Raw genomic sequence first — 57671 nt, 5'->3', positions numbered from 1 at the left:
AACGCTGGAGACAGGGGCCTTGCTTTTGGACGCGGTGATCCCGATCGCCAAAGGCCAGAGGCAGCTTTTGATCGGCGACCGCCTTACCGGAAAGACCACCGTGGCCATCGACGCTATCATCAACCAGCAGGGCCGGGATGTGGTATGTATTTATTGTTGTATCGGCAAAACCAATTCCAGCCTGATAAAACTCCTGAACCTGTTCAATGAAAAAGGGGTAATGCCTTATACCATTGTGGTCAGCGCCGTGGCCTCCGTCCCTATGGGGGAACAATACCTCGCGCCTTATACCGCCTGTATGCTGGGCGAGTATTTTATGAAAAAAGGCAAGGATGTCCTGCTGATCCATGACGATCTGACTAAGCACGCCTGGGTATACCGCCAGATATCCCTTTTGCTGGAACGCGCCCCTGGCCGGGAGGCTTATCCGGGAGATATATTTTATATCCATTCGCAATTAATGGAGCGCGCGGGGTACCTTAAACCGGAATTGGGCGGCGGGTCGATGACCTTTCTGCCTATCGTCGAGATACTTCAGGGCGATGTCACCGGTTATGTATCGTCGAATCTTATCTCTATGACCGACGGGCAGATCTATTTTTCGACCACGCTCTTCAATAAAGGCGTAAGGCCGGCGATCGATTTCGGGCTTTCTGTCTCGCGTATCGGGAATAAGGCGCAGTGGCCGGCGATGAAGGCGTTGAGCGGCCAGCTCAGGCTGGAATACCTGCAGTATCAGGAGCTCCTGCAGATGACCCAGCTGCGCACTACCGGCCTTTCCAAAGACGCGGAGGACCGGATGAAGCGCGGCCAGGCGATAACCCAGCTTTTGATCCAGGATAAGAACAATCCTATATCCATGGAGGCGGAGGTTATGTATCTGTTTGCCCTGAGCATGGGCGTCTTAGACAGTCTTTCCCCGCAGGACTTCAAGCGTTTCAAGAATGAGTTCGTCAAACTGGTGCAGAAGGAGTTCCCTGATCTTTTCGGCGAGATACGCAAAACGCTGGTGCTTAATGATACTTCTATAGAAATGCTCTATGAAGCCCTGAACCATTATTTCGCGCAGACATAGATGAAACTTCTCTCGGCGATAAAAAAAGACATGGAATTCAACGCCAACCTCTATAATCTGCTGGAGGTGCTTAAAGAGATCGCCATAGCGCAGTACCGCATCCTGGAAAAGAAGGTCAAGAAATTCGACGATATATACGCAGCCCTGGATTCGATCCAGGCGATGTTCAAAATAAGCGAATCCAAACATCCGATATTGAACACGGCGGATAAACAGCCGGGGATCATCGCCTTGACCTCCGACGCCGGACTGTTGGGCGGGCTGAATATGAGCGTGATGTCCCAGGCGATAAAAGAGGGCGAGCGGGTCAAAGGCAAGCTCTATATAATCGGGGAAAAAGGCGAGATGTACGCCAAAGAAAGCGGGTTGCCGTATGTTACATTCAAGGGCGTCTCTGATGAGACCAAGGTAGCCCAGGCGCAGGAGTTAAGGGATTATATTTTTAAGGAGGCGCTCAACGGCAGGATCGGGGAACTTAAGATAGTTTATCCGCAGGCCCTTTCGATAGTCTCGCAGCAGGTCAAGATCCAGCAACTCATCCCTTTTGCCTCTTTATCCGCTACGGCAATAAGGAAGAAAGAGACTGTTGTTCCTGCGTCCGTGATCCTGGAATCGCCGGTTGATGATATAGTGGAATATTGCACCTATTTGCTGCTGGGATATAATTTTCTCCAGGTTTTCAATATGGCCCGTCTTGCGGAATTATCCGCGAGGTTCATTCACCTGGAGAGCAGTAAGACCAAGATCGAACAGTTGAACAAGGATCTCCGGCTGCAGTATTTCCGGCAGCGGCATGAATTAGTCGATAAGAATATGAGGGAGTTGTTCGCGGCCAGGTTGGCTTTTAAATAGCATCAAGACCCGGTCTTGCAACCTTATGATAGGCAACGTGTTGCAAGACCGGGTCTTGAAAGCAAAATAAAATATGGAAAAAACGCAAATAAAGCAGGGAAAGATCATCGCGGTCCAGGGGCCGGTAGTGGATGTCTGGTTTGAGAATGAGGTGGATATCCCGGCGATATACGATAACGTGAATACCAAGACCGTGGACGGCAAACGAGTGGTCCTGGAGGTCGCAGAACATCTCTGCGGTAATATCGCCAGGTGCATCGCTATTAATTCCACTTATAACCTTCAGCGTAACGCCGAGGCCTATCCCACCGGCGAGACTATCCAGATCCCCGCCGGAGATTCCATATACGGCCGGATCATTAATGTCTGGGGCGACGCCATCGACCAGAAAGGGGAGATCCCTGCGGGTGAAAGGATGCCTATACGCCCCCAGAGGGGCGGGCAGCATTTATCGAGTAAAGAAAAGGTCGAGAAGTTCGAGGTTCTGGAGACCGGGATAAAGATCATCGACCTGTTGTTTCCCCTGGTCAAAGGGTCCAAGAACGGGATCCTCGGAGGCGCGGCCCTGGGCAAGAGTATCCTTACCCTTGAGGTTATCCATAATATCGTCCAGAAGCACAGCGGAGCCTGCGTTTTCGTCGGAGCCGGGGAGCGTATGCGCGAAGGCAACGAGCTTTATTATGAGCTGGAACGCCGGAATATCCTCTCGAAGACGGTTATGATCTTCGGCCAGATGAACGAGCCTCCGGGAGCGCGTTTTGAAGTGGCCTTCAGCGGGGTGACCCTGGCTGAATCCATACAGCGCAAGAAACAGGATGTGCTTTTGTTCGTGGATAATATCTTCCGTTTTCTGCAGGCCGGCTCGGAGATTTCCAGCCTCTTAGGCAGACTTCCTTCGGAGACCGGTTATCAGCCGACATTGATCTCCGAGGCCAGCGCGTTCCACGAGCGGATATGCTCTTCCAAAGAAACAGGGAGCTCCATTACCTCGGTGGAAGCGGTTTATATCCCGGCCGACGACCTTACCGACCCGGCCGTAGTCACTATATTCAGCTTTTTGGATTCTTTGATGGTCCTTTCCCGGCAGAGGATACAGCTCGGGCTTTATCCGGCGATCGACCCGTTATTGTCCTCCAGCGCAAACCTTGACCCGGATATCGTCGGGGCGCATCATTACCAGGTTTCCCAGGATGTTATCCGCACGCTGCAGCGCTATGAAGAACTGCGGCGCATTGTTATGGTCATCGGTATCGACGAATTGTCCGCGGGGGACAGGATAATTTATGAGCGCGCGCGCAAGCTGCAGAATTTCCTTACGCAGCCGTTCTTTGTGGCCGAGGCTTATACAGGTAAACACGGCGAATACGTCACTATACAGCAGACCGTTGACGGCTGTGAAAAGATCATCGCCGGCCATTTTGACAGGAAGCCGGAAGGCGAATTTTACATGATCGGGGTGGCATAAAGGGGGGACAAACTATGGAAAAAAGTCCAAAGCGCATAGGCGAGATATTGATCTCCAAGGGCTATATTACCGAGGCACAGCTGCATGATTCGCTGATGGAGCAGAAGATAAACGCGGACTTCCTGGGCAAGATACTTATCGGCAAGGGGGTGATCAACGACCGCCAGCTGATCGAGGCGCTTTCCGAGCAATTCAATATGCCGATCGTGGACCTGAAGACCGAATATATCGATATGGACCTGGCCCGCAAGTTCTCATCGTCTTTGATCGTGGACCATAAATGTTTTCCTTTGCGCCAGGATGATTACACGGTGACAGTGGCTATCCTAAATCCTTTGAACGTGGTGCCGATCAGCAAGATGGAAGAAGAGGCAAGCCCCAGAAAGCTCGAGCTTGTCCTGGCCAGCGAAGCTGACCTGAATGGCGCGATAAAACAATTACGCGAGCATATCAGCCAGAGCATCCGGGGTTTATTGAAAAAGAACCATTTGGAAGGGAATAAATAGTGACTAAGATCGACCTGGTCTTCTACGACATTTTTCATAACACCGGCAGGTTGAATAAAGATGCCCTCAGCCGGTTCGTAAAAGAGGCGGAGGATACCCGTCAGCCTTTGTTCTATGTCCTGCTTAAGAATAATCTTATTTCCGAGCAGGAGGCGATGAACATCATCTCCGAAAGGCTGAAGACCCCGCAACTTGACCTTAAGGCGATAACCGTGGATAAGGCGGTGATCGAGCGCGTGCCTTTCAAGATCGCCTATTATTACAAATTCTTCCCGGTGAAGATCGTTGACCGGTTGATCTCTATCGCCGTAGCCTATCCCCCGGATATAAAGATCCAGGATGAGATCCGGACCCAGTTGGGCATGGATATTGAAATGGTGATCTCCAGCGCTGATGATATCCTGGACAGCCTGAACAAGTATTACGGCCTGGCTTCGGAGACCGTGGGAAAGATGTCCAAGGGGCAGATCCAGGAAGCGTCAGCCGCGGATCAGGGCCAGCCGGAGGAAAGATTGGAGGATATCGAGAAGCTGGCGGAGGATGCCTCGGTAATAAAACTGGTGAACCAGCTGATCCTGGAGGCGTTCAAGAAACGCGCCACAGATATCCATATCGAGCCGTACCGCGACAGCGTGAGCGTGCGTTACCGCATAGACGGCATACTTTACGACACCAATGTCCCCGCCGGTATCCACGGTTTTATCTCCGCCATAATCTCGCGTATCAAGATTATGTCCAATCTGAATATCGTCGAGCGCCGGCTTCCGCAGGACGGAAGGGCGGTAGTCAAGGTAGCTGACCAGATATTGGACCTGAGGATCTCGACCATACCTACGCCTTTCGGCGAAAGCGTGGTGCTCCGTATCCTGCCGGTGAAGATGCTTTTTAACCTGGAAAAACTGGGTCTGGCCAAGCGGGACCTTAAGATCTTCGAAGAGACTATTTTAAAACCGCACGGGATAATTATGGTAACCGGGCCAACGGGAAGCGGAAAAACCACTACGTTGTACGCCTGTTTGACCAGGATCAATACCAACGACCGCAAGATCATCACCATCGAGGACCCGATCGAATACGAGATGTCCGGGATAACCCAGATACAGGTGCAGCCGGGGATCGGGCTGGATTTCTCAAGGGGGCTGCGCAGCATACTGCGGCATGACCCGGATGTGATCATGGTCGGCGAGGTGCGCGACCTGGAGACCGCGGAGATCGCTATCCGTGTAGCTTTGACCGGCCACCTTGTTTTTTCCACTTTGCATACCAATGACGCAGCCAGCGGGATCACCCGTCTTATAGATATAGGCCTTGAGCCTTATCTGGTGGCGTCCAGCGTCGAGGCGTTTATCGCTCAGCGACTGATCAGGCTTATATGCCCGGCTTGTAAATATGAGGATACCGCTGCGCCGAAGGAATTAAAAGAGATAATCGCTTTTGAAACCGGCAAGAAAGTTTCCGATATCAAGATCTTTCGCGGTAAAGGCTGCGCTAACTGCAATTTTACCGGTTTTCTGGGCAGGACCGCTATATATGAAATGCTGCTGATAGATAATATGATGAAAGAGCTGATCCTTAAAAAAAGCTCGGCCAGCCAGATCAAGAAAGCGGCTATAGCCAGAGGCATGCGGACCCTGCGACAGGATGGCTGGCAGAAGATCCTTGCCGGACTGACCACACCGGAAGAGGTGATGAAAGCCACTGCCGCCGAGGAGCGCGAAGATGAGGGCATAAATACAGGAGGGATCGCTGTGGGACTGGATGAGGAAAAACCCCTGGAAGAGGTGGTGATCAACAAGAGGATTTACCACCGGTTAAAGAGCAAGGTCGATATACATTACAAGGTCTTTAATACTAAGGATGAACACGGAAAACGAGTGCCGGTCCCGGAGGTGAATTCGGTCACCCGGGATATTTCGGCCGGCGGCCTGGTCTTTTTCGCCGAACAGTCGTTTCCCGCGGGGGTGGTCCTGGAGTTAAAGATCGACCTGCCTGAAACGGACGAACCGATAAATTGCTTAGCCCGCGTGATCCGGGTGGATGAGCTGGAAGAGAACAGGAAATATGATGTTGCGGTATGCTTCCTGGACCTGACCGGAGCCCAGCGCCGCAGCCTGGATAAATACGTGGGTAATTCAATTGCCAACGAATAGGGGTCTTGCATATGCCAACTTACCGATATAAAGCGAAGAACGGTCCGGTCGAAGAAGTGGAGTCCAGTATAGAAGCCCAGTCCGAGAAAGAGGCGATAGAAAAGATCAGCCGGATGGGTTATGTTCCTATTTATATCGCGCAGAACGCTGATCCGGTCCAGGCACAGGCCGGTTTTAACCGGGGAAAGGGGCAGGGCGTCAGGTCCCGGGATATCACTATATTTACCCGCCAGATGGCCAGTCTTTTGAAGGCCGGTGTGCCTATACTCAGGGCTTTGAGCATTATCGCCGAACAATTGGATAAATCACAGTTTAAGACGATAATATATAATATCTACAGGTCGGTGAAAGAAGGGACTTGTTTTTCGGCGATTTTGGCGGGATATCCGGCTGTTTTTTCTTCGTTCTACGTGGCGATGATAAATACCGGGGAGAACAGCGGCGCGCTTCCGGAGATACTTTTGCGCATAGCCGATTACCGGGAAAAACAGGAGGAGATGGTCTCGCGGCTGCGCATGGCCCTGGCTTATCCGGTACTTATGTTCTTTGTGGGGATGGGAACGGTGGTCTTTATGCTGGTCTTTGTCTTTCCCCGGCTTATGGGCGTATACGCGAATATGGGCCAAAGCCTGCCTCTGCCTACCCGGATATTGATATCCATAAGCGATTTTTCCCGCCATTGGGGAGGATGGCTGATATTGCTGGCGATAATTCTGTTCTTCATAGTCAAACAAAGGTTGCGTTCCTCTGCCGGGAAAATGGCTTTCAGCGGCCTGGTCCTGCGGCTTCCGGTAATAGGCCCGTTGATATTAAAAGCAGAACTGGCGCGTTTTGCCCGGACGCTGGAATTGCTGCTGCGCAGCGGCTTGCCGATATTAAAGGCGATCAACATAACCGTTCCTACCTTGGAGAATGAGGTGGTCAAGGGCCAGTTATCCCAAAGCCATAAGAGCCTGGAACAGGGAGGCTCGTTTTGCGCCAGCCTTAAGCATTCCCGGATAATTCCCCCGTTTATGATTAATCTTATCAGCGTGGGCGAGGAATCGGGGAGGATCGACGACTCCCTCAGGGAGATAGCCGGGGCTTACGAGAAGGATACCGAAGAGGCGTTGAGGGTGATGAACAATCTCCTTGAGCCGGTGATGATCCTGGGGATGGGGCTGGTCGTGGGTTTTATCGTTATGGCCATGCTTCTGCCCATATTTGAAATGAATACTATGTTGCAATAAATTCGTGAAAATGCCTTTTACCGATATCCCCGTCCGTAAGATGCTCAAGAACAGTATCCTTTTTTTAGCCGCATTGTTCATTTTATCTGAGCCGCAACCGGCGGCCTGCCAGCAATGGCAGGAGATAAAAGGGGACCATTTCATTGTTTATCATTCTTATCCGCAGGATGCACGTTCATCCAATAAGTCCCGTATAGAGGATTTCGGCAAAGAAGTAGCGCGCCGGGCTGAGATCTATTATGGCAGGATCGCCATTGACTTGGGCTATCCGCGTTATTCGGAATTCTGGACCTGGGACAAGCGGGTAAAGATCTATCTTTATCCCGACAAGGATTCTTTCATAAAGGCCAGCAGCCAGCCTTACTGGTCCGAAGGCATGGCCGATTACACAAATAAAAAGATCCTGGGTTTTTACGGCAGCAGGGGTTTTCTGTATTCGGTATTGCCGCATGAGATCGCGCATCTTATCTTCCGCGATTTTGTCGGGTTCAAAAGCGATATCCCTCTCTGGCTGGATGAGGGGGTGGCCCAATGGGAAGAAGAGAAGAAGAGGGGGGAATTAAGCGCTTACGCCAGGGACTTGCTGAACAAGAATTCTTTTCTCTCTCTGGAAGATATGATGGGGCTGGATGTCCGGCATATAGTGACCAAGGATAATGTGTATATGCGCCAATCGCGCTCTTTAAAAGGCGAACCGGTGGTAATGTTCCTTACCGGGGAAATACTGGTGAACACTTATTATATCCAGGCTGCTTCTCTGGCCGGGTTTATGATCAATAAATACGGCTCGGAATCTTTTGCCGAATTCTGCCGCCAGCTGCGCGACGGCAAGGAGGTTAAGGATGCGATACTCTCGGTCTATTATACGCATATCCGCAGCCTTGAGGAGTTCGAGGACGAGTGGGTGAAGTATGTCGCTGAAAGCGGGTGATCTTTAAAATGGAGGCGAAGATGTCATATTCTAAAAAAGGGTTTACTTTGATCGAGCTTATGCTGGTGGTTATGATTATCGGCGCGCTGGCGGCAATGGTTATGCCCAGGTTTACCGGCAGGGGCGAACAGGCCCGGACGACAGCTGCCAAGGTGGATATTCAATCCAACATTGCCACAGCCCTGAAGCTTTATGAACTGGATAACGGGGAATTCCCCACTAACGAAGAAGGCTTGGGCGCCTTGTTGAACAAGCCCGCCAGCTCCAATACCTGGCATGGGCCGTATCTGGAGAAGAAGCCCGTCGACCCCTGGGGCAGGGAATATAAATACAGATATCCCGGAGAGCACCGGACCAACGATTACGACCTTTATTCATTAGGCAGGGACGGGATTGAGAGCAGCGATGACGTCAATAACTGGGAATAAAAGATCGCGGGGTTTCACCCTGGTGGAGATAATGGTCACAGCCGCGGTCCTGTCTTTCGGACTGGTCTGCGTGTACCAGGCTTTGTTCATTTGCCTGGATACGTTTAAATACTGCGATAATTATTTGAACGCCCTGCCGCAGGCGAACGAAAAAATGTGGCTTGCCCGGGACGCGTTGGAGTCATCGGGTCCGGATGCCATATTGGAGACTGAAGGTAATTTTACCGTCGGCAAGAAGGATTTTGAATTGGATTTAAGTTATTTTCTGGCAGATGAAAGCGAATATCTGTATCAGGTAACCCAGGATGTCAAATGGAAAGCCGGTATAAGGGGCGTCGGGTTTTCCCGGACCGCCTATGCGAGATATGACCAGAACAAGACAAAATAATAAGAGGGGTTTCACCCTTATCGAATTGCTGGTCGTCTGCGGGATGATGGCGGTGATCTCCCTGGTGATCCATTCGACACTTTTCAGCGGAATAAGGCTGTGGCAGCGGATGGATACGCTTAAGGTCAACGAAGACCTGAATATATTCCTGGAGAGATTTGCCGCGGATATAGCCAACAGCTTTGAATTCACCGGCATCGGTTTTACCGGGCAACAGGACAGCCTGACTATTCCGGCATTGGTCAAAAGTCCTATCGCGCGGATAAATATCCCCGGCAAAGTCGTTTACGCGTATGATCGGCAGAACAAGGTGTTGACCAGGAGCCAGATGGATTATTCCCAGAGCTACCTGGATGTCCGTGTAACTCCGGATCATGCGTTAACCGGGATAAATTCCTGTAAATTCAGTTACCGCGTTTTCGATAAGCAGAAAAAAGAATATTCCTGGAGCGAGGAGAACACGGCGGACAGGCTTCCTGACGCGGTCCGGATGGAGTTGGGGCTGGGTTCGGGGTCCGGGGGATATGCGTTCAATAAAACAGTGAGTATTCCGGTCAGCGGGGAGTTGAAAGAATGAGCAGGGGCATATTGGGCCCGGGGCGCAGGCCCCGGCAGGGAAATAAAGGCTTGATATTGATCGTCGCGCTCTGGTCATTGTGCATTCTTTCCGCCTTTGCCGTGATCATCGGTTATCAGGTCAGGCAGAAGCTGGTCCTGATAAAAAGGCTTGAGGAGCGCGGTAAATTGCATCTTATAGCCCAGGCGGGCATGATCAAGGCCGCCGTGGAATTGAGGAAGGAAGACGAAAAAGATTATGACGCCCTGAACGACCCTTGGTGCGATAATCCCGGCGCCTTTCGCAACGTCGCGATGTCCGACGGGGTATTCGATATCTATTATGACTATACGGACTCCGGTTCAGGCGAGGTGCGCAGGCGCTACGGAATGGTCGATGAAGAAAGCAGGGTGAACATAAACGCCGTTGATTTTAAGGTCTTGAAACGGCTTTTTTATTTAGCCCTGAACGCGGATGAATCCGACGCCGAAGGCCTGGCTGCCTCGGTTATGGATTGGCGCGACGCAGACAGCAGCCTGATCCTTTCCGACAGGAGCGCGGAAGACAGCTTTTACCGTTCCGGGATATATCCTTATGAATCCAAAGACGCCGGATTACAGGTCCTGGAGGAATTGCTTCTTGTGCGGGGATTCAATGAAAATATCTTTGAGAAAATAAAAGCTTATATTACAATTTATAGCAGCGGCAAGGTCAACATCAATACCGCGCCTAAGACGGTATTAATGGCTCTGGGCATAGATGCGAATGTGGCGGAGAATATAATGTTTTTTCGCGCGGGGAAGGACGGAATAAACCTGACCGCGGATGATAACTATTTCGAGAGTATCGGCAATATCGTCCCTGAATTGAGCCGGAATTACAGTATGACGGTAAATCAAATAGCCGCGCTTAGTTCCGTGGTAACGCAGTCGATAACTGTCCGCTCGAGTGTCTTCAGGGGCAAAAGCCGGGCCAGGCTTAACAGCCGCAGGGATACGAATGAGATCGATTTCGTGATCGACCGGTCGGGCCGGGTTTTATACTGCAGGGAAGGATAAAAGATGTCCAATGGTCCAATGAGGAATATAAAGAGCCCTTTCGGGGCGAAGATCCGCGAGGTGGTCGGCATAGATTTCAGCGTCAATACCCTGAGACTATGTTTTATGCGGATGAGCCGGCAGAAGAAAGAGCTGGTCAGCGTCAAGATCGTGCCGACGACCGGTCTGGCTGACGCCGATATCGTCAAGGCTATACTTGATTTTTACTCCGGAACTAAAGCCAGGGCCCCTGAGATCATCACTGTGATCTCATCCCAGGTGGTGATCACCAAGAATATTGAAGTCCCGTCGGTCAATCCCCAGGAAATAAAGGAGATCATCAGCCTGCAGGCGGGACGGCATACCCCTTATTCGCGCGAAGAGGTCATCGTCGATCATATCGATATCGGCGTTTATAAGAAAAATTACACCAAGATACTTATGGTCATCATTAATTCCAAGATAGTCCGGAAACAGCTGGAGATGCTGGAAAAGGCCGGGTTAAGGATAAAAAAAGTGCTCTTTGCCCCGGAGGGGCTGGCCTGGGCGTCAAACAGGATATTGAGGCTGGAATCGCACAGCGCTCCTGTGGGGCTCATCCATATCGATTCGGATTTTACCGATTTCAATGTTATTCTTAAAGGCAGGGTAATATTCGTCAGGTCTATACCTATCGGCAGGCAGCATCTGGTCAGCGATAACGAGAAAAGCCTGGTCAAGTTCAGCGAAGAGGTGCGTAAATCCCTGGAGGCATATCAGAACGAGGATATAGAGCGCAATGTAGAAAGGCTCTTTATCTCGGGCGCGGTAGAAGGGGTCGCGGACTTTGAGAATATCCTGGGGGAGGCGTTCGGCCTGCCGGTAAAGGTCGTCTCTTACGCGAAAGGCATAGTGTCTTCACCGGCTGTCCAGGATTTCATCGCGAAAGAAAAGGATTATTCTTTATTCAGCCTGATCTGCGGGCTCTTGGCCTGCGATGAAGTAAAAGTCAACCTTATTCCGGAGGAATTGAAATTAAAGCAGGTCTTGGAACAGCGGGGAAGGGATCTTGCTCTGGTGGGGATGCTTTTCCTGGCAGCGTTCACGCTGGTTTTCTTTATTATGTTGACCAGGATATATTTTAAAGGCGCTTACCTGAACGTGTTGAACGATAAATACCTATCGTTGAACAAGGATACGCTTAAGCTGGAAAAGGAACTGGTCGGCATAAATACCATGCGCAAGTATTTTTCCGGTCAGGGAAGCCTGCTGGAAGTGATCCGGGAATTATCCCAGATCATGCCGGAAGACCTGGAATTCAGCGATATCCGGGCTGACGAGCAGGGCAGGCTGACCACAAAAGGTACGGCATTATCGATGTCTACGGTATTTTCCTTTGTCGACAGCATGGCCAAATCGAAATATTTTAAAGAAGTCAAGACCAAATATACCACCAAAAGGAAAGAGGCGGGCAAGGATATCGTCGATTTTGAGATCAATTGCCTGTTGAAGAAAGTGGCGGGGCATTGATGATGAAAAAGATACAGGATATATACGCGTTCCTGGCGCATCTGCCTAAGCGCGATAAAATGAAGTTTTACGCCGCGGGGATATTTGTCCTGATGGCTTTGTTCGACCGGCTGATAATCGCCCCTATTTCCTCAAAGTTGCAGTCTTTGGATAAGCAGATAACGGAGAAAGAGGCGGCAATAAAGGTGGATCTGCGCATATTGGGAGAGAAAGAGCGCATTGAGCTGGAAAGCGCCCAATATAGGTCTTTCTTTACCAAGGAGGGCTCGGCCGAGGAGGAGATGTCTTCCTTAATGAAGGAGGTGGAGACCCTGGCTAATAAATCCACGGTTTATCTTTTGGATATGAAGCCCGGTACGGTCAAGCAGAGCGCTACCTCCAAGGAATACACGGTTACCCTGAATTGCGAGGGCGAGCTTAGGCGCCTTATCGAATTCATTTACGCGATTGAAACATCCAAGAAGCTCCTGAAGACCGAAAAAATGCAGATCTCGGTTAAATCCAAAGAAAGCGATACCTTGAAATGCAGCCTTTTGATATCAAAAATAATTCTGTTAAAGTCCGAATAATATGCTATAATCAGTAATCGGCCTGAGGAAGCTATTGACTTGAGCCGGGAAATAACATATAATGGATCCAAAAGAAGTTAATTAAGGAGGTGACAAGATTGGTTTTAGTCGTTGAGAAGAAGAAAAAAATAATCGATAGTTTTAAAGGACATAATCAGGATACCGGATCAGCGCAGGTGCAGATAGCGCTTTTGACTGAGAGGATCAATCTTTTAACTGATCATTTCAAGCTTCATAAGAAAGATTTCCATTCCCGCCGCGGGCTCTTGGTCCTGGTCGGGAAACGCCGCCGGCTTCTTAATTATTTTAAGAAGAAAGACAGCACTAAATACCAGGAACTCCTGGACAAACTTAATCTGAGGAAATAGCTGCCATACCTTTATATCCTCGCCAACAGAGCACATCAAGAAGCCTTAGAAAGAATAGGATGATTATGAAAGAAAACGCGAAGAGCATTAAATTCGGGGACCAGGATTTCAATCTTAAAACAGGTAAGGTGGCTAAACAGGCCAATGGTTCGGTCGTGGTGGAATACGGCGGTACCGTTGTGTTGGTCACTGCCTGCGTGTCCGCTAAGATCAGGGAAGGCCAGGATTTCTTTCCTTTGACCGTGGAATACCAGGAAAAGACATATGCCGCGGGAAGGATCCCCGGCGGTTTCTTTAAGCGTGAAGGCAAGCCGTCGGAGAATGAGATATTGACATCCCGGCTTATCGACAGGCCTATCCGTCCGCTTTTTCCTAAAGGTTTTTTGAACGAGGTTCAGATAGTGGCCCTGGTTTTGTCCAGCGACGCGGAAAATGACCCGGATATAATGGCCGTTAACGGCGCGTCAGCCGCCCTTTGCATTTCCGATATACCGTTCGCCGGGCCGATAGGCTGCTGCCGGGTAGCCAGGAATGAATCGGGATTTATCCTGAATCCCACCTATGCCCAGACCAGCGTTTCCGACCTTGATTTGATCGTGGTAGCCAATAAAAAAGGCGTGGTCATGCTGGAATCAAAGTGTAAAGAGGTCTCGGAAGAGGTCTACTTTGACGCGGTTAAATTCGCGTATGAACATATACAGGATATTATCCGTTTTCAGGAAGAATTCGCCAAGGAATTCGGCAAAGCCAAGATCGAACCGGCGTATAAAAAGATCGACCCGGCATTGATGGAAAAGGTCCAGGGCCTGGCAATGGAGCGTTTACGCCAGGTTTATAAGTTAACCAAGAAAGAGGACCGGGAAGACGGTATAGAGCTTTTATCGAAAGAGCTGCAGGCTTCTCTGACCGCCGAGGGCTTTTCGGACCTGGATATAAAAACGGCTTTGGTTGAAGTTGAAGAAGCGGAAGTGCGCAAAATGATCGTGGACGATAAGGTGCGCGTCGACGGGCGCGGTTTCGAAGAGATCCGGCCGATAAGCTGTGAGGCGTCGTTCCTGCCGCGCACCCATGGCTCCGCGCTTTTTACCCGCGGACAGACCCAGAGCCTGGCAGTGATCACGCTGGGTACCGGAGATGACGAGCAGATGATCGAATCCCTGGAAGGGGAGAAATACAAGAATTTTATGCTGCATTACTGTTTTCCGCCTTTCAGCGTTGGCGAGACCAAGCCTATGCGCGGTCCCGGACGCCGGGAGATCGGGCACGGCGCTCTGGCTGAACGGGCCTTGTTGGCTGTAATGCCCACTAAAGAGCAATTCCCTTATACTGTAAGGGTTGTTTCCGAGATACTGGAATCAAACGGGTCTTCGAGCATGGCCACGGTATGCGCGGCCAGTCTTTCCTTGATGGACGCGGGCGTACCGATCAAAGAACCGGTAAGCGGCATAGCTATGGGCCTGGTCAAGGAGGGGAATAAAGCGGTCATCCTGACCGATATCGCCGGAGTGGAAGATCATTTCGGGGATATGGACTTTAAGGTCGCCGGGACCAAGACCGGCATGACCGCGGTGCAGCTGGACCTTAAGATCGACGGCATAGACCTGGAGCTGCTCAAGAACGCTTTGTCCCAGGCCAAAAAAGCCAGGTTTTTCATCCTGGATAAGATTACCGCGTGCCTTGAAAAGCCGCGCAGCGCCTTATCGGTGTACGCGCCCAGGATCGATAAGATAAAGATCAATACCGAGAAGATCGGCGCGGTCATCGGTCCGGGCGGAAAGACCATTAAGCAGATCATCGCGGCCACCGGCGCCAGCATCGATATAGATGATGACGGAACTGTTTTGGTCGCTTCCAACGACGTGAATAAATCCCAGGCCGCTATTTCGATGATCAAGGCGATCACCGACGATGTGGAAGTGGGCAGGATATATCCGGCGAAAGTCAAGAGGGTCACTACCTTCGGGGCTTTTTGCGAGATAGCGCCGGGTAAAGAGGGACTGGTCCACGTTTCGGAATTGGCGGAGAAATTCGTCAAGGATGTGAACAGCGTGGTAAAGGTCGGAGATGAATTCAAAGTGAAGGTGGTTGAGATAGATGAATTAGGCAGGATCAACCTCAGCAAGAAAAAAGCAGAAGAAACCGACAAAAAGTGAAAGAGAAGAGGATCAATGAGTTTAAAGGCATTCTTCTTGTTGCCGCAGGGCTTATTGTTCTAGCCAGCCTTTTATCTTTTGACCCTAATGATCTCGGTTTCCATTCTTCGCACCCCAATGTCCCCCCGCATAATTTGATCAGGACTTTCGGCGCCTATCTGGGTTGGATAATAATCTTTTTTTTCGGCAGATGGGCCTGTTTTATCATGCAGTTGTTTCTGCTCTGGGCAGGGATAAAGCTCTTCAGGAATGACCCCCCCTATTTAAGTATCCCCCGGATGATCGGACTGGGACTTTTGGCTGTTTCCTGCGGTTCGCTTATTGGTTTGATCATCATAAAAGACGCCTCGGTAAGCTTCTACCACGCCGGTTTTTTGGGTTTCATTATCTCGCGGTTCATTAATAACTATTTCGGGCAGCTCGGCGGGTATATCCTTTTTATCACACTTATACTTTTGTCGTTGGCGCTGGTGACCGAGATAATGATCTCCACGTTTCTGGTGAATTCGGTGGATAAGGCTAAACTCGTGTTTGTTCCTTTCTGGAAGAAAAGATCCGAAAGCCAGGGGTTGATCAAAAAGATCATCTCAGGGAAAAAAGCGCTTCGGGATAAGATCATAAAGCCCCGGATCGCCGAGGTTAAGCCCGTTGACCTCGCTGAAGAGGCGATAGAAAAGCCGGGTATCATAAAACCGAAAGTGAAGATCAAGGCCGAAACGGATAAGCCCGCTTCTGAAAACCCTAAGCCTAGACCCAAAGAGGTGTTGATCGGGGATTATCGTTTGCCCGGATTGGACCTTTTGGATTCGCCGCCGCCTTTAGAGGCCAGGCAGATAAAAGAGGACTTGACCAATAATGCCCGTGTCCTGCAGGATACGCTGGAGGATTTTGGGATCGCGGTCAAGGTCACGGATATCGAGCGCGGGCCGATAATAACCCGGTATGAACTCGAGCCTGCTCCCGGGGTCAAGCTTAACCGCATAGTCGCTTTAGGCGATGATATCGCTTTGGCGATGAAGGCGCAGTCGGTCAGGATCGTGGCTCCTATTCCGGGCAAGGCTAGGGTCGGGGTGGAGGTTCCCAATATGCAAAGCACCCTGGTCTACCTAAAAGAGTTGCTTGCCGCGAAGGAGTTCCAGGACGCGAAGTCAAAATTGACTATTTCACTGGGTAAGGATATTGCCGGCGCTCCGGTGGTCGGCTATCTGGACCAGATGCCGCATCTTTTAATAGCCGGGACTACCGGAGCGGGTAAGACCGTATGCGTCAATTCAGTGATCCTATCCTTGCTTTGGAAGTGTTCCCCCAATGAACTCAAGATGGTGATGATCGACCCGAAAATGGTGGAGCTGGCGCCTTTTAACGGACTGCCGCATTTACTTTGCCCTGTGGTTACCGAATCCAAAAAAGCCGCCGGGGTATTGAATTGGGTGGTCAATGAAATGGAGCATAGATATCGCCTTCTGGCTGAAGCCGGGGCGCGCAATATTATCGCCTACAATGAAAAACAGCCTAAGGAGTGGATGCCTTATATAGTCGTTTTGATCGATGAATTCGCCGATCTGATGATGGTCGCCCGCGACCAGGTTGAAAGCGCGGTTACCCGTCTGGCCCAGCTTTCCCGGGCAGTGGGGATCCACCTGGTTTTAGCTACCCAGAGGCCGTCTGTCGACGTAATAACCGGCGTTATCAAGGCAAATCTTCCGGCGCGCATCTCTTTTAAAGTCGCTTCCAAGGTTGATTCCAGGACAGTCTTGGATATGAACGGAGCGGATAAACTGCTGGGCAGAGGGGATATGCTTTTTCTCAAGCCTCAGGACGCGAAGATTGTCCGCGCGCAGGGCGCTTTGGTCACGGATAAGGAGATTGAAAGAGTAGTCGATTTTATAAAGGCGCAGGCTGAACCGGTATATAATGAAGAGGTATTAAAAGATCCGTCCAGATCAGGCAGCGTGAGCACCGAGAAAGACGATCTCTATGACGAGGCGGTCCGGGTGGTCATCGAGAGCAATCAGGCGTCTGTTTCGATATTGCAGAGAAGGATGCGCCTTGGTTATACCCGCGCCGCCCGGATGATCGATATGATGGAAGAGGACGGTATTGTAGGCCCTTACGAGGGAAGCAAGCCCAGGAGGCTGCTGGTGGATCGGGATGAGTGGCTGAAGAATCAGGTTATGCCGGGCAAACAAGCAGGTTAATTATGGAATCGGTTGGCGCGAAGCTCAAGAAAAAAAGGCTGGAACAGGGTATATCCATTGAAGACGTCCATAATAAGACCAAGATCCACCTGGATATACTTAAATCCATAGAAGACGATGATTTTGTCAATCTCAATCCGATATATATAAAAGGCTTCCTTAAACTGTATTGCCAATGCCTCGGCGTAAGCCCTGAAGATTATATCCCTTGTTATAAAGAAGCAAGGGTGACGATCAAGCCGTCTGATCCGGAAGGTAAAAAAGACCGCGGTTATCTTAAACAATCATCCGGGGCGGAAAAAGCGTTCAATCTTAGGTTGATCGTATCGATCGTATCTTTTATAATCCTTATATTCCTGGTTATAGGCCTGTTTAATCTTGTAAGATCTACGGCTGCCCGGATTTCCGGATGGTCGAAGAAAAATAAAGCGACCGTGCATGCCAGGGTGAAACCAGCAAGGAAACCGGCGCAAGCGGCCAAGTCTAAGCCCGCAGCTGTGAGCCCGGCGGCCAAAGCTAAATTCCAGGGAAGCATCGCTTTTAATAACAGCGCGGATTCGGAATTAAGGGCCGGTTTGCACGCGCTTGAAGATTGCTGGGTGCAGGCAAAGATCGACGGCAAAACCGTTTTCCAGAGCATCCTGAAAAAAGGCAGGGATGAAAATTGGAAAGCGAAAGATAAGATCGAACTGCTCTTGGGTTCTGCCGGAGGGGTGCGCCTGGAAGTAAACGGCAAGGTCATCCCCACTTTGGGCAGGAGGGACCAGGTCCTAAAAGATATCGTTATTACCAAGAACGGCCTTAAGATCGGACGTTGATGGCAAAGGCCCGGATCGGGATATTAAGCTTGGGCTGTACGCGCAACCTGGTTGATTCAGAAGGGATGCTTGGCAGGCTGAATTTGTCCGGATATCCCATCGTGGATATAGATAAAGCGGATATAGCCATAGTTAATACCTGTGCTTTCATTCAGGACGCTAAATCCGAATCCATCGACGCGATCCTGGACCTGATCGAATTAAAAAGATCCGGCCGTTTAAGAAAGATCATTGTTTGCGGCTGCCTCAGCCAGCGCTACGCGGATAAATTACGCTCTGAATTGCCGGAAGTGGACGCTTTTGTCGGCAGGGTGCGCCTTAGCCCGGATAAATCCAGGTTCAGCCTTACTCCCGGGCATTACGCGTATCTTAAGATATGCGAAGGCTGCATAAATAACTGCAGTTATTGTATAATCCCTAAGATCAAACCGGATTTTGAGAGCCTTTCTCCTGCGGATATACTGAAAAAAGTCCGGGAGTGGAATTCCCAAAAGCTATCGGAGATCAATATAATCGGCCAGGATATCACCGGTTACGGGTTAGGGCCGAAAAATAAATCAGGATTGACCGCTCTTTTAAAGAAGATCGTCCGGGATGCCGGTTCGATCGGCTGGATACGGCTGCTGTATTTATATCCCAGCAGGATAGACGACGACCTCTTAGAGTTTATCAGGGACAATCCCCGGGTCTGCAAATACATCGATATGCCGTTGCAGCATATCAATGACCGGGTATTGAAACTGATGAATCGGGGCACAGCCAGAAAAGATATGGAACGGCTGGTCGCCCGGATCCGCAAGACTATTCCGGATGTCGCCTTGAGGACTTGTTTTATTGTGGGTTTTCCCTCGGAAACAGATAAGGAGTTCGAGGAACTCCTGGAATTCTGCCGCGAGATGAAATTTGAAAGATTAGGGGCTTTTGCATTTTCCCGGGAAGAAGGCACGCCTGCTTATAAACTGCCGGGACAGGTCCCGGCCAGGGTCAAGGAAGAGCGCTTTAACAGGATAATGACGGCCCAGCAGGAAATATCCTGTCAGGTAAACCGGAAGTTCCTGGGCAGGGCCATTGATGTGCTGGTAGAAGAGAAAAAAGACGATTGCTATCTCGGGCGCAGCCAATATGACGCGCCGGAAGTGGACGGCCTTGTGTACATAAGGTCAAAAGAAAAATTAAGGCCGGGAGAGTTTGTAAGGGTAAAAATAACAGATACGCTGGAATATGATCTAACGGGAGAGGTAATTAATGAACATCGCCAATAAAATAACTATGTTCAGGATAGCGCTTACATTTGTGTTTATGATATTTCTATCTTTTCAGGGCCTTTGGCCAAAGATAATAAGCCTTTTGGTTTTTATCTGCGCGGCAGTATCCGATTACCTGGACGGCAGGATCGCCCGTAAGCGGAATATGTCCACGGATTTCGGCAAGCTGATGGATCCTATCGCCGATAAGATACTGGTCCTGGCGGCGTTCGCGGCTTTTGTGCAGATGCAGCTGATCAAGGATTGGATGTTTATGATTATCGTGTCCCGCGAGATACTGATAACTTCTTTCCGGCTGTTCGCATTGAACAAAAGCAAGGTTCTGTCCGCCGGTAAGATGGGCAAGCACAAGACATTCTCCCAGATGGTTATTATATTCCTGATCCTGGGTTTTATAGTTTTTAAGGAAGTAATGCTTAATGTCTCTACCTGGAATCCGGCCTGGGAAAAATTCTTCCGCCAGGGGATCGATGTCTTTATGTGGTTTATCGTCGGCCTGACCATATATTCCGGATTTTCCTACCTCTGGGATAACCGCAAGGTCATTGCCAATATCTAAAGATGCGTAATTTCCTGATCAAGACAGTTGCTACTTTTTTCGGGGCGGGATATCTGCCTTTGGTCCCCGGGACATTCGGCAGCATCGCCGGGGTCGCGGTGTATTTCCTGGTAAAGGATAACCCGGCGTTGTTTATCGGCGCCATATCTTTGTTTTTATTCCTGGGATTCTGGCTCAGCGGTTATACTGAAAAGATATATGGACGGAAGGACCCGCAGGTCGTGGTCATTGATGAAGTGGCGGGAATGCTTTTAAGCTTATTATTCGTTCCTTTCAGCCCCTGGGCGGTTATCATCGGATTTGTCCTTTTCCGCATATTGGATACCCTTAAGCCTTATCCCGCCGGAAAGCTGCAGCAGCTGCATGGCAGCGTAGGCATAATGACCGATGATATTGTCGCCGGAATTTATGCCAATTTTATCCTTCAAATCGTATTCCGCCTCTTGAAATAGGGGACGGTTCCTCGTTCTCTAATCTATTATCCCCCTTGAACTTACAAACACGTCATTGCCAAAATGAATTCAGTTTCTTGTAAATAGGCTGTTTCTATCATAATATACCAAAAGAGTTACCTGATTAGTGAGCATTAACAACTGTTCCCTAAGGGTAATGTTTGCAGGGCTTCATAGATCGGGCCAAGCGGGGTTAGTGTGCTTCTGAAAAGCGTGAGTTTATTCGCGGTAAATTCATGTTTTTCGTTCTTTAGTTTGTTATTCAAACCGGCTATTCCGCCAACCAGGGCTTGTTGATTAAAGCAGGAGCGGTTCCTGGCCAGGGTTATATGCGCGGAAAAAGGCTGTGTTTTCGCAGGGATGCCTATCTTTGTCAATCCGTCTTCCAGATCCGCGGCGATTTTTTTTAGCGGGAGTTCTCCCTGATCAATCCCTAACCAGATTATGCGCGGGGCATTTATTCCCGGGAATGCGTCAAGCAAGGCCAGGCTTATTATAAAAGAACAATTATTATCAGCGGTTTCTTTTAGTAGGGAAGCGGTTTGATCTGATTGCTCCGCGTTGATCTCTCCGAGGAATTTCAGGGTAAGGTGGATATTCTGTGGTTTAACCCATTTCATATCAGCCTGGCAGGTTTTTAACTTATTCTGTATGCGGCTTAAATATTCCTTGATCTCCGCAGGCAGCTCTATCGCTATAAATGCTCTCATATCCTTGTAGACGTTGTACGCAACCCGTTGTGAGTAAAGTAATTACAAATAAATGTTTTCATTAGTTTCGAGCTTGCGATTTACCTCATAAAACATTTATTTGTAAACCTAATATTATCAGGAAGTTAGCTACAACGTCTACGTAGTAAATGAAGGGCGGCCAGGGCTGATTGACGCTGGATCAGGCTGCGGTTTCCTTTAAAGCAATATTGATTGCAGATATATCCGTTCTTGAAAGTTACCGCGATAAAGACAGTGCCTATTGGTTTGATTTTGGTTCCGCCGGAAGGCCCGGCAATGCCGGTGATCCCGATACCATAATCGGTTTTAGCGATACGGCGCACAGCGTGTGCCATTGCCTCGGCAACTTCCTGGGAAACCGCGCCGTGTTTTTTGATCAAAGCCAGGGGAATGCCCAGGATATCGTGTTTTGCCTGGTTGCTGTAAACTACTGCCCCGAGCTTAAAATACTTCGAGCTGCCTGGTAAAGAGGTGAGCAGGAAGGAGAAAAGCCCTCCGGTGCAGGATTCGGCTACAGATAAGGTCTTGCGGTTTTTGATCAGGTATTTATTTGTTTGCCGGATAATAGTTTCCATGGGATTATTATAGGTATTTTTAAAGCCCTTGACAAGAAAAGAGTTTTAGTTTATACTTAAGCACATTAAATCTTCAGGGCCAGGTGTGATTCCTGACCGGCGGTCGCGCAAAGGCGCACACCAATCCATCAATTATAGGTCTTGGTGTTATAGCCCGCGAGCAGGCGCTTAAATTTCAGCGCTCGCAGATCCGGTGTGATTCCGGGGCCGATGGTGCAGCAGAAGCAGCATACCGTCCGGTGCCGGTTCGGACGGGTATAACGCTGAATGTCGACACCCAATCTAAGATGTCAGATTGGTGTCTTGCTTCTGCGCGATAGTCCAGATGGAAGAAGATGGATAAAATAAACTATGCCCGAAGATTGCCTTCGGGCTTATTATTTTATGGAGGGATATGTTCAATTCGACCGCGGAAATAATAGAGGATCTTAAAAAAGGGCTGATGGTCATTATCGTCGATGACGAGGACCGCGAAAATGAAGGCGACCTGATCATGTCCGCTTCTTTCGCCAAGCCTGAGTACATAAATTTCATGGCCAAATACGGCCGCGGTCTGATCTGTGTGCCGATGGAAGAAGAACGGCTTAATCAGCTTAAGCTGGATCCGATGCAGGCTAACAAGAAAGACCCGTTTTCGACTGCCTGGATGATCTCTGTGGATGCCGCCTCAGGGGTTACCACCGGGATATCCGCTTTTGACCGGGCGCATACCATTGAAACCCTGATCAATCCGTCCGCAAAGCCGGAAGAACTTTCCAAACCCGGGCATATTTTCCCGTTAAAGGCCCGCAAGGGTGGGGTCTTGGTCCGGGCAGGCCATACCGAGGCTTCCGTGGATATGATGCGGATAGCCGGATTATACCCGGCGGCGGTGATCTGCGAGATAATGAACGATGACGGGTCTATGGCCAGGCTTCCTCAGTTGCGGGAGTTTGCCCAGAAGCATAAATTGAAGATCGGCTCTATCGCCAATCTTATAGAATACCGCAGGCGCTCGGAAAAATTGATCGAGCGTGTTTCCGAAGTGAACCTGCCCACGGAATGCGGAAACTATAAATTGATCCTTTACCGCGACCTGACCAACGGCCAGACCCATGTAGCTTTGATTATGGGAGAGTGGTCTCAGGAATCGCTTCTGGTCAGGGTGCATTCGGAATGCCTTACCGGAGATGTTTTTAGTTCTTTGCGCTGTGATTGCGGCCGGCAGCTGAAAAAGGCTATGCAGATGATCGACAAAGAGAAAAAAGGCATTGTCCTGTATATGAAACAGGAAGGCCGGGGCATAGGCCTGGAGGCTAAGATCAGGGCCTACGGGTTGCAGGAGCAGGGCCTGGATACTGTAGAGGCTAATCAGGCCTTGGGTTACGAGCCCGATCTGCGGGATTACGGGATAGGCGCGCAGATACTGGCTGAACTGGGGGTAAAGAATATACGGTTGATGACCAATAATCCCCGCAAGATCGTAGGGTTGGAAGGATACGGGCTCAAAGTGGTGGAGCGTGTTCCGCTGGAGATCGAGCCTAACCAGAATAATTACATATATCTGAAGACCAAAAAAGAGAAAATGGGGCATAAGTTGGATATTTAATGGGTGTTGTGTTTCTATGATTTACACCCGGCGCAATAGCACCCGGCGTTATTTGAATACGCCGGTATCCGCCTTGTGGCGGAGAATATGTGCCGGTGTGGTATTTGACGAGTGGCACCCGGTGCAATCGGAATATGCACCGGTGTGGTATACGTATACCAGGAGGAGTGAAAAATGGCAAAGGAAATAACAGGAAGTCTGGTTTCAAAAGGGAAGAAATTCGCAGTTGTCGCTTCCAGGTTCAATGATTTTATGACCAAGGAGCTTGTTGCCGGTTGCCTGGATACCCTGGTCAGGCACGGAGTGGAAGACAATGATATCACTGTTGCCTGGGTCCCCGGGGCTTTTGAGATACCTACCGCGGCACAGAAAATGGCGGAGGCCAAGTCTTATGACGCAGTGATCTGTTTGGGGACGGTGATCCGCGGATCGACCCCGCATTTTGATTTTATCGCTTCAGAAGCGGCGAAAGGGATAGCCAAGGTCTCTATGGATAATTCCCTGCCGGTTATCTTCGGTTTGATCACCGCTGACACTATTGAGCAAGCGGTCGAGCGTTCAGGTTCCAAGGACGGCAATAAGGGGCGGGATGCCGCGCTATCCGCCATCGAGATGGTCAATCTTTTAAGCCAGATAAAATAAAATGAGAAAACGCAGCCTTTCAAGAGAACTAGCCCTGCAGGTCCTTTACCAGATCGATATCACCAAGGAGCGTTATGACGCGACCCTTGAGAATTTCTGGAAGATGGACCATGAAAAGGATATCAGCGACGAAATAAAAGCCTTCACCGAGGGTCTGGTCAAGGGGGTGTCGGAGCATATCAAGGTGATTGACGATAAGATCGCCGGGTACGCGACTAACTGGGAACTTACCCGTATGGCGGTGGTGGACAGGAATATATTGCGCATGGCGGGTTTTGAATTGATCTTCCGCAAAGACATCCCTCCCAAGGTGTCCATAAATGAAGCGGTGGATCTGGCCAAGAAATATTCCGGGGACGCTTCAGGCAAATTCGTTAACGGTATACTGGATAAGATAAAATCCGAAAGACCTGAATGAGATCCGCCGACCTGCACACCCATACCAATTACTCCGACGGCACTGCCACTCCGGAAGAATTGATCGCTGAAGCTGTCAAGGCCGGGTTGTCCGCTGTAGCCATTACCGACCATGATACGGTCGAGGGGGTGGAAAGGGCTATCGCGGCAAGCGCCGGCGGACAGGTAGAGGTCTTGCCGGGGATCGAGTTGACCTCTGAGCATGAGGGGCTGGAGATACATCTCCTGGGATATCTGTTGGATCATAGGGATAAAAGCCTGCTGGAGAGACTTCAGCTCTTGAAAAAAAACCGGGTCGACCGGATATACCGGATCTGCGATAAATTAAAGGCGCTGGGATTGAGCCTTGCCCCGGAAAAGGTCTTCGATCTTTCGGCAATAGGCACGGTCGGCAGGTTGCACGTCGCCCAGGCGATGGTCAAAGAGGGGTTGGTTAATTCCACCTATGAGGCCTTCAATAAATACATAGGCGATAAATGCCCCGCTTATGTGGCTAATTTTAAATTATCCCCGCAGGAGGCTATAGGTTTGATCCTTAAGTTCTCCGGCATCCCCGTGCTGGCGCATCCGTATTCCATGGGAAGGGACGACCTGATTCCCAGGTTCGCCGAATACGGGCTTATGGGGCTGGAGGTCTATTACCTGGAACATACCAGATCAATGGTCGATTCTTACCTGCATACAGCAAAGAAATTGAACCTTTTGGTCACCGGCGGCTCGGATTATCACGGCAAGTCGAAACCCAATGTTTATATGGGCGCGATGAAGATACCTTATGAGCTGGTCGAAAAATTAAAAGAGGCGAAAGCCAGAGCGGATTGAAATGTTAAAAGACCATTCTTACTATATGAAAATGGCGCTGGGATTGGCGCTGAAGGCCAAAGGCAGGACTTCGCCTAATCCCCTTGTAGGCGCATTGGTGGTGAAGAACAATAAGGTGGTCGGCGGAGGGTATCACGAGAAGGCCGGGCTTTCCCACGCCGAGTTGGTCGCTTTGAATGAAGCGGGTCCGGCGGCCAGGGGGGCCACTTTATACGTTACCCTGGAACCCTGCGCGCATTACGGCAGGACCCCGCCTTGCGGGGATGAGATAATAAGAAGCGGGATAAAGCATGCGGTCGTTGCCATGGTCGATCCCAATCCCCTGGTCAACGGCAAAGGCATAGCCATACTAAAACAGAATAATATAAAGGTCGAGCTGGGGATCCTGGGAGAGGAAGCTGAACGGATAAATGAGGTTTATATAAAGAGCATCACCAAAAAGCTGCCGTTCGTTACGGTAAAGGTCGCCGAATCGTTGGACGGAAAGATCGCTACCAGGAACGGGGATTCCAAATGGATAACCTGCGATAAATCCAGGTCCTACGCGCATAAAATACGCCAGGATTACGACGCCATAATGGTCGGAGTGAATACCGTATTGCGGGATGATCCCAAGCTGGATACGTGGTTCTCAAAACGCCGGCCGGTAAAGGTGGTAGTGGACAGCCAGTTAAGCACCCCGCCGGACGCCAATATTTTTTCAGCCCAGGGCAAGGTTTTGATCATTACCCTGCCGGCAAAACCCGGGCAAGAGACCGAGAACCGCAAGAGCCTGGCGGAAAAGGCAAAGATACTGGAGGTGAAGGAAAGATCCGGGCAGATCAATCTTAAGGATATGATGAAAAAATTGGCCCTGCTTAATATCACCAATATACTGGTGGAGGGCGGGGGGACATTGATCGGCTCATTGTTCGATGAAGGGCTGGTGGATAAGGTGCTGTTTTTCATCAGCCCCAAGATAATCGGCGGCAAAGAAGCCCCGACATCGGTGATGGGCCGGGGGATCGGCCGCATAGATAACGCGATCAGGCTTAAGGATATAAGATACCGCCATATCGCCGAAGATGTGCTGATCGAAGGTTATATAAAATAATGTTTACCGGCATAATCGAGGAACTGGGCAGGGTCAGCGATATCTCCAAGCGGGGCAATGTCAGTTTCCTGACCGTCGAGACCGGCATTGTCTGGCAGGACAGCCGGATAGGCGATAGTATAGCCGTCAACGGGGTGTGCCTTACGGTGGTAAAGATCGACAAAGGCAGGTTAAGTTTTGAGGTGATGCCGCAGACGATGAAAAATACCTGTCTCTGCGGTTTGCGCATTAGCGAAGCGGTTAATCTGGAGCGCAGTCTTAAGGTAGGCGAGAGATTGTCCGGGCATTTTGTGCTTGGCCATATAGACTGCGTCGGCCTGATCCGAAGGAAGAGTTATGTGGAGAATAACCTTTGTTTCGCTATAGCCATACCCGTTGAGCAAACAAGGTATGTCTTGCCTAAAGGCTCGATCGCGATCGACGGGATCAGCCTGACCGTCGTTTCCAGAAGATCGAACCTGGTGAGCGTATATGTAATACCGCACACTTTGAAGAATACGACCTTGAACATTAAAGGGCCTTCGGATAAGGTGAACATAGAGTTGGACATACTGGCAAAAAAGGCGGATGTCCTTTCCTGAAACTTCTGATATTGCCAATTCTGAAAAAGTCTGTTATACTATCACATCACGGGGCGTGGCTCAGTTTGGCTAGAGCGCAACGTTCGGGACGTTGAGGTCACAGGTTCAAGTCCTGTCGCCCCGATAAATGAGCGCATAACTTACGGAACCCCGTAAGGGGTGACGTAAGTTATATGCGCGAATTTATCCCGCCGTGCGCGGCAAATATATTTGCCGCATCTTGAGAGGCGGGATATTATCCTCATCGCTACGCGTTTATTGTAGAGGTGGGGATTTTTTTTGGCCGGAACCTATTTTCTCGTTTCTTTTGCTCCTGATCTGTGGTAAAATTTAACTGCAATGAGCGCGTTCCGGCCGGGATTTTCTAGCCATCCCGCGTCGGGAGAAATGGAATTTGATTATGACCCAGAGAGCGCATCTGTATTACAGCGGAAAAGTGCAGGGTGTCGGGTTTCGTTACACCGTCAGGGATATCGCCGGCCGTTTGGGCGTCCGGGGGTGGGTCAAGAATCTGCCTGACAGCCGGGTGGAGCTTTTGGCCGAAGCCGAAGAGGCGGACCTTAAGCAATTCCTGGATAACATAAAAGAATGCTTCTTTCGGTATATCCGAGAAGTAGATATAAGCTGGGAACCTGCCGCGGATGACGTTAAGGATTTCAATATAAAATTCTAATATGCATAGCAAGATCAGGCAAGAGATGGAAGAGCTCAAGGCGCAGATCCGGCGCCATGCGGAGCTTTACTATAAATTTTCCAAGCCCAGTATATCCGACAAGGAATACGACGACCTCTTGCGCAGGCTGCGCGAGATGGAGGAGAGATATCCCCGGTACCGCACGCCTGATTCCCCGACCGTAAAGTTAGGCAGGAATACCTTAGAAGAATTCGCCGCTGTAAAGCACCGTCAGCGGATGCTTTCTCTTGATAATACCTATTCGTTCGAAGAATTGCAAAAGTGGCATGAACGGGTGTTGAGGGGGCTTGATGGACAGCGGCCGGAATTCGTTGCTGAGCTGAAAATAGACGGTTTGAGCGCCAATCTCACTTACGAAAACGGCAGATTGGTCCGTGGGGCTACCCGCGGCGACGGCCAGACCGGAGAGGACGTGACTGCAAATATCCTGACCATTAAAGATATCCCCGGGCATCTTTCCGGCAAGGCGCTTCCCGGGCGGATTGAGATCCGCGGAGAGGTGTATATGGATTTGGTTGATTTTCGCAAGATGAATGAACAGCGCTCGGATAACGGCGAGGATGTTTTTGCCAATCCGCGTAATGCCGCGTCCGGATCGCTTAAGTTGCTCGATCCGACGGAAGTGGCTCGGCGCAGGCTTGCCTTTTTCGGGCACTCGCTCGGCGACCACCAGGACGGGATCATAACCGATCAGATGGGTTTTTTCGATAAACTCAAAAGTTGGGGCGTGCGCGTCAATCCTAATACGCGCTTATGCCGCAGTTTTTCCGAGGTGCTGGATTTTTGCGGTTCGTGGCAGGACAAACGGGATTCCCTGCCCTATGAGATCGACGGGATAGTGATCAAGGTGAACAGCTTTGAACAGCAGGCCGCGCTCGGCGAGACCGGGAAAAATCCGCGTTGGGCGATCGCCTACAAATTCCCCGCCAGGCAGGCTACTACGGAAGTCCTGGATATCAAGATAAACGTGGGCCGTACCGGGGTGATCACCCCGACTGCGGAACTGAGAGATGTGGAATGCGCAGGGGTGGTCATTAAGAACGCGACCCTGCACAACTTTGACGAGATCAAACGACTGGACATAAAAGTAGGCGACCGTGTGTTGATCGAAAGAGCAGGCGATGTTATTCCGAAAGTGGTCAAGGTGGTGGAACATCTTGGAAAAGCTGAATACAAGATGCCTACTGAATGTCCGTCGTGCAAGGGCAGGATCGTAAAAGAAAAAGAAGATGATGTAGCGTACCGTTGCGTCAACCCTTTCTGCCCCGCGCAGTTGGAAAGAGGGATCTTGCATTTTGCCTCTCGCTTGGCAATGGATATAGAAGGCCTGGGCGAGGTTGTGGTCAGTCAGATGGTAAGCCTTGGCCTGGTCCGCAGGCTGGATGATATATACGGATTGAAACCCGAAGACCTGGCAAGGCTTGATTTATTCAAGGACAAAAAAATAAACAATCTTCTTGCCGCCATTAAGGCCAGTAAAAAAAAGCCTTTATCAAGGTTGGTCTATGGCCTGGGAATACGCCATGTGGGAGAGAAGGCCGCTTATATCCTGGCGCAGCGGTTTGGGACACTGGATGATCTGATCGCGGCGAAAAAAGAGGAGCTTGAGCGGATATATGAAGTCGGCCCGGCGATCGCTGCTTCGTTGGTTGATTATTTTTCCCGGAAAGAGACTCAAGGATTGATCAAGGGTTTTCGTGAGTCCGGACTTAATTTTAAGGAAGAGAAGGCCCTTTTGACTAACACCCCTTTTTCCGGCAAGAGCGTTGTTTTTACCGGCGAATTGAGAGGCCTTAGCCGGAATCAGGCTGAAGAGCTGGTCCGCGGCCTGGGCGGTAATCCGTCTTCCAGCGTGAGCAGGGCCACGGATTTTGTAGTTGCCGGTAAAGGCCCTGGCTCGAAATACGCCAAGGCTGAAAAATTGGGGGTAAGGATAATCACCGATGAAGAATTCAGGGGGATGATCGAATGAATAAGATGAACGAAAGACTGAAGCGGTTCAGGGGCGGGCATAGGATAGCAAGCCTTTTTCTTTTTCTGTTTGTCGGGATGTTTTTTATCGCCGGCCTTTCCGGATGCGAGTCTTTTTCCCGTAAGTTTACCCGCCACAAGAAAGAGCCTCTGAAACCTGAAGAGATGGTCCTTGAGCCTCAGCAGTATAACAACGATCAAAGGAGCAAAGAGGAGATCTATCGGGAATATTGCCTATACTGGGAAAGCTGGCAGAACGAATTCATTGATTCCTTGACCTCTGATACCCCCAACCGGAAGAGGCAGGCGGATAATCTGAAAGAAGCGATAAAAAACCTTATGGCTATGCGGGATATGCTTGATCAGCAAAGGCAGGATTTGTTGGGGGCGTATATCACGAAATTGCTGGATCTGGAAACGGCGATATCCATGGATATTTATAACGCGTCCATACCCCAGCACCGGATGAGGGCTGAAAAGTTGAAACGGGATATCCTGCGGATTTTCTCGTATCACCGGATCAAGGATTATGTGCGATGATACTTGAACGGATCACCGTCGGGTCTATGGATGTCAATTGTTACGTGCTTGCCTCGGGAGAAGGCGCTAAGGCTGTGATAATCGATCCCGGGGATGATGAGCAAAAGATCCGCGCCGCGCTCAAGAGGCATAACCTTTCCGCCGGGATGGTGATCAATACTCACGGGCATTTCGATCATATCGGCGCGGATGACGCCTTCGGGGTGCCGGTATATATACACGAGCTGGATGCCGCGATGTTGCGGGACCCAAAACTGAATTTTTCGGTTTTTCTGTCCGGTGCGGTCAAGGTTGCAGCCCAGGTTAGAACAGTTAAAGACAAGGACCTGATCGGCCTTGATGGCGTGGAGTTGGAGGTAATGCATACGCCCGGGCATTCTGCCGGCGGTATTTCCCTTTTGCTCAGGAAGCCGCAGGAGAAAGTGGTCTTTACCGGGGATACCCTTTTTTATCAGGGCGTAGGACGGACGGATCTGGGCGGAGACGCCGGTCTGCTTTTTGAAGGGATAAAGGAGAAACTTTTTACCCTGCCGGGTGATACAGCGGTGTATCCCGGGCACGGGCCTTTTTCAACTATCGGCCGCGAGAAGATAAATTATTAACCCAAGACCCGGTCTTGAAAGTGGTTGATATGGATGAACTTATAGAGTCATTCTTGAATTATCTTTCAGTGGAACGGGGGTTGTCCAAGAATACTATAATATCCTATAGGGATGATCTGGTAACTTATTCGGGATTTTTAAAGTCGCTTGGTTTAGACGCCTTCTCTAAAGCCAACCGCAGTGCGGTAACGGATTTTATGTTCTTTCAGAAGGATAAAGGCCTGGCGCCTAATTCCATCGCCCGCAGGCTGGCGGCGATAAGGATGTTTCACCGTTTTCTGGTCAGGGAAAGGGTGCTGAAAAATGATCCTACCAGCCTGGTGGATTCCCCTAAACTATGGCAGAAGATACCGGAGACATTATCGGTAAATGAAGCCGAGGCGTTGATCTCTCAGCCTAACCTGCGCGACGACCAGGGGATAAGGGACAGGGCGATATTAGAGACTATGTACGCCACCGGGATGCGCGTATCCGAGGTGGTAAATCTAAGAATAGATAATGTGAACAAGGAAGTCGGTTTTTTGCGATGTATCGGCAAAGGTAATAAGGAGCGGATCATTCCCCTGGGGAAAAAAGCGGTCATCAGCCTGGAAAGGTATATCTCCTCAAGCCGGCGGAACTTGCTTAAGAAAAAAGAATCGGAATTCTTGTTCTTGAACCGTTTTGGCAAGAAGATATCGCGGCAATCTTTGTGGAAGATCGTCAAACTTTATTCCCGTATGGCCGGTATAAAGAAGCCGATGAAGCCGCATATCCTCAGGCATTCCTTTGCAACTCACTTGCTGGAAAGAGGGGCTGACCTGCGCTCGGTGCAGGAGATGCTGGGCCATTCCAATATTTCGACCACCCAGATCTATACGCATATAAATAAGGACAGGCTTAAGTCAATACACCGGATGTATCATCCCCGGCCGTAATGAAATATCCTATGGAAAAATATCTTAAAAAGCTTTCTCAAGAACTGCAGGATGTGATGGCATTGGCCGGAGAACTCGCCGGCAATCGCGGGGCTCGGGCTTATCTGGTAGGGGGATTTGTCCGCGATCTGCTTTTGGGAGTGGATAACCTTGACCTGGATATTGCCCTCGAAGGGGACGGCATAAGATTCGCCGAGGCTTTTGCTAAAAGAATGAATGCCCAGGTTGTCTGCCATAAAAGGTTCGGGACCGCTAAGGTCAATATAAGCCATCTTCTGAAAGTGGATATCGCTTCCACCAGGAAAGAATCATATCCGCATCCCGCGAGCCTTCCTTTGGTGGAAAGAGGGTTGTTGGAAGACGACCTGATCCGCAGGGATTTCACCATCAATACCCTGGCTATCAGCTTGAACCGCCAGGATTTCGGCAGGCTGCTGGATGTGTTCGACGGAAAGCGCGATATCAGGCATAAGTTTATACGCATACTCCATGACGCCAGTTTTGTGGATGACCCTACCAGGATATTGCGGGCGATCCGCTTTGAGCAGAGGTATGGTTTCAGGATAGAGCCGCATACGATGTCCTGCTTGAGGAAAGCCTTGAAGCAGGATATGCTTGATGTTGTCCAACCGCAGCGTTTGCGCCAGGAGTTGGTCCTGATGCTGAGCGAAAAGGAGCCCTGGAAGCCGATCAGAAGGATGCAGGAAATAACCGGGCTGGATTTTCTGGACCCGGGATTGGCGTTTTCAAAGGACACCCTTGATTTATTTCGCAGCGCCGGCAGGCAGATACGCTGGTTTGAATCGAATTTCCCCCGGCGCAGGCGGCTGGATGCCTGGCTGATATATCTTATGACTTTGCTGGGCGGATCAAGCGAAGCCGTTACCAGCCGGATCTGCCGCAAGTTTGTTTTCTCCAAAGGTGAGGAAAAAAGGATCGCCAGCTTTGTTTCCCTTAAAGCCGATATACTGGCCAAGTTGAGCAGAAAAAAACTCCTGCCCAGCGATGTCTTCCATATGTTGGAGTCCTTGAGTTACGAGGCCATACTTTTAATAAAGGCCTGCTGCCGGGATAGGCTGGCGCAGAGGCGCATCGAAGATTTTTTCCATAAGTATAACGGGACCAACCTTTCGGTGGGCGGCCGGCATTTGAAAGACCTGGGGTTTGTTCCCGGGCCGCATTTTCAGAAGATCTTCCGCGAGCTTTTAAACGAAAAATTGAACGGCCGGCTGAAAGGCAGGGAAGATGAGATGAGATTCCTTAAAAAGTTAAAGAAGGATAAATAGAAAGGGGCTGTTTAATGCCGAGAAAAGAAAAGGTGCAGGATGCGATCCAGAAAGAGGTGTGTTCCATAATCCAGAAGGAATTAAAGGATCCCAGGCTGGGGTTTATCACCATTACCGAAGTGGATATAAGCGATGATCTGCGCAATGCCAAGATATTTTACAGCGTGCTGGGCGATGAGGCCCAGGCCAAAAAGACACAGGAAGCCCTGGATAGCGCGCTGGGTCTCATCCGCACCCTGATCGCCGAGAGGATCCAGCTGCGTTTTGCCCCGGAGATCATCTTCAGGCAGGACAGGTCGGCCCAGTACAGCATGCGTATTCAGGAAGTGCTGGACCAGATCAAGGAGATGGACAGCCGCAAGGATGAAGAGAAAGAGGCGAAAGATGAGTCTTAAGAAAGCGGTTGAAATGATCAGGAGGAACAATAAATTCCTGATTGCCACGCATTCCAATATGGACGGCGACGCCATAGGGGCGCAGATGGCGTTTTACCTCCTGTTAAAGAAGCTAAAGAAGACCTCGGTTATGTTCACTGACGAACCCGTTCCAGAAGAATATTCGTTCCTGCCGGGGTTAGCCGCGATCAAAAGGTTCCGGATGAATATGCCCGCGCCGGAATTCGATTGTTTTGTCGCTTTGGATTGCTCAGACCTTAAACGGACCGGCCAGGTCCAGTCGTTGAATGGCGGTAATAAGCAGGTGCTTAATATCGACCACCATATCAGCAACGCCGGTTTTGGCAAAGTGAACTGGGTCGAGCCTGAGGCCGCGTGTTCCTGCCAGATGGTTTACCGGTTATATAAAGAGATGCGCGTGCGCATAGATAAATCCGAGGCTTTATTCTTATACGTCGGGTTGCTCACCGATACCGGTTCATTCAGGTATTCAAACACGGATCCTTCGACCCATCTGATGGCCGCGGAGCTTATTTCCCGAGGCATCGATGTCGCCGGGGTTTATAAGCATATCTACGGGAGCATCCCGCTTGAAGACCTGAAGCTTTTGACCGTGATATTGCCGAAAATGCGGACAATGAATGACGGCAAGGTCATCTGGTTCGATATCCCCGGGGTGCTGTTGAAAAAGCATAGGAATATTTCTTTTGACCTGTCGGAGAGTATCTTGAGTTTCGGCCGCACCTTGAAGGGGGTGGAGGTGGTTGCCCTTTTCAAGGAGAACCTGAAATCGAGCGGAGAGGTCCGGGTGAATTTCCGGTCCCAGGGCAAGATCGACGTCAATAAGATCGCCGGTTACTTCGGCGGCGGCGGTCATAAGACCGCCAGCGGCGCGACCGTCAAAGGGCCTATGGATGAGATCAAAAGAAAAGTCCTCAATAAGATAAAATCAGCTTTGGCCGATGCGAACCTTATATGACCTGAAAAGCCTTAAGAACTACCGCAGGCCGGTGGTCGCCGTCGGGGTGTTCGACGGGCTGCACCGCGGCCACAGGATGATCCTTAAGGAGGCCGTGCATATAGCCCGGCGGACCTCGGGGACCAGCATGGTCCTCACTTTTTGGCCGCATCCCCAGAAACAGGAAAGCCTGTATTCATTGCAACACCGCCTGAAGATAATGGAAGGGCTGGGGATCGAGGTCTGCGCGGTGATACGGTTTGACCGGAATTTCAGCCGGATGGGATATGAGGAATTCATAAGGGATATCCTTGCGGATAAGATCCGGGCCCGTTACGTATGCGTGGGGAATAATTTCCGTTTCGGCAAAGGCGCCCGAGGCGGCATCGCTGATCTGAAAAAAGCGGCCAGGCTTTACGGTTTCCGGGTCCGGGCTTTTAGATCTATACGGACCGATAACCGTGTGGTAAGCAGCACCAATATCCGCAGGCTGATCTCCGAAGGAAGATTAAAGACCGCCGAGCGCCTGCTCCTGCGCCCGGTAAGTGTCTTCGGCAGGGTGATCCGCGGAACCAGGTTGGCCACTAAAATGGGCTGGCCTACGGCTAATATCAATCCGCATCATGAAGTTGTCCCCCCGGCCGGGGTTTACGCGGTAAAGGTCGTCTATGGCGGCAATGTATTGAACGGCATTTGTTATATCGGCAAAAAACCCACTTTTGTCCGCAGCGAGAGAAAGAAAAAATACAGGAATATCGAAGTCCACATATTCAACTTCCACAAAAATATCTATAAGAAAGACCTGGAGATCCAGTTTGTCCGTAAGATAAGGGGAGAGCGGAAATTCTCCGGTATCCCGGAATTGACGAGGCAGATCGAAAAAGACATCCGCGCAGCAAAAACCCGCCGATAGGGCCGCGCCCGGCTATACAACCCGTAGTTGCCGCAGAATAAGCACTACTAACTGTTGTATGGCATTAATTTAGTAAAATATTTATCTTGACATAAAAGGCATTTTTTTCTATACTTATGCTACAAAGTGGTGGAAAGTGGAATAAAGTGGGGAGGGGGCTGAAAAGTGTTCTACGGAGAGTATCTCCATTCGATCGACAGAAAAGGCAGGCTTATCCTGCCTTCAAAATTCCGCGAAGCGGCCAAGGGCAATTATATCGAAAAATTCTTCGTTACCCGCGGCCTGGATAAATGCCTTTTTATGTTCGCTGAAGACGAGTGGAGGAGCCAGGAACAGAAATTCAAATCCATCCCGTTCACTAAACAAGAATCCCGCGTATTTAACCGCCTTTATTTTTCCGGCGCATGCGAGCTTTTTCCGGATAAGCAGGGCAGGATACTTCTTCCGCAATACCTTAAAGATTATGCCGAAGTCAAAAAGGACATTATGATCATCGGAGTCTCAAATAGGATTGAGATCTGGTCCAAGGAGAAATGGCAGGAATTTTATGGGAGTTGGCGGCAGTCGTTTGAAGAGATAGCGGAGAAATTAGTTGAAGGTTAATCCCGATTGCCATGGAACAGGAAATTCACAAGCCGGTAATGCTGATGGAAGTTCTCGAATATCTTAATCCGAAACCCGGACAGATCATCGTGGACGCCACGTTAGGGATGGGCGGACACAGCAACAGGATATTGCAGGAGATATCCCCCGAGGGCAGGCTGATCGGGATAGACCGCGACCAGGAATCGATCCGCCTGGCTCAGGAGAGGATCGCCGCCTTAGGCCAGGCCAACGCGCAGTTCGTGTACGGGAACTTTTCCGATATCGATACCCTCTTAAAAGGCTTGAATGTGGACAGCGTTGATGGTATATTATTTGATTTAGGGGTATCATCATTCCAATTGCAGAACGCGGAAAGAGGTTTCAGTTTCCAGTCCGAGGGGCCGCTGGATATGCGGCTGGACAGGAACAGTTACATCTGCGCCTACGACCTGATAAACAACCTTAACGAAGAAGAGATCTCCAGCCTTTTGTGGTCGTTCGGCCAGGAACGCTGGCATAACCGCATCGCGCATAATTTGGTTATGGAGAGGCAGAGGCACCCGATATCCTCGACGCTGGAATTGAGCAGGATCGTGGTCAACGCGATCCCCCCGCGGTACCGGCAGTACCATTATCGCATCCATCCGGCGACGCGGACGTTCCAGGCGGTGCGCATCGCGGTGAACCGGGAGCTTGAGGCGCTGGAAAGCGCGATAATAAAATCGATCGGCCTTTTGAAAAAAGGCGGGCGCATATGTATCATATCGTTTCATTCCCTGGAAGACAGGGTAGTTAAGCATACCTTCCGCAAATACCAGACGGAAGGCACCATAAAGATAATTACTACTAAACCGCTGACCCCCGGTAGCGCCGAAACCCAGGATAATCCGCGCAGCCGCAGCGCAAAATTCAGGGTCGCGGAAAAGGTATAATATGAAGCTGTCCAGATTTATAATTCTGGCTTTCGCTATCACCGTTTTCTCCCTTCTTTACGTCTGGCAGCAGACGGAGGTTTTTCGTCTGGCTTATGACGGTCAAAAAAGCACGCGTTGTTTCCAGGCCCTACTCGATGAAAATTCTGTCTTGAGATATAATCTGAAACGATCGACTTCGCTGGTAAAGATCGGTAATAAACTTTCCGGTTCAGGCGATTTTCAGATGCCGAATAACTATTGTCTGGTGAAGTTGGTCAATCCCAATGACAGAGTGAGAGTAGTGAACAGGCGTTCTCCCCGGAGAGAGAACCTGGTGGCGCGTATCTTCGGCGTTAACCGTCAGGCCGAAGCTAAGACGATCAACACCTCTTCTATATTCAGGGTTGATGGCAATTAAAAGATAGCCGTCGATCCCTAACCCCATATAGTTGTGTATATAGCTAACTACAGCCGCAGGACTAAAGCGGCATTCTTATTATTCTTTGTTTTTTTTGCCCTCTGCGTAGCCCGCCTTTTATACATACAATTCTTCCGCTCGGAATATCTTTCCGGCATGGCCCGGAAACAGCATTATGTTCCGGTGGACCTGGAACCGCGCAGGGGGACGATCTATGACAGCGGCCTTAAACCCCAGGCGGTCAATCTGCCATGCGATTCATTGTACGCCGCGCCGAATAATCTTTCAGAAAAAGAAAAAGAAGATATTATCCGCAACCTCCAGCCTATACTGAGCTGCGAAAGCTCTTATTTAAGGGGCCGTTTAGCCAGGAACAAGGCGTTTGTATGGCTAAGCCGCAAGATATCCTCCGAGCAGTCAGAGGCGCTTAAGAGGCTTAATCTCAAAGGCGTCGGCACGATCAAGGAAAGCAAACGCTGTTATCCCAACGGATATTTGGCTTGCCAGGCCATAGGCTTCGCCGGTATGGATAACAATGGGCTTGAAGGGATGGAATTGTATTATGAAAAATACCTTAAAGGCCAGCCTGGGATGGCGGTTATGTTGCGGGACGCCCGCAGCAAAAAACTGGATATTTATCAGGATATGGCCGCCCCCAAGGACGGATTTGACCTGGTTCTGACCATAGATGAAGTGATCCAGTATATCGCCGAGAGGGAACTGGATAAGGCCTATCGGTTGTATCGGGCCAAAGGCGCTTCCATAGTCGTATTGAACCCGCGCACCGGAGAGATCCTGGCCATCGCCAATCGCCCGGGTTACGATATGAACCGGCATTCCAACGTTTCTAAAGACCAGATACGCAACCGGGCTGTATGCGATATCTTTGAGCCCGGATCGGTGTTTAAGATCGTGACTGCAGCTGCCGCGATCGAAGAAAGATCTGCCGCCGAACATGACCGTTTTTTTTGCGAGAACGGCGAATACAAGATCGCCAGCAGGATCTTGCACGACCACAGGCCGCACGGCTGGCTTACTTTTCGTGAGGTGATCGAACAGTCCAGTAATATCGGCACCTGTAAAGTGGCCCAAAAGGTCGGCCCCGCGAATCTGCACCGGTATATAAAACTTTTCGGTTTCGGGGCGAAGAGCGGGGTGGATATGCCCGGGGAGGTATCCGGCATAGTCAGGGACCTGAAGGTTTGGCAAAAAGGCTCGATCGCAGCTGTGCCTATGGGCCAGGAAGTGGCGGTTACCGCCCTTCAACTGGTTTCGGCGGTATCGGTCATAGCCAACGGCGGGGTGCTGATGAAGCCGTATATTGTGAAAGAGATCCGTGATAAACAAGGGGAATTGATCAAATCTTTTTCCCCGGTTATTGTGCGCAGGGTCATATCCGAGGAAACCGCGGCCAGGGTCAAGAAACTGCTTATCGGCGTGATTGAGAACGGCACGGGGACGCTTGCCAAGACCCCGGATTTTACCGCCGGTGGCAAGACCGGGACCGCCCAGAAACTCGAGCCTAACGGGACATATTCGCACAGTAAGTTTATGGCTACTTTTATCGGGTTCGCTCCGGCGGAAGACCCTGATATAGCGGTAGTGGTAACGGTCGATGAACCGCGGGGGTCGTACTTCGGCGGCGTGGTTTCAGCCCCGGTTTTTAAGAACCTGGTTAACGACGCGCTCAGGTATTTGAGAAACCAGGAAACATCCAGCGAGATCGTGGTTTTTAATGAATCTAACTCAGGTTATTAAATCTCTGGAAGGCAGCCGGCTTCTGGTTGACGCCGGGGACTTTGAGCTTTCCGGCTTAAGCTGTGATTCCAGGAAAACACGGCCGGGCCATCTTTTCGTAGCTGTAAAAGGAGCGAGCCTTGACGGCAACCTTTTTATCCCGGAAGCGATAAAGCAGGGGGCCGGGGCCGTGGTCACTGACCAGGAGAATGCCGATCCCGGCCTTCCGGGTAATGTAAGCATTATTAAAGTGCGCGATTGCCGCCATGCGCTGGCTGATCTGGCTGCGCAATTCTACGGTGATCCTTCGGCAAAGATGCGGGTAGCCGCGGTTACAGGAACCAACGGCAAGACGACCGTGACTTACCTTATGGAGGCGGTCTTAAAAGCAGCCGGCCGCGCTCCAGCGGTTATAGGAACGATAAATTACCGCTTTGCCAACCGGGTGATCCCCTCAAAAAATACTACGCCCGGCCCGCTGGAACTTCAGGGAATGATGGCCGAGATGCTGGGCTCAGGCGCGGATCAGTTGGTGATGGAGGTGTCGTCCCACGCGCTTGCTCAAGGCAGGACGGAACGCATTAAATTAACGTCGGCGATATTCACCAACCTGACCCAGGATCATCTGGATTACCATAAAAGCGCGGAGGGATATTACCGGGCAAAGGAAAAACTGTTCCTGGGCCTTTCCCGGGACGCCTTTGCGGTGGTCAATAATGACGATAAATACGCGGCCAGGATAAAGGGAGCCTCCCGCTGCCGGGTCGTGACATACGGTATAGATCAGGCCGCGGATATAACCGCCGAGGATATCCGGTTAGATATGGAGAAGACGGAGTTCACGATAATCTTTTCCGGCGGTAAGGCGGATATCAAGACTCGTCTTATCGGCAGGCACAATGTGTATAATATCCTGGCTGTTTTTGCCTGGGCTGTTCAGGAAGGGATAGGCCCCGCAGTTATCCGTCAGGCTATGGAAGATTTCACCCTGGTCCCGGGCCGGTTGGAAAAGGTGGATACCGGCAAAGATATTTGTGTTTTTGTGGATTACGCCCATACCGAGGACGCGTTGAAAAATGTCCTGACCGCTTTACGCCAGGTTTGCCGCAAGAGAATAATTGTGGTTTTCGGCTGCGGCGGAGACCGGGATAAAGATAAACGGCCTAAAATGGGCAGTGTGGTAAGCGAGTTGGCGGATCAGGCGGTCCTGACCAATGATAACCCCAGGTCAGAGGATCCTCAAGGGATCATATCCGATATCCGAAAAGGGATGAAAGAGGGGAATTATTGCGTTATTCCGGATCGCAGAGAGGCGATCCGCAAAGCCCTGCAGATCGCCGGCAAGGGGGATTGCGTGCTTATAGCCGGCAAAGGGCATGAAGATTATCAAATAATAAAGGACAAGGTCATCCATTTCGACGATAGAGAGGCAGTGAGAGAGTGTTTACGATAGAAGAATTATTAGCCGCTACCGCGGGCAAGCTGATATCAAGAAAGCGGCCCGGTAAAACCGGGGTTTTAGGAATCTCTATTGATTCCCGCACCCTAAGGGAAAACGAGGCTTTTATAGCCATAAAAGGCGACAATTTCAACGGCCATGATTTCATAAGGTCCGCGGTAAAAAAAGGCGCAGGCTGTGTCATATGTGAACAAAGATATATGGATAGGCCGGGAAATACCGCTTGGCTGGCTCGATCCGTTCCTTGCGCGGTTATCGCAGTCAGGGATACGACCAGGGCGTTGGGCGATATCGCTTCTTTTCACCGCAGTCGTTTTGATATCCCGGTCATCGCCATAACCGGTTCTAACGGCAAGACCACCACTAAAGAGATGCTCGCCTGGATACTCGCGGACAGGTTCAATGTGCTGAAGACCGCGGGAACGAAAAACAACCATATCGGCCTGCCGATGACCCTGCTCGGCCTGAAAGCCGGACACCAGGCCTGCGTGCTGGAATTGGGGACAAGCGATTTTGGGGAGATATCATACCTGTCTAAGATCTGCCGGCCGAATATAGGCATAATAACCAATATCGGGCCTTCGCATCTTGAATATTTCAAGGATCTGAACGGCGTATTGCAGGAAAAGTATTCGCTTATGGGGCATCTGCGGTCCCCGGCCGTGGCAGTAGTTAACGCCGATGACAGGCTTCTTAGGGTTAAATCCCGCTCTGCCGGACTGCGGCCTTTTATCGTGAGCTTCGGGATCGATAAACCCGCGGATTTCTCCGCTTTAATGATTAAAAAAGGGCAGGGGTCCCTGGAATTCAAGTCCGGTAAAAAATATAAGTTTATTTTGCATACATTAGGGTATAATAATATTTATAATGCCCTGGCTGCGATATCCGCTGCGAGGATAATGGGCGTGCCTTATAAAGATATATCGCGCCGCTTATCCGCGTTCGAGTTCCCTAAAGGCAGGCTGAGGCTGATCAGGGCGAAGGAGTGCGTTTTCATCGACGATACGTATAATTCCAGCCCGGCATCCCTGCGTCAGGCAGCGCTGGCTTTGGGGGATTTCAAGGCAAGGGGCAGGAAGATATTTGTGATGGGGGATATGCTGGAATTGGGAGAGATGAAAGAGGCCTGTCATTATCAGGCCGGTATAGAGGCTGCGAGGTCTTGCGATAAATTCATCGCTGTGGGGAAATTAACTGCTGCCGCTGCGGCAGCGGCGAGGAATTCCGGCCTTGCCGACGCAGACATATTTCAATGCGATAGGTCCGTTCAGGCGCGGGATATCCTGCGTAAGGATCTGCGCGTCGGAGCCGATGACGTGGTCCTGGTGAAAGGATCGCGGGCGATGAAGATGGAAGATGTTTTTTTCGGGGTTGACCGCTAAGGGGTTTCGCTAATTTAAAATGTTATATTATTTGCTTTATCCGCTGCACAAGGTAATCTCCTTCTTTAACGTATTCCGTTATATCACCTTCCGCGCGATCATGGCGGCGTTGACCGCCTTCCTGGTCACCATTATTTTCGGACCGTGGGTCATCAACAAGATCAAGTCTTTAAGCATCGGACAGAATATCCGCGACCGCAAGGAAAGCGAGACCCTGCATAAACTGCATGAATCAAAGCAGGGGACCCCTACCATGGGCGGCTTGATGATCCTGCTGGCTATTTTTTCTTCCACGCTGCTCTGGTCGGAATTTTTGAACAAATACGTGCTTCTGGTAATGTTCGCCACCTTATGGCTGGGATTGACCGGTTTTATGGACGATTACCTCAAGCATATCCGTAAATGCTCCAAGGGCCTGACCGCTTCTGCCAAATTCACCAGCCAGATAGTCCTCGGGCTTGTTATCGGAACGATAATTTTCCTCGACCCGCAGATAAGCACCCGCCTGGATATCCCTTTGCTCAAGGATATCGGCCTGGAACTGGGCGTATTTTACATACTCTTTGTGATCGTGGTCCTTACGGGGACTTCCAATGCGGTTAATCTTACCGACGGCCTGGATGGCCTGGCTATCGGTTGCGTGGTTATGGCGGCAGTGGCTTTCAGCGTTCTTTGTTATGTCTCAGGCAATATCCGCTTCAGCGAATACCTTCTCATCCCGTTCATTAAAGGCAGCGGAGAGTTGACAGTTTTCTGCTCCGCGATGATCGGCGCGGGGCTGGGTTTCTTATGGTTTAACTGTTATCCCGCCGCTATATTTATGGGCGATGTGGGCGCGTTAGCCCTGGGCGGGGCATTGGGGACAATAGCCATACTGATAAAAAAAGAGTTCCTTTTGGTAGTGGTCGGGGGGATATTCGTGCTCGAGGCGTTATCGGTGATCCTGCAGGTTTTTTCGTTCAAATTCACCGGCAAAAGGATATTCAAGATCGCTCCGCTGCACCACCATTTTCAGTTCCTCGGCTGGTCTGAAAATAAGGTGATCGTGAGATTCTGGATCGTAGCCATTATTTTCGCTTTGCTTACCTTGGTTACATTGAAGACGAGGTAATCATTAAATACATGCGGAATACCGGGTATTTCAAAGATAAAAAAATAACCGTAGTAGGCCTTGCCCGCAGCGGTTTAGCCTGCGCCAATCTGTTATACGATCTGGGCGCGCAGGTCAGCGTTACAGATTCCCGCAGGGATTTTCAGACTCAAAAGAACGCCCGGTTGTTGAGATCAGCCAAGATCAAGCGTGAACTGGGCGCTCATACCCAAGAATTCATCGCAGGCCGCGATATCATAGTTATTTCCCCCGGGGTCCCGGATACGGCTTTACCCGTGGTCTGGTCCCAGCAGCGCGGCATTCCCATGATCAGCGAAATAGAAGTCGGTTGGATCTTATGCCCTGCCCCTGTGATCGCGGTGACCGGTTCCAGCGGAAAAACCACCGTAACCACTCTGATCGGTTTGATCCTGAAAGCCGCGGGGAAAAGGCCTTTTGTCTGCGGCAATATCGGCAATCCTTTTACCGGTGAACTAAAGAAGATAAGGCCTTGCGACTATGTAGTATTGGAAATAAGTTCCTTCCAGTTGGAGAAGGTCCAAAGTTTTAAACCCCGGATCAGCCTGATCACCAATGTCAGCAAGAACCATCTTGACCGCTACAAGGGGATGAGGGAGTATATCCGGGCAAAAAAACGCATTTTTCTTAATCAGGATATTTCCGATCATCTGGTATTGAACAGCCGGGACAAGGAATTAAGGAAGGTTGCCGGCCAAAGCAGGGCCAAGGTGGTGTTCTTCAAGGATCAAAGAGGCCTTAATCCCAATCAGTCCGCTGTCCTGGCCGTAGGAACGCTTTTGGGAATAAATAAAAAAGTTTGTTTAAAGGTATTCAAAGAATTTAAAGGGCTCCAGCATCGCATGGAAGAAGTCGCGGTAATAAAAGGCGTGCGGTTCGTCAACGACTCCAAGGCTACAACAGTGGAGTCGGCGATCTGGGCTCTTAATAATATCGCGTCTAAAGCTATTCTGATCGCCGGAGGCAAGGATAAAGGCGTGGATTACCGGGCATTATTGGCCGCGGCCCGCAAAAAGGTAAAAGAGGCGGTGCTGATCGGCGAGGCTTGCGAAAAGATCAAATCGGCGTTGAAAGGCTCGATCAAAACCAGTGAAGCGCGAACCTTAGAAGAGGCGGTAGAGCGGGCGTTCGCCAAGGCGTCCAGCGGCGATTGTGTGCTTTTATCGCCGATGTGCTCAAGTTATGATATGTTCTGTGACTATGAGCATCGGGGCAGGGCTTTTAAGGAAGCGGTATTTAAACTGGCAAAGGCAGGTGTTAATGACGCTGCGTAATATCCGGATAAAATTCTTTATAACCACAATGATCCTTGTCTGCGTCGGCGTGGTGATGATTTACAGCGCTTCGGCCATATATGCCCTGGAGAGATATAAAGACAGCGCGTTCTTCCTAAAGCGGCATCTTAGTTTTGTGTTGATCGGGGCGGCCCTGGGTTTTGCTGTGATGAGCTTTGATTACCGGAAATTGCGCAAATACAGCCTGCCTATTTTGTTGATATCGTTGTTCCTTTTGGCCCTGGTGCTTATCCCCGGCATCGGCAGGGAGGTATCCGGCGCGCGAAGGTGGTTCAGGTTCAAGTTTTTTTCTTTTCAGCCGGCGGAACTGGCAAACCTGGCGATGATAATTTACGCGGCGGATTTTCTTACCCGCAGGCGCGATGAGGTCAGGGCGCATTGGAAGGCGTTCCTGCCGGTGATGGCTGTGCTCGGGCTGGTCGCGCTTTTGATCATGATGCAGCCTGACCTGGGGACTACCGTGGCCTTGGGAATGGTGGTTTTTGTCATGCTATTCGTCGCAGGGGTTAAATTTCAATATCTGCTCTCGTTAGTCTTATGCAGCCTTCCGGTCTTGTACATTCTGATCTTCAGCGTTCCTTACCGCCGGGCCAGGATAATGACGTTCATCAATCCTTGGGCTGACCCTCAGAAGAGCGGTTTCCAGATCATACAATCCCAGGTTGCCCTGGGTTCAGGAGGGATTTTCGGGACAGGCCTGGGGCATTCCCGCCAGAAGCTGTTTTACCTCCCGGCGGCGCACACGGATTTCATCTTTTCCATAATCGGGGAGGAGATGGGGCTTTTGGGGACATTGGCAATAATATTCCTGTTCGTGATTTTTATCAGGCTGGGAATGAAGATAATAAGGAACGCCTCGGATAATTTCGGGTATTTCCTCAGTTTGGGGCTCTTGACTATGATCTGCCTTAAGGCTATGGTCAATATCGGAGTCTCCTGCGGTATACTGCCTACCAAGGGGTTGCCGCTGCCTTTCATTAGTTACGGAGGGTCGTCTTTTGTTTTCGACCTGGTCAGCGTCGGTCTTTTGTTGAATGTGGCCCGGGGCGGCGAATCGCATTAAAGGAGTCGGATCTGAATGAAAATACTGGCAGCTACGGGTTCCAGCGGCGGGCATATTTTTCCCGCTTTGGCTTTTCTGGACGAGGTAAAGAGAAAAGACAACGGCATTGACACGATGCTGGTCCTGCCGCGTAAAAGCATAAAGGAAGGATTGCAGGTGCCCGGGCATAAGGTCCGGTATGTATCCGTGACATCCCTTAATTTGCGCTTGGATGGGCAAAACCTGCGCAGCCTGGTTAATTTAGCCAAAGGCCTCTGGGAAAGCCTGCTCATCGTGATCAAATTCAAGCCGGATATCGCGGTAGGTTTCGGCAGCATTGCCAGCCTGCCGGTGATTTTTTGGGCATGGTTCTTCCGGATCAGGACCGTTATCCATGAACAGAACGTTATCCCTGGCAAGGCTAACCGGTTTTTGGTGAAGTTCGTGGATAAGTTCGCGGTTTCATTCGACCGGACCGGGCGGTTGTTGGGGTGTTGCCCGGAAAAGATAGTCGTTACCGGCAACCCTTTGCGCAGGGGATTGCTCAGGGTGGACAAAGGGGTGGCCATTGAGCATCTCGGATTGCGAAAAGGAAAATTTACTTTATTCATCGTTGGGGGAAGCCAGGGGAGCAAACGGATAAATTCCGAAGCGGTCAGATCGCTTGCCGGATTAAAAGATAAAGAGGCATTGCAGGTGATCCATCTTTGCGGCAACGCCGATCCCGGGATGCTGGGCCGTTTTTACGCCGAGGCGGGAATAGGGGCGGTTGTCCTGCCTTTTTTGAAAGAGGTGCACTACGCCTACAGTTGCGCTGACCTGGTTATCTGCCGGGCGGGCGCGGCCACGGTCTCGGAATTGATCCTGTTCAAGCTCCCTTCGGTGATCATCCCGTATCCATTCGCCGGCGCGCATCAGTCAGCCAACGCCGGGGTTTTGGCCGAGAAAGGCTGCGCGATAGTGATAGAGGAAGAAGGATTGTCCCCGGGTAAATTAAAAGGGGTAGTGGAAGGGTTTATTAATGATCCATTGAGGCTGGAGCATATGCGCCTGGCTTTTGAAGGGGTCAAAAGCCAGCCTGCCGCGGAGCTTTTGGCGGAGGCTGTGCTGGAACTCAATGCCTAAATACATCTTATTCTTTGTTGTATTCATTTTTGCCCAGTTCCCCGCTTGGCTGCAGGCGGAGCAATGGAACGCTTCCAAGTCCACGCATTTCGTGGTATATTACAAAAACGCGCCGCAAAAATTCATTGAAGAGGTGAAGGACAAGGCGGAGGGGTATTATCAGGCTATAACCCGGGAACTCGGGTTTTTGCGGTTTGATTTCTGGCTGTGGGATAACCGCGCGTCCATTTATGTTTACGATAATGCCCAGGAATATCAGGAAGGTACCGGGCGGCCGGCCTGGTCGGCGGGCGCGGCTATGCCCAAGGATAAAGTGGTCTACGCCTTTGTGTCCGAGGATGGTTTTTTTAACAGGACTCTGCCCCATGAGATCGGCCATATAATTTTCCGCGAATTCGTGGGTTTTTCCAACCCGGCTGTCCCGCTATGGATTGATGAGGGCGTGGCTTCTTATCATGGATCGATGCAAAAAGGCGGAGTGGACAAGTTCCTTGAGACAGTTCACCGTTCAGGCAGGCTTATTCCTCTGAGCGAGATGGCGCTGCTCGATCCGCAGCATATCGATGAGAGCGACACCGAGCGGGTAATGATTTTCTACGCTGAATCAGTCAGCGTGATAAATTATCTGATCCGGCGTTTCGGCAAGGCTGATTTTGTTTCTTTTTGCCAGGCGTTAAGGGACCGCAGGGACTTTGAACGGGCATTGTCATACGTTTATTCTTTAAAAAATATACGCGAGCTTGATGAGAGCTGGCGTAAGGACCAGGGGTATGATTAAACATTATCATTTCATCGGTATAGGCGGGATAGGGATGAGCGGGATCGCCCGGCTGTTTATTTCCCGCGGGCATAAAGTGACCGGTTCCGACCTGAAAGAGAACCGGATGACCGGTGAGTTAAGGGGCAGCGGCGCGCAGGTATTCATCGGCCATAAGGAGAAGAATACCCGGGGCGCGGATTTTATAGTTTACTCTTCGGCGATAAAAGAGGATAACCCTGAGATCCGGGAGGCCCGCAGGCTGGGTATACCCTTGATAAAAAGGGCGCAGGCGCTGGCTGAGTTGATGCGGGATAAATCGGTGATCACGGTCGCCGGCAGCCACGGCAAGACCACCATATCGTCGCTTGTTGCCTATCTTCTTCTCGAAGCGGGACTTTCCCCTACTATGGCCATCGGCGGGATATTCAAGAATATCGGCAATAACGCCGAAAGCGGATGCGGGGATTATTTCGTTGCAGAAGCGGATGAATCCGATGGGTCATTCCTTTATTACCAGCCTAAATATTCCATAATCACCAACGTTGACCGGGAACACCTGGATTATTATAAAGATTTCTCTAATGAGATCCAGACCTTCGGGGATTTTATAAATAAGACCCAAGAGGACGGATGCGTCTTTTGCTGCAGCGACGACATTAATTTAAGGGCGTTGGCGGCAGCCTCAGGGAAGAGACGGGTGATGTTCGGCCTGGAGGACGGCGCGGATGTCCGCCCCGGGAACATAAAAATGGAAGGCCTTAGTTCGGAGTTCGACTGTTTCTATCGCGGCAGGCCGCTGGAACATTTTCGCCTGGCCCTTGGCGGAACGCATAATATCTCCAACGCCCTTTCGGTGATCGCCCTGGCTATGGAATTGAAAATAAGCCCGGAGGTGGTCAAAAGGGCGCTGGCCGGTTATAAAGGCGCAGGCAGAAGGCTGGAGGTGAAATTCACCGACGGGGATTATACCCTTATAGACGATTACGCGCATCATCCCACGGAGATCAAGGCCAGCCTGTCCGCGCTGCGGAATTTCAAGTCTAAGCGTCTGGTCGCGGTTTTTCAACCGCACCGGTTTTCCCGGACACAGATGCTGATGGATGAGTTCGCCGCGAGCTTTGACCTGGCTGACTGCATAATAGTCACCGATATTTATCCCGCCGGCGAACAGCCCATAGAAGGGGTTGACAGCCTTGCGCTCTGTGACCGGATAAGGCGCCGTTCTCCGGGAAAATTTTTGGAATTCCTGCCTAAGGATAAAATAACCGAGCATATCTTGAAAACCCTGCAGCCGGGAGACCTGGTGGTCACCCTGGGAGCGGGGGATATCATAAAAAACTGCGATGAATTGGCCCAACGGCTTAAAAAGTAAGATTCTAAGAAAAGTGCCATTAAAAGGTTATACCACGTTCAGGATCGGCGGACCGGCGGAGTTATTGGCCAAGGCGAATGATCCCCGGGAACTGCGGGATATTGTGCGCCTGGCCAAGGCTGCCCGGATAAGCGCGCGGGTGATCGGAGCGGGAAGTAATATACTGGCTGGCGATAAAGGGGTAAAAGGGCTGGTCATAAAGCTGGATTCTTTTGTGTTCAAAAGGATATCCCTGGAAGGTAGTTGCAGGGTAAGGGCAGGAGCCGGGGTTTTATTAAGCAGATTCATTTCTTTTTGCCGGCTTAAATCCCTGTCCGGCGCGGAATTCCTTGCCGGCATACCCGGGACTATCGGCGGCGGGCTGGTTATGAACGCCGGCATATCCGTGAAGGGCGGAAATAGTAAAACAGGAGAACGGACTATCGCAGATCTGGTTGAAACCGTCAGGGTGATGGATTATAATGGCGAAATAAAAGAACTTAAGGCAAAAGAGATAAAATTCGCTTACCGCGATTCGGGGCTTTCCCGATATATAGTATTGGAAGCGGTTTTTAGGCTGCGCAAAAGGGATAAAACGAGGATACTGCGCGAAATCCGGGAATATATCGCCAGGCGCAGACAGAATCAGGATTATTCGTATCCCAGCGCCGGGTGTGTTTTCAGGAATCCCGCGGCTGCCGCTCTACCGGCCGGAAAGTTGATCGATCGGAGCGGGTTAAAGGGGAAAAAGATAGGCTCTGCCGCGGTTTCTCTCAAACACGCCAATTTTATCATCAACCTGGGAAATGCCAGGGCTAAAGATGTTTTAAACCTGATCCTTCTGATCAAAAAACAGGTAAAACGAGATTTTAAAGTAAACCTTGAAACGGAAATAAGAATATGGAAATAGATACGAAAAAGTTCGGCAGGATCGGCGTGCTTATGGGCGGGCCGTCTTCCGAGCGCGAGATATCCCTGAGATCGGCTAAAGGGGTATGCGACAGCCTTCGGGAATTAGGGCTGGAGTTCGTTCCTATCGATATACTTACGGATAATCCCGATGAGAATATCAGGTTGGTAAAGTCGCATAAAATCGACTGCGCTTTTATAGCCCTGCACGGTTATTTCGGCGAGGACGGCAAGATCCAGGCGATATTGGAGGGATTGAATATCCCTTTTACCTGTTCCGGATCAAAGGCGAGCAGCCTGGCTATGGATAAGGCCGCCTCGCACCGGATATTTATCGCGGCGGGCTTAAAAGTCCCAAGGTTTGTTCTTTTGGCGGATAAAGCCAATGCCAGGGAGCAGGCCGGCAACTGTGATTTCGGGCTGCCCTGGGTGGTCAAGCCGGTGATGAACGGCTCAAGCATAGGCTTGTCGATCATTGACCAGCGCGAAGGATTGGACAAGGCGCTGGATGAGGCTTTTGCGGCGGACCGCAGAGTGTTGATCGAGGAATATATAAACGGCAGGGAGTTGACAGTGGGTATCCTGGGGGATGAGCCGATGGCAGTGGTCGAGATAATCCCCAAATCCAGGTTTTTTGATTATGATGCCAAATACAGGTCCGGGGATACTGAATATATCGTCCCGGCTGAATTGGACGAAGATACCTGTTGCAAGGTGAAGGCCTGCGGCCTGGCCGCGCACAAGGCATTAGGCTGTTACGGTTGTTCCCGTGTGGATATCATCCTCGGCCGTGAAAACACCCCTTATGTCCTGGAACTGAACAATATCCCCGGGCTTACGGCTACCAGCCTTTTGCCGAAAGCCGCCAGGAGCCAGGGGATCGATTTTAAGCAATTATGCGTCAGGATGCTGGAGTTGGCTTATGAAAAAAAATAGATTAAGATTCCCCTTTTCTTTTCCGCGCATAAAGATGAAGCTCGATAAATTGACTGTAATCAAGCTTATCTGCGGTATGGCGGTTATTGCGGTTTTGATCTACGGATATGAGCAGCTTAAGGGGCTGGAATATTTCAAGGTAAAGGAGATTGTCCTGCGCCAGGGCAACAGCATCACCCTGGAGGAGAACGGGGATTTTTCGTACCTGAAAGGCAGGAATATCTTTACCATCGATCTGGCCCGGGAGGCCTCGCGCGTATCCAGGTCCTATCCTAATTATAAAAAAATATGGATAACCCGGTTCTTGCCGGACCGGTTATTCGTGGATTTTCTGCAGCGCAAGGCGTTGGCCTGTATAAAAACCTCGCGGTTCTTTTATATCGACGAAAATATGGTTCTGTTCGAGAGGCCAGCGGATACGTCGGCCGAAGCCATTGATCCGCCGTTGATATCCGGCATAGAGCGTAAGGTCTTTGGGGCCAAGTACGGCAGAAGGATCGAGGCGGAGGAGGCGCGCCTGGCGCTGGATATAATCAAGAAAGCCGGCTCTAACCCCGCGTTAAGGAATTACCGGATCAGCCGGGTGGATGTGTCAAGCTTGAGCAGCGCGGCGATCTTTATCCTTGTGCCGGCGGGGAAATCGGATTATACTAAGGAGAAAAATTCAGCATATTTCAGCCGGGAGATGGAGATTAAGGTCGGCCGGGACGGCATTGACGGCAAGCTCAGGCTCTTGGCTAATTTGCTTGTCCAGGTGCGGAATAACCTGGCTAACATAACTTATATCGATCTCAGGTTCCAGGAACCGGTCATAAAGTTCAGAGAGAGGATGTGAACAGGGGAGTATGAATAATTATATTTGTGCCTTGGATATAGGTTCGAGCAAGATATCGGCTATCCTGGCCCAGATCAGGAATGGCGAGATAATCAGTATGTGTTTCACCACTCAACCTTCGGCCGGGGTGAAGAACGGCGCGATCGTGGATTCAATAGAGCTGGTTGACGCTGTAGGCCGGGTCATCAAAGAATTGAAAGCCAGGTCCGGGATCAGGATAAAGTCGGTATATACGAACATATCCGGAGAAGATATAATCACCAAACACAGCCGGGGCGTCATCCCCTTGGCGCAGCGCGGCAGCAAGGTGATCACCTCGACCGACATAGATAAGGTCATCGAACAGGCCAGGATATTAGGCTCGAATATCGACGATGAGATAATCCACCAGATACCTTTCAGTTACGCGGTGGACCATAAAAGCGGTATCGCCAATCCTATCGAGCTTTACGGCCACAGGCTGGAGGTGGACCTTTTTCTTATCTGCGCCAAACTCGCTTCGGTTCAGACGATAACCCACGTATTGAACCAGGCCGGTTTTGAGGCGAAAGAACTGACATTCTCAGGGCTGGCCACCAGCGAGGCGATTTTTTCCCCGGAACTTAAGAACGGGACCAATGTTATCTGCGACTTCGGCAGCGATATAACCGAACTGCTTATTTTCAAAGACGGGATCCTGCGCAACCTCCAGATATTCCCTATGGGCGGCAATGATTTCTCAACTGTCCTGGCGGATTCGTTGAATATACCGTTAAGCCTGGCTGAAGATATCAAGGTCGAGCAGGGGGTGATCGGCAACTGCAGCCTGATGCGGGAAGACAAGGAAGTGCTTATCCGCAGGGACAATGATTATCGGCCGATAAAACAGCGGCTGGTCTGCGAGATAATAACCTCAAAGGCCAAGTCAATGTGCCAGTCGATCAAGGATGCCGTTGAGAAGAACGTTTATCTTTCCGACATCAATAATTTCATCGTTACCGGAAAGACGATGCAGCAGGAAGGATTCCTGGAAAGCCTGGAGTCGATCCTGGGGATATCGGTTGAATTAGGAAGGATCTCCCACCCCGCGCTTACGCGGTTCCTCAATAATAACCCGGAGCTATCCGGCCATAAATATCTTGCCTATGTTACGGCTATGGGGATGGTCGCCAAGGGATTGCCGGGGTATCTTCCCAAAACCTCGGCTATGCCCGGGCCGTATCCCAATAATCTTCTGGCCAGGTTGATCTATAAAGCCAGTGAGATATACCGGGAATATTTCTGATGAAAAAAGTGATCAGGCAGTATGAAAATAGCTGCCGTTATTCCGGTCTATAACGAATTTTATGCGGTTTTTTATGTTGACCTTGAAAAGGTCTGTTTGTATAATAACATCTTAATTTAGCGTGAGTTAAAATGATGCCTGACGCCATTGCCGGTATTAAGGAACGTATCGCGTCAGCCTGCGCCAGGTCAGGCAGGCCGGCTGCCGGGGTTACCCTGGTGGCTGTGACCAAGAACCGGACGGTAGAACAGGTCAATGAGGCTATTGCTTCAGGCGTTTTGGTTATAGGCGAGAATAAGGTGCAGGAAGCTCTTTCTAAATTGGCGGATCCCGTTTTGCGGCGTTCGGCTGTCAGCCTGCATATGATCGGACATCTGCAAAGCAATAAAGCGAAAGACGCAGTAAAGACCTTCGATCTTATCCACTCGGTCGATAGTTTTAAACTTGCGGCGGAGCTGGATAAGCAGGCGGCGAAGATCAGCAAGATCCAGGATATCCTGGTCGAGGTGAATACCTCTGCGGAGGCTTCGAAATTCGGAGTAAAGCCCGATGAATTAGAAGCCCTGGTTAAGGCCATAGCCGGCTTGAAGAATATAAAGGTTCTGGGGCTGATGACCATAGCCCCGGCAGTGGATGACCCTGAGAAGGTCAGACCGTATTTTCGGAAGTTAAGGGAACTTCAGGATACGATTCCGGGTTTAGATATACTTTCAATGGGGATGACCGATGATTTTGAAGTAGCGGTGGAAGAGGGCTCCACAATGGTCAGGATCGGCCGGGCGATATTCCAATGACGGGAGGAAACTATGAATAAAATAGGCATTATAGGTTATGGGAATATGGGCTCGGCGATCGCCGAAAGCATTGCCGCGCAATACGATATTTTAGTTTTTGATAAGGATAAAACCAAGGCGGTAAAAGGGCCGGAGATAAAAGCTGCCGCGGATATCCGGGGTCTGGTAAATAAAAGCGAAGCCCTGATCCTGGCGGTAAAACCCCAGGATTTTGAACACGCGTTAAAAGAGCTCCGAGGATGTTTGAGATCGCAGCTGGTGATCTCCATCGCCGCCGGCATCACTACAAAACACATAGAAAAGGTCCTGGGCAAAGTCAGGGTGATCCGGGTTATGCCGAATCTCGCGGCAAAGATCAGGGAGTCGGTCACCTGCCTGTCCCGGGGAGCGTTCGCTTCGGAGGATGACCTTATTTTCAGCCAGGACCTGTTTTCGTATCTGGGCGTGACCCGCGTAGTCGAAGAGAATATGATGAACGCGGTTACCGCCATATCCGGCAGCGGCCCGGGGTATGTTTTTGACTTTATCGATAGCAACCAGATCGATCCTTTGAATATCCCGGAGCATACCCGGCATGATCTGATGAAACGGCTGGAACGGGCAGGGGAAGCGGTGGGTTTTAACCGCGAGGACGCGGCATTTCTGGCAGCCGGCACGGTCAATGCCAGCCTGAGCGTGCTGCGGATAACAAAGATAGCGCCGGGCGAGCTGGCAAAGCAGGTCGCTTCTAAAGGCGGCACCACAGAAGCCGCATTAAAAGTTTTACACGCCCAAGGCACCTGGGAAGAGGCGGCGCAGGCGGCTTTGAAACGGGCAGGCGAATTGGCTAAATAAAAGGATAACATCATATGGCAAGGTTAGGGATCATCGGCGGAAGCGGGTTATACAACATTGACGGGATCAAGAAAATAAAGGAAGTGGCGTTAGCCACGCCGTTCGGCAAGCCTTCGGATAAATTTATTATCGGAGCTCTTGGCGGCAAGGAGGTTGTTTTTCTCCCGCGCCATGGCAGAAATCACCGTTTACTTCCCAGCGAGGTTAATTACCGGGCGAACGTTTACGGCATGAAAAAACTCGGCGTATCCAAGATGATTTCAGTGACTGCCTGCGGGAGCCTGAGAGAGGATTTCAAACCGCTTGAGTTTGTCCTGCCGGACCAGTTCGTGGACCGGACCAACCAGGCCAGGAAGATGACCTTTTTCGGCAATGGTGTCGTCGGGCATATCGCTTTCGGCGACCCGATATGCAATGACACAAGGGACAGGGTCTATAACTGCGTGAAGTCCCTGGGGCTGAGAGCGCATAATGGCGGCAATTACATAAATATGGAAGGCCCGGCGTTTTCGACCAAGGCGGAATCCCGCCTTTACCGCAACTGGGGTATGGATATAATCGGAATGACCAATATGGCCGAGGCCAAACTTGCCAGGGAAGCGGAGATCTGTTATGTCACTTTAGCCTCGATCACCGACTACGATTGCTGGTACGAGAGCGGGGAAGAGGTTTCAATGGATATGGTCAGCCAGAATTTCCGGCTTAATGTGGAGAATTCCAAGAAGGTGATCAAGAAGCTGATCCAGGAGATACCAATGCAGAGGAGCTGTAATTGCGCCGACGCGCTTAAGTACGCATTTGCCACAGACCCGAAAGCGGTCCCGGCAAAGACCAAAAAAGACCTTAAACCGATCATAGGAAAGTACATAAAATAAAATGGAATACAAAAACACTTTAAATCTGCCCAAGACCGATTTCCCGATGAAAGGCGATCTGCCCAGGCGCGAGCCTGAATTCCTCAAGGCATGGCAGGAACAAGGTCTATACGGCTTGATCCGCAAGAAATCGCAAGGCAAACCGAAATACGTTTTGCATGACGGCCCGCCTTACGCCAACGGCAATATCCATATAGGCCATGCCTTGAATAAGACCCTCAAGGATTTTGTGGTTAAATACAAGACCATGCGCGGTTTTGATTCCCCGTATGTGCCGGGATGGGATTGCCATGGGCTCCCCGTAGAGCACGCGCTTTTTAAGGAGCTCAAGATAAATAAGTACCAGATCGACCTGGTAGAGTTCCGCAAAAAGGCGCACGATTACGCCATGAAATACGTTTCCTTGCAGCGCGAGGAATTCAAGCGGCTGGGGGTTTTGGGCGAATGGGATAATCCATACTTGACTTTAAGCCGTGAATACGAAGAGGGGATTGTGGCGTCTTTCGCGACCCTGGTCAAGAATGGTTATGTCTATCGCGGTTTAAAACCGGTTAACTGGTGCTATAAATGCGAGACTGCCCTGGCCGAGGCGGAGGTGGAACATGAAGACCATACCTCGCCGTCGGTTTTTGTTAAATTCAAGCTTGAAGAGAATAAGGCGTTTTTGAAAGAGAGCTGCCTGGTTATCTGGACCACTACGCCCTGGACGCTGATAGCCAATGTGGCGGTAGCGGTCAACCCGAATTTTGTTTATTCCTATATAAAGACAAATAAGGGGAATCTTGTTGTGGCCAATGTCCGGCTACATGTTTTGGGGAAAATGGGCATTGCTAATTACGAGGTTATTCGAGAGATCAAGGGCAAAGACCTGGAAGGCCTGGTTTATGACCACCCGTTCGGGCTGCGCAAAGGCAAGGTCGTCCTGGCGGATTACGTCTCAGATGAAGATGGGACCGGCCTGGTCCATACTGCTCCGGGCCACGGGGCTGATGATTATATGACCGGGTTAAAGTATAAACTCGAGATCATTATGCCCGTCGATACAAGGGGTAATTTTGACGAGAGCGCCGGCGAATTTAAAGGCATGCATGTCTATGACGCCAATAAACTGATCATCGAAAAGCTTCAGGCCCAGGGCGATTTGTTGTTATCGGAGAATTTTCAGCATTCTTATCCGCATTGCTGGCGCTGCAAGAAACCGATCATCTTCCGGGCGACCAACCAGTGGTTCCTGAAGATCGACCACGACGACCTGCGCAAAAAGGTGCTTAAAGAGATAAAAGACAATATCTCCTTTGTCCCCGAGGCGGGCAGGGAGCGGATTTCGGCGATGGTCGGCCTGCGGCCGGACTGGTGTTTGTCCCGCCAGCGTTATTGGGGCGTGCCTATCCCATCGGTGATCTGTAAAAACTGCGGCGAGGAAATACTGGACCTTAACGTTATTGAAAAATTCCGGCAGTTCACCGCTGATGAGGGCACTGATTGCTGGTTTATCCGTGATATTAAGGATTATCTGACGCAAGGTTTGGCTTGCGCCAAGTGCGGCAGTAAAGAATTCACCAAGGGCGTGGATATACTCGACGTCTGGTTCGATTCCGGGGTCAGCCATCAGGCGGTTTTGCGCAAGAGGCCTTATCTGGGATTTCCCAGCGAATTGTACCTGGAAGGTTCTGACCAGCATCGCGGCTGGTTCCAGTCGTCGCTTATTCCGGCTATATGCATTGAAGGGCAGTCCCCTTTTAAAACCGTGCTGACCCACGGCCACGTGGTTGACGGCGAGGGCAGGAAGATGTCCAAATCTATGGGCAATGTGATACCCCCGCAGGATATCATCAAAAAGTCCGGCGCGGACATCGTCAGGTTATGGACCGCGTCCAGCAATTATAACGAGGATATCCGGATCTCAGAGCAGATACTCCTGCGGCTTTCCGAAGCGTACCGCAAGATCCGCAATACCGCGAAGTTCATTTTGAGCAACCTTTACGATTTTGACCCGGATCAGGGCCGGGCGGACATTGATGCATTCCGGAATATCGATAAATGGATAATCCGCAGGCTGGAGGAAGTCCAGTCGCAGGTCAGCCGCAGTTATGATGAGTTTGATTTCCAAAAGGCCTATAAAGGCATATATGATTTCTGCAACGAGGACCTTTCTATGTATTACCTGGATATGGTCAAGGGCAGGCTTTATACCGCCGGCAAAGACTCGCCGGAAAGAAGGGCGGCGCAGACCGCTCTGTATACAGTAGTGAATTCTTTGACCAGGCTTATGGCGCCGGTACTGGCGTTCACCGCCGAGGATATCTGGATGCATATGCCGAAAGAAAAGACTGATAAGGGGTTGGTCAGCGTGCATCTTGCAGGTTGGCCTGTTATGGCCGGGGATCGCGCGGGGCAAAAACAGGATAAGGCCGACTGCGAACGATTTAATGATATTATGCGGCTTATTCCCACTGTTACCGGGATGTTGGAAGGCAAACGCGTATCCGGAATGATCGGCAGTTCTTTCGACGCTAAAATAAATGTATTGACAAAGAGTGAATCCTGGTATAAATATTTAGACAGCCTGAAGGCGGAATTGCCCGAGATATTCAAGGTTTCGCGTGTTGATATAACACTCGCCGGGGTTATCGACCATTCGGCGGCGGCGGACGCTAATTATCCCGATATCGCTTTTCAGGCGCTTAAGGCCGACGGAACCAAATGCGAACGCTGTTGGAATTATTCACAGTCCGTAGGACGGGATCCCACGCACAACCGGATATGCGATAAATGCCTGGCGGTTGTGTTGAGC

At 50.5% G+C, this 57671-nt stretch carries 57 protein-coding genes and 1 tRNA gene (1 of these 58 running past the window's edge); 56 read left to right on the top strand and 2 right to left on the bottom strand.

Annotated elements, in window-relative coordinates:
- From M0R35_03065 to M0R35_02970, 20 genes are all read left to right on the top strand, one after another.
- Positions 1–1075, top strand: partial view of a F0F1 ATP synthase subunit alpha gene (locus tag M0R35_03065; protein MCK9594640.1) — the 3' portion only. It extends 407 nt beyond the left edge of the window; 1075 of the gene's 1482 nt are visible here — the last part of the coding sequence; its start codon lies beyond the left edge, outside the window; the stop codon is at positions 1073–1075.
- Positions 1076–1927: a F0F1 ATP synthase subunit gamma gene (locus tag M0R35_03060; protein ID MCK9594639.1), complete on the top strand. Its 852-nt coding sequence runs from the start codon at positions 1076–1078 to the stop codon at positions 1925–1927.
- 73 nt (positions 1928–2000) lie between these two features.
- The gene (gene atpD / locus M0R35_03055) at positions 2001–3392 is read left to right on the top strand and encodes a F0F1 ATP synthase subunit beta (protein ID MCK9594638.1); all 1392 of its coding nucleotides are present in this window, start codon (positions 2001–2003) and stop codon (positions 3390–3392) included.
- A gap of 14 nt (positions 3393–3406) precedes the next feature.
- Positions 3407–3898 carry a hypothetical protein gene (locus M0R35_03050; protein MCK9594637.1) on the top strand — a complete coding sequence of 164 codons (492 nt, stop codon included), beginning with the start codon at positions 3407–3409 and terminating at the stop codon, positions 3896–3898.
- Complete coding sequence (gene tadA, locus M0R35_03045; protein ID MCK9594636.1) at positions 3898–6048, top strand: Flp pilus assembly complex ATPase component TadA; 2151 nt, start codon at positions 3898–3900, stop codon at positions 6046–6048. Before M0R35_03050 ends, tadA begins: the two co-directional genes overlap by 1 nt.
- An 11-nt stretch (positions 6049–6059) precedes the next feature.
- Positions 6060–7277: a type II secretion system F family protein gene (locus M0R35_03040; GenBank protein ID MCK9594635.1), complete on the top strand. Its 1218-nt coding sequence runs from the start codon at positions 6060–6062 to the stop codon at positions 7275–7277.
- Positions 7278–7287: 10 nt separating this feature from the next.
- Positions 7288–8208: a hypothetical protein gene (locus tag M0R35_03035; protein MCK9594634.1), complete on the top strand. Its 921-nt coding sequence runs from the start codon at positions 7288–7290 to the stop codon at positions 8206–8208.
- A gap of 20 nt (positions 8209–8228) precedes the next feature.
- The gene (gene gspG, locus M0R35_03030) at positions 8229–8636 is read left to right on the top strand and encodes a type II secretion system major pseudopilin GspG (protein ID MCK9594633.1); all 408 of its coding nucleotides are present in this window, start codon (positions 8229–8231) and stop codon (positions 8634–8636) included.
- On the top strand, positions 8614–9024 hold the full coding sequence (locus tag M0R35_03025; GenBank protein ID MCK9594632.1) for a prepilin-type N-terminal cleavage/methylation domain-containing protein: 411 nt from the start codon (positions 8614–8616) through the stop codon (positions 9022–9024). The genes gspG and M0R35_03025 overlap by 23 nt, the downstream gene beginning before the upstream one ends.
- On the top strand, positions 9002–9601 hold the full coding sequence (locus tag M0R35_03020; GenBank protein ID MCK9594631.1) for a type II secretion system GspH family protein: 600 nt from the start codon (positions 9002–9004) through the stop codon (positions 9599–9601). Before M0R35_03025 ends, M0R35_03020 begins: the two co-directional genes overlap by 23 nt.
- Positions 9598–10638, top strand: coding sequence for a general secretion pathway protein GspK (locus tag M0R35_03015; GenBank protein ID MCK9594630.1), 1041 nt, complete (start codon positions 9598–9600; stop codon positions 10636–10638). The genes M0R35_03020 and M0R35_03015 overlap by 4 nt, the downstream gene beginning before the upstream one ends.
- Before the next feature lie 18 nt (positions 10639–10656).
- On the top strand, positions 10657–12126 hold the full coding sequence (gene pilM, locus M0R35_03010) for a pilus assembly protein PilM (GenBank protein MCK9594629.1): 1470 nt from the start codon (positions 10657–10659) through the stop codon (positions 12124–12126).
- Complete coding sequence (gene pilO / locus M0R35_03005; protein ID MCK9594628.1) at positions 12126–12695, top strand: type 4a pilus biogenesis protein PilO; 570 nt, start codon at positions 12126–12128, stop codon at positions 12693–12695. The genes pilM and pilO overlap by 1 nt, the downstream gene beginning before the upstream one ends.
- A gap of 98 nt (positions 12696–12793) precedes the next feature.
- Entirely contained in the window at positions 12794–13063 is a 270-nt protein-coding gene (rpsO, locus tag M0R35_03000) for a 30S ribosomal protein S15 (protein MCK9594627.1), read from the top strand.
- A 65-nt stretch (positions 13064–13128) separates the two neighbouring features.
- On the top strand, positions 13129–15216 hold the full coding sequence (pnp, locus tag M0R35_02995; protein MCK9594626.1) for a polyribonucleotide nucleotidyltransferase: 2088 nt from the start codon (positions 13129–13131) through the stop codon (positions 15214–15216).
- Entirely contained in the window at positions 15213–17414 is a 2202-nt protein-coding gene (locus tag M0R35_02990) for a DNA translocase FtsK (GenBank protein MCK9594625.1), read from the top strand. The genes pnp and M0R35_02990 overlap by 4 nt, the downstream gene beginning before the upstream one ends.
- Positions 17415–17416: 2 nt before the next feature.
- Complete coding sequence (locus M0R35_02985; GenBank protein MCK9594624.1) at positions 17417–18232, top strand: DUF4115 domain-containing protein; 816 nt, start codon at positions 17417–17419, stop codon at positions 18230–18232.
- Positions 18232–19494, top strand: coding sequence for a MiaB/RimO family radical SAM methylthiotransferase (locus tag M0R35_02980; GenBank protein MCK9594623.1), 1263 nt, complete (start codon positions 18232–18234; stop codon positions 19492–19494). Before M0R35_02985 ends, M0R35_02980 begins: the two co-directional genes overlap by 1 nt.
- Positions 19478–20056 carry a CDP-diacylglycerol--glycerol-3-phosphate 3-phosphatidyltransferase gene (gene pgsA / locus M0R35_02975; GenBank protein ID MCK9594622.1) on the top strand — a complete coding sequence of 193 codons (579 nt, stop codon included), beginning with the start codon at positions 19478–19480 and terminating at the stop codon, positions 20054–20056. The genes M0R35_02980 and pgsA overlap by 17 nt, the downstream gene beginning before the upstream one ends.
- Before the next feature lie 2 nt (positions 20057–20058).
- The gene (locus tag M0R35_02970) at positions 20059–20508 is read left to right on the top strand and encodes a phosphatidylglycerophosphatase A (protein MCK9594621.1); all 450 of its coding nucleotides are present in this window, start codon (positions 20059–20061) and stop codon (positions 20506–20508) included.
- A 134-nt stretch (positions 20509–20642) separates the two neighbouring features.
- Here the strand turns inward: M0R35_02970 and thpR are convergent, their stop codons facing one another.
- Together thpR and M0R35_02960 are read right to left on the bottom strand one after the other, a co-directional pair.
- The gene (thpR, locus tag M0R35_02965) at positions 20643–21218 is read right to left on the bottom strand and encodes an RNA 2',3'-cyclic phosphodiesterase (GenBank protein MCK9594620.1); all 576 of its coding nucleotides are present in this window, start codon (positions 21216–21218) and stop codon (positions 20643–20645) included.
- Between the two features lie 125 nt (positions 21219–21343).
- Positions 21344–21814: a CinA family protein gene (locus M0R35_02960; GenBank protein MCK9594619.1), complete on the bottom strand. Its 471-nt coding sequence runs from the start codon at positions 21812–21814 to the stop codon at positions 21344–21346.
- Positions 21815–22208: 394 nt separating this feature from the next.
- Between M0R35_02960 and M0R35_02955 the strand changes: the two genes are divergently transcribed.
- From M0R35_02955 to ileS, 36 genes are all read left to right on the top strand, one after another.
- Positions 22209–23402 carry a bifunctional 3,4-dihydroxy-2-butanone-4-phosphate synthase/GTP cyclohydrolase II gene (locus M0R35_02955; GenBank protein MCK9594618.1) on the top strand — a complete coding sequence of 398 codons (1194 nt, stop codon included), beginning with the start codon at positions 22209–22211 and terminating at the stop codon, positions 23400–23402.
- A gap of 174 nt (positions 23403–23576) precedes the next feature.
- Positions 23577–24044, top strand: a complete 468-nt coding sequence (ribE, locus tag M0R35_02950) for a 6,7-dimethyl-8-ribityllumazine synthase (GenBank protein MCK9594617.1) — start codon at positions 23577–23579, stop codon at positions 24042–24044.
- Between the two features lies 1 nt (position 24045).
- Complete coding sequence (nusB, locus tag M0R35_02945) at positions 24046–24462, top strand: transcription antitermination factor NusB (protein MCK9594616.1); 417 nt, start codon at positions 24046–24048, stop codon at positions 24460–24462.
- The gene (locus M0R35_02940; GenBank protein ID MCK9594615.1) at positions 24459–25283 is read left to right on the top strand and encodes a PHP domain-containing protein; all 825 of its coding nucleotides are present in this window, start codon (positions 24459–24461) and stop codon (positions 25281–25283) included. Before nusB ends, M0R35_02940 begins: the two co-directional genes overlap by 4 nt.
- A 25-nt stretch (positions 25284–25308) precedes the next feature.
- Positions 25309–26376, top strand: a complete 1068-nt coding sequence (gene ribD, locus M0R35_02935; protein ID MCK9594614.1) for a bifunctional diaminohydroxyphosphoribosylaminopyrimidine deaminase/5-amino-6-(5-phosphoribosylamino)uracil reductase RibD — start codon at positions 25309–25311, stop codon at positions 26374–26376.
- Positions 26376–26957, top strand: coding sequence for a riboflavin synthase (locus tag M0R35_02930; GenBank protein ID MCK9594613.1), 582 nt, complete (start codon positions 26376–26378; stop codon positions 26955–26957). The genes ribD and M0R35_02930 overlap by 1 nt, the downstream gene beginning before the upstream one ends.
- 49 nt (positions 26958–27006) lie before the next feature.
- Positions 27007–27081: transfer RNA gene (locus M0R35_02925), tRNA-Pro, on the top strand.
- Positions 27082–27357: 276 nt separating this feature from the next.
- A complete protein-coding gene (locus tag M0R35_02920) occupies positions 27358–27630 on the top strand; it encodes an acylphosphatase (GenBank protein ID MCK9594612.1) in 273 nt (90 codons plus the stop codon).
- 1 nt (position 27631) lies between these two features.
- A complete protein-coding gene (gene ligA / locus M0R35_02915; GenBank protein MCK9594611.1) occupies positions 27632–29623 on the top strand; it encodes an NAD-dependent DNA ligase LigA in 1992 nt (663 codons plus the stop codon).
- Positions 29620–30162 carry a hypothetical protein gene (locus M0R35_02910; protein ID MCK9594610.1) on the top strand — a complete coding sequence of 181 codons (543 nt, stop codon included), beginning with the start codon at positions 29620–29622 and terminating at the stop codon, positions 30160–30162. Before ligA ends, M0R35_02910 begins: the two co-directional genes overlap by 4 nt.
- The gene (locus M0R35_02905) at positions 30159–30764 is read left to right on the top strand and encodes an MBL fold metallo-hydrolase (protein ID MCK9594609.1); all 606 of its coding nucleotides are present in this window, start codon (positions 30159–30161) and stop codon (positions 30762–30764) included. Before M0R35_02910 ends, M0R35_02905 begins: the two co-directional genes overlap by 4 nt.
- Before the next feature lie 29 nt (positions 30765–30793).
- Positions 30794–31681, top strand: coding sequence for a site-specific tyrosine recombinase XerD (gene xerD, locus M0R35_02900; protein ID MCK9594608.1), 888 nt, complete (start codon positions 30794–30796; stop codon positions 31679–31681).
- Positions 31681–32967 (top strand): hypothetical protein, encoded by a 1287-nt coding sequence (locus tag M0R35_02895; protein MCK9594607.1) that lies wholly within the window; start codon positions 31681–31683, stop codon positions 32965–32967. Before xerD ends, M0R35_02895 begins: the two co-directional genes overlap by 1 nt.
- Positions 32968–32981: 14 nt before the next feature.
- Positions 32982–33362 carry a 30S ribosome-binding factor RbfA gene (rbfA, locus tag M0R35_02890; GenBank protein ID MCK9594606.1) on the top strand — a complete coding sequence of 127 codons (381 nt, stop codon included), beginning with the start codon at positions 32982–32984 and terminating at the stop codon, positions 33360–33362.
- Positions 33352–34341 carry a bifunctional oligoribonuclease/PAP phosphatase NrnA gene (locus tag M0R35_02885; protein ID MCK9594605.1) on the top strand — a complete coding sequence of 330 codons (990 nt, stop codon included), beginning with the start codon at positions 33352–33354 and terminating at the stop codon, positions 34339–34341. Before rbfA ends, M0R35_02885 begins: the two co-directional genes overlap by 11 nt.
- Positions 34325–35233, top strand: a complete 909-nt coding sequence (gene ribF / locus M0R35_02880; protein MCK9594604.1) for a riboflavin biosynthesis protein RibF — start codon at positions 34325–34327, stop codon at positions 35231–35233. Before M0R35_02885 ends, ribF begins: the two co-directional genes overlap by 17 nt.
- A gap of 165 nt (positions 35234–35398) precedes the next feature.
- On the top strand, positions 35399–35836 hold the full coding sequence (gene mraZ / locus M0R35_02875; protein MCK9594603.1) for a division/cell wall cluster transcriptional repressor MraZ: 438 nt from the start codon (positions 35399–35401) through the stop codon (positions 35834–35836).
- Between the two features lie 11 nt (positions 35837–35847).
- Positions 35848–36750, top strand: a complete 903-nt coding sequence (gene rsmH, locus M0R35_02870; protein ID MCK9594602.1) for a 16S rRNA (cytosine(1402)-N(4))-methyltransferase RsmH — start codon at positions 35848–35850, stop codon at positions 36748–36750.
- A 1-nt stretch (position 36751) separates the two neighbouring features.
- Positions 36752–37150 carry a hypothetical protein gene (locus tag M0R35_02865; GenBank protein MCK9594601.1) on the top strand — a complete coding sequence of 133 codons (399 nt, stop codon included), beginning with the start codon at positions 36752–36754 and terminating at the stop codon, positions 37148–37150.
- 33 nt (positions 37151–37183) lie between these two features.
- Positions 37184–38908, top strand: a complete 1725-nt coding sequence (locus tag M0R35_02860; GenBank protein ID MCK9594600.1) for a penicillin-binding protein 2 — start codon at positions 37184–37186, stop codon at positions 38906–38908.
- Positions 38886–40340 (top strand): UDP-N-acetylmuramoyl-L-alanyl-D-glutamate--2,6-diaminopimelate ligase, encoded by a 1455-nt coding sequence (locus tag M0R35_02855; protein ID MCK9594599.1) that lies wholly within the window; start codon positions 38886–38888, stop codon positions 40338–40340. Before M0R35_02860 ends, M0R35_02855 begins: the two co-directional genes overlap by 23 nt.
- Positions 40328–41728 (top strand): UDP-N-acetylmuramoyl-tripeptide--D-alanyl-D-alanine ligase, encoded by a 1401-nt coding sequence (locus M0R35_02850; protein MCK9594598.1) that lies wholly within the window; start codon positions 40328–40330, stop codon positions 41726–41728. The genes M0R35_02855 and M0R35_02850 overlap by 13 nt, the downstream gene beginning before the upstream one ends.
- Positions 41729–41747: 19 nt before the next feature.
- Positions 41748–42839 (top strand): phospho-N-acetylmuramoyl-pentapeptide-transferase, encoded by a 1092-nt coding sequence (gene mraY / locus M0R35_02845; protein ID MCK9594597.1) that lies wholly within the window; start codon positions 41748–41750, stop codon positions 42837–42839.
- Positions 42840–42850: 11 nt separating this feature from the next.
- Positions 42851–44131, top strand: coding sequence for a Mur ligase family protein (locus tag M0R35_02840; GenBank protein ID MCK9594596.1), 1281 nt, complete (start codon positions 42851–42853; stop codon positions 44129–44131).
- Positions 44118–45215, top strand: coding sequence for a putative lipid II flippase FtsW (gene ftsW, locus M0R35_02835; protein MCK9594595.1), 1098 nt, complete (start codon positions 44118–44120; stop codon positions 45213–45215). Before M0R35_02840 ends, ftsW begins: the two co-directional genes overlap by 14 nt.
- Before the next feature lie 15 nt (positions 45216–45230).
- Positions 45231–46319, top strand: coding sequence for a UDP-N-acetylglucosamine--N-acetylmuramyl-(pentapeptide) pyrophosphoryl-undecaprenol N-acetylglucosamine transferase (locus tag M0R35_02830; protein MCK9594594.1), 1089 nt, complete (start codon positions 45231–45233; stop codon positions 46317–46319).
- Positions 46312–47097: a peptidase MA family metallohydrolase gene (locus M0R35_02825; protein MCK9594593.1), complete on the top strand. Its 786-nt coding sequence runs from the start codon at positions 46312–46314 to the stop codon at positions 47095–47097. Before M0R35_02830 ends, M0R35_02825 begins: the two co-directional genes overlap by 8 nt.
- Positions 47063–48451, top strand: coding sequence for a UDP-N-acetylmuramate--L-alanine ligase (murC, locus tag M0R35_02820; GenBank protein MCK9594592.1), 1389 nt, complete (start codon positions 47063–47065; stop codon positions 48449–48451). The genes M0R35_02825 and murC overlap by 35 nt, the downstream gene beginning before the upstream one ends.
- A 13-nt stretch (positions 48452–48464) precedes the next feature.
- Positions 48465–49340 carry a UDP-N-acetylmuramate dehydrogenase gene (gene murB / locus M0R35_02815; GenBank protein ID MCK9594591.1) on the top strand — a complete coding sequence of 292 codons (876 nt, stop codon included), beginning with the start codon at positions 48465–48467 and terminating at the stop codon, positions 49338–49340.
- Entirely contained in the window at positions 49331–50275 is a 945-nt protein-coding gene (locus M0R35_02810; GenBank protein ID MCK9594590.1) for a D-alanine--D-alanine ligase, read from the top strand. Before murB ends, M0R35_02810 begins: the two co-directional genes overlap by 10 nt.
- Complete coding sequence (locus tag M0R35_02805; protein MCK9594589.1) at positions 50262–51110, top strand: cell division protein FtsQ; 849 nt, start codon at positions 50262–50264, stop codon at positions 51108–51110. Before M0R35_02810 ends, M0R35_02805 begins: the two co-directional genes overlap by 14 nt.
- A 10-nt stretch (positions 51111–51120) precedes the next feature.
- Positions 51121–52374 (top strand): cell division protein FtsA, encoded by a 1254-nt coding sequence (gene ftsA / locus M0R35_02800; protein ID MCK9594588.1) that lies wholly within the window; start codon positions 51121–51123, stop codon positions 52372–52374.
- A 131-nt stretch (positions 52375–52505) separates the two neighbouring features.
- Positions 52506–53168, top strand: a complete 663-nt coding sequence (locus tag M0R35_02795) for a YggS family pyridoxal phosphate-dependent enzyme (GenBank protein MCK9594587.1) — start codon at positions 52506–52508, stop codon at positions 53166–53168.
- 12 nt (positions 53169–53180) lie between these two features.
- On the top strand, positions 53181–54002 hold the full coding sequence (locus tag M0R35_02790) for a pyrroline-5-carboxylate reductase (protein ID MCK9594586.1): 822 nt from the start codon (positions 53181–53183) through the stop codon (positions 54000–54002).
- A 14-nt stretch (positions 54003–54016) separates the two neighbouring features.
- Entirely contained in the window at positions 54017–54877 is an 861-nt protein-coding gene (gene mtnP, locus M0R35_02785; GenBank protein MCK9594585.1) for an S-methyl-5'-thioadenosine phosphorylase, read from the top strand.
- 1 nt (position 54878) lies between these two features.
- A partial coding sequence (gene ileS / locus M0R35_02780; GenBank protein ID MCK9594584.1) for an isoleucine--tRNA ligase occupies positions 54879–57671 on the top strand: 2793 nt, incomplete at its 3' end.

It is taken from the genome of Candidatus Omnitrophota bacterium, from assembly GCA_023227985.1.
Lineage (GTDB): Bacteria > Omnitrophota > Gorgyraeia > Gygaellales > Profunditerraquicolaceae > JALOCB01.
The sequence above is the reverse complement of the archived record's forward strand: the minus strand, read 5'-3'. Positions and strand labels throughout refer to the sequence as shown.

Coding starts and splice junctions, on each gene's coding strand:
- M0R35_03060 (MCK9594639.1), top strand. CDS start 1,076: ATGAAACTTCTCTCGGCGATAAAAAAAGACATGGAATTCAACGCCAAC.
- atpD (MCK9594638.1), top strand. CDS start 2,001: ATGGAAAAAACGCAAATAAAGCAGGGAAAGATCATCGCGGTCCAGGGG.
- M0R35_03050 (MCK9594637.1), top strand. CDS start 3,407: ATGGAAAAAAGTCCAAAGCGCATAGGCGAGATATTGATCTCCAAGGGC.
- M0R35_03040 (MCK9594635.1), top strand. CDS start 6,060: ATGCCAACTTACCGATATAAAGCGAAGAACGGTCCGGTCGAAGAAGTG.
- M0R35_03035 (MCK9594634.1), top strand. CDS start 7,288: ATGCCTTTTACCGATATCCCCGTCCGTAAGATGCTCAAGAACAGTATC.
- gspG (MCK9594633.1), top strand. CDS start 8,229: ATGTCATATTCTAAAAAAGGGTTTACTTTGATCGAGCTTATGCTGGTG.
- M0R35_03025 (MCK9594632.1), top strand. CDS start 8,614: ATGACGTCAATAACTGGGAATAAAAGATCGCGGGGTTTCACCCTGGTG.
- M0R35_03020 (MCK9594631.1), top strand. CDS start 9,002: ATGACCAGAACAAGACAAAATAATAAGAGGGGTTTCACCCTTATCGAA.
- M0R35_03015 (MCK9594630.1), top strand. CDS start 9,598: ATGAGCAGGGGCATATTGGGCCCGGGGCGCAGGCCCCGGCAGGGAAAT.
- pilM (MCK9594629.1), top strand. CDS start 10,657: ATGAGGAATATAAAGAGCCCTTTCGGGGCGAAGATCCGCGAGGTGGTC.
- pilO (MCK9594628.1), top strand. CDS start 12,126: ATGATGAAAAAGATACAGGATATATACGCGTTCCTGGCGCATCTGCCT.
- pnp (MCK9594626.1), top strand. CDS start 13,129: ATGAAAGAAAACGCGAAGAGCATTAAATTCGGGGACCAGGATTTCAAT.
- M0R35_02985 (MCK9594624.1), top strand. CDS start 17,417: ATGGAATCGGTTGGCGCGAAGCTCAAGAAAAAAAGGCTGGAACAGGGT.
- M0R35_02980 (MCK9594623.1), top strand. CDS start 18,232: ATGGCAAAGGCCCGGATCGGGATATTAAGCTTGGGCTGTACGCGCAAC.
- pgsA (MCK9594622.1), top strand. CDS start 19,478: ATGAACATCGCCAATAAAATAACTATGTTCAGGATAGCGCTTACATTT.
- M0R35_02970 (MCK9594621.1), top strand. CDS start 20,059: ATGCGTAATTTCCTGATCAAGACAGTTGCTACTTTTTTCGGGGCGGGA.
- thpR (MCK9594620.1), bottom strand. CDS start 21,218: ATGAGAGCATTTATAGCGATAGAGCTGCCTGCGGAGATCAAGGAATAT.
- M0R35_02960 (MCK9594619.1), bottom strand. CDS start 21,814: ATGGAAACTATTATCCGGCAAACAAATAAATACCTGATCAAAAACCGC.
- M0R35_02955 (MCK9594618.1), top strand. CDS start 22,209: ATGTTCAATTCGACCGCGGAAATAATAGAGGATCTTAAAAAAGGGCTG.
- ribE (MCK9594617.1), top strand. CDS start 23,577: ATGGCAAAGGAAATAACAGGAAGTCTGGTTTCAAAAGGGAAGAAATTC.
- nusB (MCK9594616.1), top strand. CDS start 24,046: ATGAGAAAACGCAGCCTTTCAAGAGAACTAGCCCTGCAGGTCCTTTAC.
- M0R35_02940 (MCK9594615.1), top strand. CDS start 24,459: ATGAGATCCGCCGACCTGCACACCCATACCAATTACTCCGACGGCACT.
- ribD (MCK9594614.1), top strand. CDS start 25,309: ATGAAAATGGCGCTGGGATTGGCGCTGAAGGCCAAAGGCAGGACTTCG.
- M0R35_02930 (MCK9594613.1), top strand. CDS start 26,376: ATGTTTACCGGCATAATCGAGGAACTGGGCAGGGTCAGCGATATCTCC.
- M0R35_02920 (MCK9594612.1), top strand. CDS start 27,358: ATGACCCAGAGAGCGCATCTGTATTACAGCGGAAAAGTGCAGGGTGTC.
- ligA (MCK9594611.1), top strand. CDS start 27,632: ATGCATAGCAAGATCAGGCAAGAGATGGAAGAGCTCAAGGCGCAGATC.
- M0R35_02910 (MCK9594610.1), top strand. CDS start 29,620: ATGAATAAGATGAACGAAAGACTGAAGCGGTTCAGGGGCGGGCATAGG.
- M0R35_02905 (MCK9594609.1), top strand. CDS start 30,159: ATGATACTTGAACGGATCACCGTCGGGTCTATGGATGTCAATTGTTAC.
- xerD (MCK9594608.1), top strand. CDS start 30,794: ATGGATGAACTTATAGAGTCATTCTTGAATTATCTTTCAGTGGAACGG.
- M0R35_02895 (MCK9594607.1), top strand. CDS start 31,681: ATGAAATATCCTATGGAAAAATATCTTAAAAAGCTTTCTCAAGAACTG.
- rbfA (MCK9594606.1), top strand. CDS start 32,982: ATGCCGAGAAAAGAAAAGGTGCAGGATGCGATCCAGAAAGAGGTGTGT.
- M0R35_02885 (MCK9594605.1), top strand. CDS start 33,352: ATGAGTCTTAAGAAAGCGGTTGAAATGATCAGGAGGAACAATAAATTC.
- ribF (MCK9594604.1), top strand. CDS start 34,325: ATGCGAACCTTATATGACCTGAAAAGCCTTAAGAACTACCGCAGGCCG.
- rsmH (MCK9594602.1), top strand. CDS start 35,848: ATGGAACAGGAAATTCACAAGCCGGTAATGCTGATGGAAGTTCTCGAA.
- M0R35_02865 (MCK9594601.1), top strand. CDS start 36,752: ATGAAGCTGTCCAGATTTATAATTCTGGCTTTCGCTATCACCGTTTTC.
- M0R35_02855 (MCK9594599.1), top strand. CDS start 38,886: ATGAATCTAACTCAGGTTATTAAATCTCTGGAAGGCAGCCGGCTTCTG.
- mraY (MCK9594597.1), top strand. CDS start 41,748: ATGTTATATTATTTGCTTTATCCGCTGCACAAGGTAATCTCCTTCTTT.
- M0R35_02840 (MCK9594596.1), top strand. CDS start 42,851: ATGCGGAATACCGGGTATTTCAAAGATAAAAAAATAACCGTAGTAGGC.
- ftsW (MCK9594595.1), top strand. CDS start 44,118: ATGACGCTGCGTAATATCCGGATAAAATTCTTTATAACCACAATGATC.
- M0R35_02830 (MCK9594594.1), top strand. CDS start 45,231: ATGAAAATACTGGCAGCTACGGGTTCCAGCGGCGGGCATATTTTTCCC.
- M0R35_02825 (MCK9594593.1), top strand. CDS start 46,312: ATGCCTAAATACATCTTATTCTTTGTTGTATTCATTTTTGCCCAGTTC.
- murC (MCK9594592.1), top strand. CDS start 47,063: ATGAGAGCTGGCGTAAGGACCAGGGGTATGATTAAACATTATCATTTC.
- M0R35_02810 (MCK9594590.1), top strand. CDS start 49,331: ATGGAAATAGATACGAAAAAGTTCGGCAGGATCGGCGTGCTTATGGGC.
- M0R35_02805 (MCK9594589.1), top strand. CDS start 50,262: ATGAAAAAAAATAGATTAAGATTCCCCTTTTCTTTTCCGCGCATAAAG.
- ftsA (MCK9594588.1), top strand. CDS start 51,121: ATGAATAATTATATTTGTGCCTTGGATATAGGTTCGAGCAAGATATCG.
- M0R35_02795 (MCK9594587.1), top strand. CDS start 52,506: ATGATGCCTGACGCCATTGCCGGTATTAAGGAACGTATCGCGTCAGCC.
- M0R35_02790 (MCK9594586.1), top strand. CDS start 53,181: ATGAATAAAATAGGCATTATAGGTTATGGGAATATGGGCTCGGCGATC.
- mtnP (MCK9594585.1), top strand. CDS start 54,017: ATGGCAAGGTTAGGGATCATCGGCGGAAGCGGGTTATACAACATTGAC.